Raw genomic sequence first — 57,671 nt, forward strand, 5'->3', positions numbered from 1 at the left:
TGGCTTCTAAAGGCGACCTTGCCTACGAGAAAGAATTATCGGAGATCATCGCCCGCCATCTGGACGTGATCGAGGGAGTGATAGAGGACAAGGAGGTACGCATGGATGTCCAGAAGAAAGTGATGGCTTTACTGGATGAATTGAGCAATATTTTCAAAGGTGTTTATTTGATTAACGATTTATCCGCCAAGACATCCGATACGATCGTAAGCTATGGCGAGCGCCTATCTTCCCTGATCGTCTCGAACGTGATCAAGGACGCTAAGTTGTTCGACTCACGCAAATATATCAAGACAGTCAAGCAATTCAACAAGCATATCGTGGATTTCGACTTGACCAACAAGCTCATAAAAGAGACCTTCTCGCCGCTGCCCAAGGTTTCCTTGGTGCCCGGATTCATCTCTTCCAGCACGGAAACCGGAGAGGTTACGAACCTCGGACGAGGGGGATCGGATTATACCGCCTCCATCTTGGCGACCGCCTTAGACGCTAACACCTTGGAGATATGGACGGACGTGGATGGTTTCATGACCGCTGATCCCCGTGTGATCAGCTCCGCCTACGTAATCGACCGGCTTACTTTCACGGAGGCGATGGAGTTGTGTAACTTCGGGGCGAAAGTAATCTATCCGCCGACGATCTATCCGGTTTATCATAAGAATATCCCGATCCGTATCTTGAATACCTTCAACCCGACCGCTCCCGGAACCTATATCTCGAAAGAGCGGGTGAAAGAGGAAGGCAAGGCCATCATCAAGGGTATCTCCTCCATCAACGATACCTGCTTGATCACGGTACAAGGTTTAGGTATGGTGGGCGTGATCGGCGTGAACTACCGGATCTTTAAGACGCTCGCCAAGAATGGCATCAGCGTATTCATGGTATCGCAGGCCAGCTCCGAGAACAACACGACTTTCGCCGTACGTAACGCCGACGCTGATTTGGCCGTACAAGTATTGAACGACGAGTTCGCCTTGGAACGTGCGCAGGGTGATATGAACGATACCGTAGCGGAGAAGGATCTGGCTACCGTCGCTATCGTAGGCGAGAACATGAAACGTACCCCGGGTATCGCCGGGAAGCTGTTTGGTACGCTGGGACGTGCGGGCATCAGCGTGATCGCTTGCGCCCAAGGCGCTTCCGAGACGAATATCTCTTTTGTTATCAAGCATAAATACCTTCGCAAGGCGTTGAACTCCATTCATGACTCTTTTTTCCTATCCGAATATAAGGTATTGAACCTTTTCATCGCCGGTGTAGGAACCGTAGGCGGCAATTTATTGGAACAGATACGCATCCAGCAACCGAAACTGATGCGGCAAAACGGTTTGAAGCTGAATGTTGTAGGTATCTCAAACTCCAAGAAAGCCCTTTTATGCCGGGAAGGGATCAACCTCGACAATTATCTGGAGGAGCTGAAGGAGAACGGGGAAGAGAGCAACCCGGAGCATCTGTGCGAAGAGATCGTAAAGATGAATATCTTCAACTCCGTATTCGTGGATTGCACGGCAAGCCCGGACGTGGCGGCTCTTTACGAGACGTTGATGAACAATAACGTATCCGTCGTGGCGGCTAATAAAGAAGCGGCCTCCTCCTCCTACGATAATTATACCAAGCTCAAGGAGACCGCCCGCCACCGAGACATCAAGTTCTTGTTCGAGACGAACGTAGGCGCCGGCCTCCCGATCATCAATACGATGAACGATTTGATCAATAGCGGCGACCATATATTGAAACTGGAGGCCGTACTTTCCGGTACGCTGAATTATATCTTTAATACGATCAGCGCCGATATTCCTTTCAGCGAGGCGATCCATATGGCAAAGGAAGCCGGATACGCCGAGCCGGACCCACGTATCGACCTTAGCGGCAAAGACGTAATCCGTAAGCTGGTTATCTTGGCCCGTGAGGCCGGTTATCCGGTGGAGCAAGCCGACGTAAAACGGAACCTGTTCATCCCGGAAAAGTACTTCGAGGGTTCCCTTGAGGACTTCTGGAAGAATATCAAGGATACAGATGCCGGTTTCGAGGAGAAACGCCAGCTACTGGAAGCGGAAGGCAAACGCTTCCGTTTCGTAGCGAAGATGGAGAACGGCGCTTGCGAGGTAGGCCTACAAGCCGTAGACAGCCACCATCCGTTCTATGAACTGGAGGGCAGCAACAATATTATCATGATCTCCACCGAGAGATATCATGAATATCCAATGATCATCAAGGGATATGGTGCCGGAGCCGACGTGACAGCCGCAGGCGTATTCGCCGACATCATATCCATTGCTAATATTCGATAGGTATGAAGCACATTATCATTTTAGGCGATGGAATGGCCGACGAGCCGATAGAGGCTCTGGGAGGCAAGACCCCGATGCAATACGCCAAGACTCCTTATATGGATAAATTGGCGGAACTGGGAGTAACCGGGCAGATGAAAACCGTAGCGGATGGTTTCCATCCCGGTAGCGAGGTCGCGAACATGGCGGTATTAGGCTATGACCTGCCCTCCGTATACGAGGGACGGGGTGTATTGGAAGCCGCCAGTATAGGCGTCGCCCTGCAACCCGGCGAGATGGTGATGCGTTGTAACTTAATCTGCGTAGAAGGCGACATCTTGAAGAATCACTCTTCCGGCCATATCTCCACGGAGGAAGCGGACGAGTTGATCCAATGCCTGAACGAGCGATTAGGCTCCGACCGTGTCAAGTTCTATACGGGTGTCTCCTACCGCCACCTATTGGTAATCAAAGGAGGCGATAAGCGTCTGGATTGCACGCCACCACACGACGTACCCCTCCATCCTTTCCGGCCTTTAATGATAAAACCGGAAGTTCCGGAAGCACGAGAGACCGCCGATTTATTAAACGAATTAATCCTCAAGTCCCAAGAGATCTTAAAGGATCACCCGGTGAACCTCAAACGTATGGCAGCGGGGAAAGATCCGGCGAACAGTATCTGGCCTTGGTCTCCGGGCTACCGTCCGGCCATGCGAACGATGCGGGAGATGTATGGCTTCGGGAAAGGCTCCGTGATCTCCGCCGTCGATCTCATCCGGGGAATCGGCGTTTACGCCGGCCTCGAGGTGCTTCACGTAGAGGGAGCTACCGGATTATACGACACGAACTACGAGGGAAAAGCGCACGCCGCCCTTGAGGCCCTCAAGACAAACGACTTCGTCTACCTGCATATCGAGGCAAGCGACGAGGCCGGGCATGAAGGAGACGTAGACCTAAAGATCAAGACGATAGAGTATCTGGACAACCGTGCCGTACGTATCATCTACGAGGAAACGCAAAAATGGGACGAGCCGGTAGCAATCGCTATCCTTCCGGACCACCCCACTCCTTGCTCCATACGTACGCATACGAATACCCCGGTTCCATTCCTGATTTACAAGCCGGGCGAGCAACCCGACTCCGTTACCACATTTGATGAGTTCTCCGTATCAAACGGCAAATATGGCATACTGGAAAAAGATCAATTTATAAAAGAATTTCTAAACGATTAGAGCATGAAATATTACAGCACAAACAAACAAGCCCCTGTAGCCAGCCTAGAAGAGGCCGTCGTAAAAGGTCTGGCCGGCGATAAGGGATTATATATGCCCGAGTATATCGACTCCTTGGACGAGGAGGTGATAGCCAACATGAAGAACCAGTCCTTCCACGAGATCGCCTGCACAGTAGCTCAGATGTTCTTCGGGGAAGACATCGAGCCGGAGGTATTGGACAGTATCGTAAAAGATACGCTCTCCTTCGAGACCCCGGTGGTACCCGTAAAGGGTAATATCTATAGCTTAGAGTTATTTCACGGGCCTACATTGGCCTTTAAGGATGTAGGAGGGCGCTTCATGGCTCGTCTGCTCGGTTATTTCATAAAGAAAGAGGGATTGAAGCAAGTAAACGTATTGGTAGCTACTTCCGGCGATACGGGAAGCGCCGTCGCCAACGGATTCCTAGGCGTTCCGGGCATTCACGTGTATGTGCTTTATCCCAAGGGAAAGGTCAGCCCGATACAGGAATGCCAGTTCACGACATTAGGACAGAACATCACGGCATTGGAGATAGACGGCACGTTCGACGATTGCCAAGCGCTGGTTAAATCCGCCTTTATGGACGAGGAATTAAACCGTCATATGAAACTGACCTCGGCGAACTCCATCAACGTAGCCCGTTTCTTGCCCCAATCGTTCTACTATTTCAACGCTTACGCTCAGCTGGACAAGCTGGGAAAAGCGGACGAGCTGGTTGTTTGCGTGCCGAGTGGTAATTTCGGAAACATCACCGCCGGATTGTTCGCCTATTGGATGGGGCTCCCTATCAAGCGTTTCGTAGCGGCAAACAACCGTAACGACGTATTCTTGGAATACCTGAATACAGGAACTTATACACCCCGCCCATCAGTCGCCACCCTAGCGAACGCCATGGATGTAGGCGATCCGAGTAATTTCGCCCGTATCATCGACCTATTCGGCGCATTCAATGATCCTCATAAAGAAATATGCGCACTGATCTCCGGACATCGCTATACGGACGAGGAAATCGCCTCTACGATGCGAGCCGTCTATAAAGAGACGGGATATATCCTTGACCCGCACGGAGCCTGTGGCTACCAAGGATTACTAGACAGCGATCTAAGCGAGACCGAGACGGGTCTATTCCTTGAGACCGCCCATCCCGCCAAATTCAAAGGAACGGTCGATAAGATACTGGAGGCAGATATCGAGATCCCGGCGAAACTGAAAGCCTTCATGGAAGGAACCAAGCAAAGCATCGAGCTGGCAAAAGATTTCGAGGGATTCAAATCTTTCTTGATGAGCCGGTAAAAAGAAGAATAGTTTTCGTAATTGATATAAAATGGAAGGTGTAGCAAATTGATATTATCGATATTTGCCACACCTTCCATTTTTATCACCTAGGACATACAAAAACAGGCGAGAATTTCAAAAAGAAATTCCGTAAGCAAGCTTTTCTTCCGAAAAGTCATGTTGTTAAATTCGATTAATTATAAGCCAAATGTATAATTATTGGAGAAATAGAGTTTTTATAGGATCAGTTGATAATTGGTGGGGATAATTATTTTCATCTATTTAAAATCTCTACCTTTGCTCTATGGAAACGAATAAACTTTATACATTAGCTCAGAAAGTACTACCAAGTGCAGTTCTTACGTATTTTAATATCGTCAACATAGAAAGCACATCCACCGAGATTTTCATCCATCTTGATGAAAAGATGAGTGACAGTCTTAATATACATTAACCGTCTCTCCCCCGATGGTTATCGGGAAATGGCAGAGGAACTATAGATACAAGTGGCCCATTTGTCTTTTTGACAACTTGTAATCTGAAGTCCCGGAGAATCGATTATTCCGTACCCAAGTGCGTCTCGCTTCCAAATTCGAGAGAAAAAAACAGCAATTCTCTGTTTGATAGCTGTTTGCTGAAAAACGGCCTTTCGTTCCAGCCGAAATAATTCACCCTAGTTCATGTTTTACGGTCGTTAGGCGGTAATAATGCCCAACGCTACCGCATCTGAGGGCCGATGCCTATATATGTGTAGGCTTACGCCACTATATGTGTAGCTTGACGCGACTATATGTGTGGGTTGACACTGCTATATGTGTGAGTTGATACAGCCATATGTGTAGGTTGATACGTATATATTCGTTAAAAAGCGACGCTTATCATGTTAAAAAGCGGTTGTGGCAGCTTGTTCGCACTCCCCGCTTACGCTCGTTGGCTTTTATAGCCAGAGAGCCGTGTCGTGAAAAAGAAGGTATTTCAATCAAAAAGATACCTTTCACGCCAAACTCGAAGCACAGGATCTCAATCCACCGCCCACTCTTTCATCTCATACATATCCTTATATTCTTCCCAATCCGGATCCATCTCGGTATAAATAGAGATGGGCAGTAACTCGAAAGGAGCCAAGGCCTCATTCAAGCGTTCGCCGAATACACGCACGGTACGTGTGTAAAACACCCAGACCTTCTCTCCTCCTCCGGTATAGGCACCCGTTAGGATAGCCAGCTTGTCTTTCTTTTCCATCGCCTTACGAAGCGCTTCCTCCACGGCCTCCATTTTCTCGCCAAGGTCATCGCTAGGAAGGCCTCTCCCATCTCCCTCGTATTTCCAAGTGATCTCGACACGTTCCTTGAACTTACCGGATTCGGTAAACTCATTCAACTCGTCCCGCCCGTAAACGGTAATCATTTGCCCTGACTCGTTTTCCGAGAGAGCCGTAAACCATACATCGCTTAATCTCATATTTATATTTTCTATTTATCTATAAGTATTCCTTACTGACTTTACCGGGTAAAAATACGACAAAAAAGGCTGCGTCCGGTGAAGATACAGCCTTTTTATATTTCTCGACGGAAATTTATTATCTCTTTCCTAATCTATGATCCATAATGGCGTAATGGCATTCCCCATAATTCTTCAATTGATCCACGATCTCTTTAGCCGTAGATTCTTCCTCTACTTGCTCGCGTACGAACCAGAACAAGAAATCACGGGAAGCATGATCCTTATCAGCCTCGGCGATATCAACCAATTTGTCGATCAACTCTGATACATAGCACTCGTGTTTGTAAACATGCTCGAATACCTCCAACGGATTTCCCCAGCCTGTCGGAACCACGTTGATCTGGCCGATCGTAATATCGCCGCCACGATCCAAGGCGTAATCGATCAACTTATGAGCATGCTCCAATTCCTCAGCCGCTTGTTTCTTCATCCAATGGGCGAAACCGTTCAACCCTGCTTTCTGGAAATACACGGACATTGACAAATACAAATTCGAAGACCACATCTCCGCATTAACTTGGGCATTGAACGCCTCTGATAAATTTCTACTTAAGATCATAATTTTATCATTGTTTAAAAATGTTGAAGTATTATCCGTTCACGAAATTTCACTATGCAAATATAAATAAAAGTAGGATTCCTTATCTCATTTCCGCCCTTAGATATTGGCTACTTTCGAAAATTTTTCTAACTTACGCCCTTATTTGATAAACATCATGCAATACACCGACAAATATCGATCTCCCTTGGGAGAAATAACCCTAGCCAGCGATGGCGACCACCTGACAGGATTATGGTTCGACGGGCAAAAATATTTTGCCGCCACTTTATCGGCGGAACACCAAGAAAGAGAACTGCCGATATTCGAGCAAGCCAAAGAGTGGCTGGATAGCTATTTCATGGGTAAGATTCCCAGCTTCACCCCTCCTATCCATCTGGAGGATACGCCTTTCCGACTTGCGGTATGGGACTTATTGAGCAAAATACCTTATGGCGAAGTCGTAACCTACAAGGAGCTCGCCGGCGAAATCGCCCGGCAAAAAGGTATCCCGAGCATGTCTACGCAAGCGATCGGAGGAGCGGTAGGCCATAACCCGATCAGTATCATCATCCCCTGCCACCGTGTCGTAGGCAGCGATGGCAGCCTAACCGGATACGCCGGAGGTATCGACAAAAAAAGGAGCCTGCTTACAATCGAACGGGTCCCAAAAGTATCGTAAAGAGACTTTACCTTGCAAATCCTTGTGGACAAACATAGAATGTAACTATCCCATTAACGTTATCTCCTTCACCTCATGGTCCTCAATATCAGCATATAGGAAGTGGCCGGCGAAAGTGTCTTCCGTGTCTTGGAAAAAAAGCTCCAGTTCGTAATGGATGGAGCCGTCTTCTTTCTCCTTGGTCTCTATATGAACAGATTGCAATTCTACTTGGAGGGCAAACTCCTCTCTGGACAATGCCGGAAGTTCACAATCTTCCCGCCATGCGTTTGCTGTCGGGAGCAATTCGTCGGCCATGCGCAATTGCCATATCGCTTCCCCTTCCTCTTCCAGCCTATTCATATAGCCACTAATAGCTTTCAGATGTTTCCGGATAAGGGATTCGTGCGGACAACGTGGCTCCAAGTTTTTATCATATTGCTTCCGGATAAGTTTGATAGCCTCATTCAAACATTCAATTTTAGTACCGGTAGAGACCGAGGGCATTTCCCAAAGTCGCTCGTATAACTCCAATCGTTTTTCAAACGAGTGAAGGGCAGACCTTGCTCCAATCTTTATATCAAGATAAGCATCATAGGCTTTAGACTCTTCCTTAGTCATATCTCGCTCAACGCCGTTTAGCTTATTCTGACCCTCATCCATGCGAGTAATGATGTCATTGGTAAATTTCACTAATTGACGTACCTGCTTGGGTGTTTTTATTTTGTTTTTCTTTGCATTTTTCTCTACGCTTTGTGCAAAGAATTGAATGGTGGCCATTGTAATTGAAATATTCGTATCCGCACGCATCAAATCATCCGGCAGTTGGACATTACGCACAAGGTCATATAATTCAATTTTATAAGGAATTAGCTGACTGATTTTTTCTTCAACGGGCAAATCCGGGTTGCTCCATATCTTGGTGCAGTCTTGAATGATTACCTTAATCCTCTCGGCGTTCATGTAATCCAAATAGCGTTGCTCTAACGCCTCGTCCACCTTAGGCGGCAGGAGTTTTTTGAGAGCTTTTATCTTCTTTTTGAGTTCGTCTACGTAGGCTTGCTGTTCCGGGGGAAGCAGCTCATTCTTACCTTTTGCCGATTTCTCTTCAATGATAGGTAATTTCTCGGTCGGTGTCTCCAAGGGAGCGATGGAGATGCATAGGTCTACCTCCCTCCCCCAAATCGTCGCTTTATACTCTTCGGGTGTTTGATAGCCACGAAACCATGTCTGGAGTGTACTAAGCCAAAACTCCGTATGCATTTCCAAGGTCATTTTGGAAAGATGGGCGATCTTATCTGTCAGATGAAATTCCCAACTATTTTCATCCGTTTGTTCCTTTTCCATAAGTATGAATAATTATTATACTGAAATAGACAACTTGATCACCTTTGAGCCAATAAGTTTTCCCCGTAAACGTATATCCTGCAATTAAGATAAATATATGATGGTTATAGCTTCAAAGCGTAACGAACGCTGTTCCATGTAATTCACCACGTTTTACCCAAATCAACAATTCATATCCCATGGGGCGATTGTTGTTATCATATTACAGAGAGTCTTTCATGAAACAACTGCTTGTTTCTCTAGGTGTTTCCGTTTTCTGCTATATAGCTTATTTCATATTTGGGATTTGCTTCAATTTACTGATAAGAGGATAGGAAAGAAAGTTAATGAGGCGGCTCCATCGTTATTTCGGTGTGCCGCCTTTTTCCGGGTCGCATTTATTATTCTAGCTCATTTTTCCTCTTTTTCCACAGCTGATAGCTATTGAAAATATTTTGCCACATATTATACATATAGCATAATATAACTCTGATTATCAAAGCAAAAGCCCACCTATTACTAATAGTGGGTAACAAAATAGTAACAAAAAAACGAAGAAATCGCTTTGCGGTGGGCTTCATGTGCAAAGGTAACAAAAGCTCTCTAACCATAAAAGCAAAACTGGCGAAAAGAAGAATACTGTTTTTCTTTTCGCCAGCATATATAATTTGCTGTCAATAGAAATTAGTTTAGTCCGTTTTGGATATATAGACAAAAACACAAACTAAACTTGTGTTTATAATAACTTTTTCAACTTATCTATGACATATCTTCCAATGCAGAGAACTTTGAATGATTTAGGCAACAGATATTTGGATGTTTTAATTAGAATGTCCCTTTTTTACACCTAATATCTATCTAAGAAATCTTACTTTTGTTTGATAATTAAAACAGAATGGAGAAAATTCAAGTAATACAACCTACCAAATTGCTCGCTCCTTATATAAAGCAATATTGGTTTTTAAGGATAGATGATGTAAAGCAAGGCTTTCAACGTTCTATCCCGGCAGGTTGTGTAGCACTTGTTTTTCATAAAGGGAACAAAATTATTTCTTCTTTTCATAAGGGAACGCAGCCACATTACAAATAGGGTAAATTTCAATAATGGATTGTTTTGATGAAAAAACTCTTCAATATTTAGACTTACTGACATAGGGCTGTCATAGAAGACGCTATCTTTGTATCAAAAAGTATTCAACTTAATATTATAGAATATGAAAAGATTATTTTTATGCTCATCATTTGCTGATGTTGCTAATCTATTTGTCGATTGTGCCAAAGAAGATTTGCAAGGGAAAATTATAGCTTTTATACCAACTGCAAGCCTTACAGAACCAATACGATTCTATGTAAAAAAGGGGAAAAAGGCTTTAGAAGAAGCAGGAATGATTGTTGAAGAAGTCGAGATTACCCAACTGCCCAAAGAGGAAATATCTTCTATATTACATAAATGCGATTATATCTACATAACAGGTGGAAATACATTTTTCCTTTTGCAAGAGTTAAAAAGAAAAGGTGTTGATAAAATTATATCTAAACAAGTGAAATTGGGTAAACTGTATATTGGGGAATCTGCCGGAGCAATAATAGCCTCTCCCGATGCAGAATATATGAGAAGTGTGAATTTTGATCCAATAGAAAAGGCTCCTGAATTGAAAGACTGTACTTCTTTAGATTTGGTCGATTTTTATACGATTCCCCATTATGGAAATTTTCCATTCAAGAAAAAAGGTGAAAAGATAGTTCAACTATATAATGAGAAGTTGCAGCTTATTCCTATAAGTAATAAACAAGCTGTTATTATTGAAGATTCAAATATTCAAATTAAAGATGCAAAATGAATAGAATAGACCGTATTTCTGCTATATTGATTCAGTTACAATCGCACTCGTTAGTGAAAGCACAGCAAATTTCAGAACGTTTTAATATAAGCATTCGCACTGTATATCGAGATATAAGAACATTGGAAGAGGCAGGCATTCCTATCATAGGAAATCCCGGTATTGGTTATTCACTTGCAGAAGGATTCAAATTATCTCCTCTAATGTTTACTCAAAAAGAGGCTTTGTCCTTTTTGATTGCAGAGAAATTAGTACATGAACTAACTGATTCAAATAGCAACGAACATTATAAGTCTGGAATAGAAAAGATTAGGTCTGTCATGCGTTTTGCAGACAAAAATATGTTAGAAACAATGGAAAAGTGCATGTCTGTATTGGATACTTATAAATCATCTACCTATAAACCTGATATTCTTTTACTTATTTTACAAAGTATATACCAAAAAAGAATTATTGAAATATCTTATTTGGGAAGTAATGCGTTAAGTGTTTCAGAACGAAAGATTGAAGCTGTTGGAATTTTCTTTTCGAGAACTAACTGGTATCTAATAGGCTTTTATCTTCCCAAAGAAATCTATCTTACATTTCGGATAGATAGAATTCAAAAAATGCACATTCTTAATGAATTACAATCACGGGAGCATCCTCCTTTGGAAAAATTCATACGCGAGTTTTATGATAAAGAAAAATTACATGAAATCGTTATAAGAATAGAAAAGAATAAAACCTCCATAATGAATGATGATAAATATTATTACGGATTAACATCTGAGAAAGAGATAGGGGATATGTTTGAACTTCATTTTCTAACATTTTCAATCAGTAAGTTTGCACATTGGTATCTGTCTTTTGCAGATAGTGCAACTATAATAAGACCAGATTCTTTAAAATATGAAGTTAAAAATATTATCAATAACATTTCTATTTGATTGCTGTCAAATAGTATTTTTAATCGACTCAATGAAAAAAATATTCGACCAAAGATTTTTCCGCTTATTGTCGGAATGCTCACAACGTAAAGTGTCTGCATCTGAATTTGCAGAAGCTATCGAAGAATTGGCGACCCATGTAGCCAATTTTAGTATCAATGAGCAGGATTACAACGTTTTACTACGTTATTTTTCCTTTGGTTTGCACCGTCTTAAATCGTATCGTGTACGGTTTGAGCAAGAAAAAAATGCCCCATCTGCATCTAATTGATGAAGCGATAGGACTTTTGAACACTGAAATACGCCTTATCGAGTGGCGCATCAAATACCCGGAACAGCTACAGCAACGTATCAACAAACAGCCCCTTTCCCCTCTCTATCTCGCAGACAAGACAACCCTTATCAACATCATGGAAATGGTAAGCGGTCTGTTCCTCTCCAAAAACATCGTGTATCAGAACGGCAAGCCCGCCTACTTGGTGGACTTGGCGAAAGCCTTTGAATGGCTGTTCAACATCAAGATAGGCGACTGTTACCAAAAACATGAGGACGTGATAAAACGAAAGCCGGGCAAACTGACCGGGTTTCTTAATGGATTGGTAGAACTTATCAAAAAGGAACATGACAAGAAAGGATATAGATAATCAGTGACTTATGATTTATTTATAGGGGATTCCATTAGTTCCCCCGTAATTTCTTTGCGCCTATTTTCTGAACTTTGCTTCATCAATTGATTGACAGACAAGAATGTATAATCAGAAAAATGAAGCAATCATGTATATAGACAATGACGATTTCAGCGTATGGATGCAGAAGCTGTACGCCAAGCTGGAAGAACTCTGCAAGGATGTACGGGTACTACGCAATGCGGACAAGGTACTACCCGAAGATGACAACCTATTGGATAATCAAGACTTGTGTTTATTATTCAAAGTAAGTATCAAAACTCTGCAACGCTACCGGGCTATCGGTGCGCTGCCTTACTTCACTATCAGCGGAAAAGTGTATTACAAGGCTTCCGATGTCCGGGAGTTTATTAAAGAACGGTTCAGCGTCACCACGCTACGCCAGTTCGAGAAAGAACACTGTACGAAGAAAAAGAAGTGAATCTGAAAAGCCGGAACGGTGAATGTACTTCATCTGTTCCGACTTTCCCCGTTTATGGCTTACCCAACTTATCGGCTTCTTTCTTTAGCTGTTCGGCTTGCTCATTCAACAGCCTTGCACGTTCCAGTGCTTCCGCCTGCTTTTGGATGCGATATTCAAAATCCATCACTGAATCGGTCAAACTTCGGATAAAACCGTTATCCCGTTGCCACTTGAACTTGTTTTCCAGCATATCAAAAGTTTCCCCGTCTGCCTGTCCTTGCATCAGCAAATAGCGGTATTTCATATCGTTGTCCTGCAACTGCTGCATACGTTCAGCCAAACGGACATTCAAGAATATGGAAACGGAACAGACGACCAGCACTGCCGAAAAAACAAACAATCCCGGACGAATCCAAAAAGCGACCTTGTTGTAAATCCGTTGATAGAACGGTAAGGGCGTAGCTTCCTCTTTATCCGTCTTGCAAGAGCCCAAAGTATCAATCATTACCTTGAAACAACGGTAGGTTTCCAATGTTATTTTCTTGGTGTCCTCTATGTTCTTCTGCTGACCTTGCATCCTGCTCCTTATGTCGTCAAGTTGGCTTTGAATAACCCGCAACTTTTCTTCGGGAACAGCCGAATTACTGTGCAGTTCCGACAACGCTTGTTCGATTGCTCCCAGCCGTTCGAGAGTTTCCTCCCGACTGGCTGGCGTTGCCTGTGCTTCCTGCTTCTCTTTCAGTTCCGTAACCATAGAGAGAAGCCCCTCTAAAATCAAATTATCTTCCATGTCTTTACTGTTTAAGTTGTTTTTTCTTTTTCTTCTTCTTTCTCAAATTAAAATTAGGTTCTTCATCCACTGGGGGAGAAGAAGCAGAAAACAGACCGAGTGAACCTGTTATCAACGGACTGTCAGCCTTGTCCGGTGCAGGTGCTTGTTCCCGAACGGGTGCGAAAGTTGTTTGCCGTTGGCTTTCGGCAACATTCATTCCTGCATCCCCGAAACATTTATCCAGTTTGGAAAAACTGAAACTGCGGTCTATCTCCGACCCCTTGAACGTGTATTCGCCTTTGGAAAAGGATATGCCCTGTATCTCGTCAGTCTGTCCCTTTCGTTTGAACTGGATAGTGATACCCTTTTCCGCTAACCTGTGCTGCAACTGCTGCCAGTTACGGGATTTGCCGATTTCATTTTTCACAGCCGTGTAAATCTCGTATTTTGATTTGTCCGGCTCTTTCAATCGGTGCTGCTTCACCTGCTCTTTTCCCTCGGCGAAATAAAGCCCGTGTTTGGCTTTCAGCTTCTTGCATACCTGTTCGTTACGATACATGTCGTTCCTGTCCGAAATGGTCTTGCCGTTATTGTCTATGCGGTTGAACACGATATGCACATGTGGGTGTTCCCGGTCTTGATGGCGCACGATGATATATTGCGTATCGGTGATTTTCATTTCACGCATATACTCCTGCGCAAGCTGTACCATCTTCCCATCTGTCAATTTGGGCGCATCCACTGCCGAATAACTCAACGCAATATGTCCGACAGGCTTTTTCAAGTCGGGATTCATCCCGGTCTGCATACAGAAGCTGTGGATTATATCTCCCCGGCTTTCAGTCAGAACCCCGTCCGCATGAAGCAAAACCGCCTGCTCCTTGCCAAGCACATAGTTCACACAGCCCTTAAACCCGCTTCCCTTTTTTATTTTTCCAATCATCTGACAAATGGTTTATGATTTCAATAATCCGGTTTTTGAGCTTCACCAGTTCCACCGCCACCAGTGCGAAACCTCCGGCATTCGCCCGGTGCGCCAACTGGTTGATGTTGTTGGCTTCCCCTGCCAGTTTGCGGATGGTGTCCGCATCCTGCCTGTTCAGCCGGGGTATGACCTCTACCGAAACAACCGCCTGCCTTACATACTCACTGACACGTAACCCAGCTTCCCCGGCTCGCTTTCTGATGGCGTAATACTGCAACTCGGTCAGTTTCGTACTGACAACCCGTTGCTGCTTCTCTATCCGTTTCTTTGCCGGACGTCCCCCCGGCTTATCCTTTATATTCGTCATAGGTTTTTACATTTAAATGGTATCTTAAAAATTGCGACCAACGGGAGAAATTTTCTTTGCGGTGAGCAAAGCAAGGTAGTTTCGGTTTACCGAAACATAACCTTGCTCTCCAAATAAACCGCCAGCCGTTGGTAGTCCTGCCGGATTAAATGCCCCTGCCTCTCTTTTGTCTTGGGGCGGCACGTTGTCCGGTTTCCTGCTTCGTTTCCTGCACTTGGCTGGCTGCGTTTTTCTGTTCCTGCTTCCTGCCGCACAGATAATCGTTCAAGTCCGAATATCCCCTATAATTGTGCGAGAAGTCACGCACACGGTAGGGGTATTCCAATTCGATAGCCCGTGTCGCTTCATATCCAGCCTTGTCATTGTCAAGCATACAGTGGATGCGTTCATACGGGTACAGCACGTCAATGGCTTTCGACACATTGGCGGTAGAGTTAAGAATGGCATAATCCTGCCTGTCAAGGTCGGGTATGGTCGGACAGTTCCTCATGCGGAGCGTAAGGAAAGAGAGGTAGTCCATGAAACCCTCGAACACCAAACACTTCTCCCTCGGCTCTCCCTGCTGCCGTATATGGGTGATGTCTTTCGGGGCGATGCAGCCTTTGAAAAAGGAATTGCGAACCTCGTAACCTCCTGCCATGTTCGGGAAACCGATAGCAAAGAACGGTCTGCCATTATTGGTAAAATGGAGTTCCTTACATTCTCTTTTTGCCAGTTCGACATTGATACCCCGTCCCTGCAAGTAACGGAGCAATGCCGGATGGGTAAGGTCACGGACTTCCAAATGCTGGAAGCTCGGTTCTGTCCTACGCTGGGGAAAAGAAAAACTGACCGGACGGACGTGCGGTGTCTGTTCCGCTATCCGGTTTAAAAGGTATGGCAGGCTGTCGGAACAATAGAGTTCCTTTGCCAGTGCGATAATGTTACCGCCCTTGCCTGCGCCAAAGTCATACCAAAGGTTGCGGTCAGTGTTCACCTTGAAAGACGGTTCGTGTTCCTCCCTTAACGGTGATTTGTACCATAAACCGTTACCCTGCTGCTTGACAGGAGAGTAACCTAAACTGTGCAGATAGTCTGCGATGGGTATTTGTTTCACATCTTCGATGTTCATAACATTTTCTTTTTTGGGGATAAAAAAAATAGTTGAAAAGTGCGCCAGTCCTGTTTAGTCCGTTATATATACACCCGTACCATACTAAACCTGCCTGTTCCGATACAGGGAAATAGTAAGTCCGTTCCTCTTGTATATACACCCGGACTAAACCAAACTGACTTTTAATAATGGAAATCGGGATTATAGCGGTAGCCCTTGCCCTCTTTCACAATCATGCGCTTGTTCACAAGAAACTTGTTAAGCGACACAAGAACATTGCGTCCACGCTCGTAACCGATACTCGCATAACCCTGTTTCAATGCCGCTATGACATTGGAATAGCCTTGTACCACCTGCTTGCCGAAACCGTTCTCCAACGCTTCCCGGTGTTGCCGTTCAGTCAGTTCCGCAAGCGAAAAGTTCCTGTCCTGCTTAGGTTGTTGGAATACATAATCATCCACGATTTCGGGTAAAGCGTTGTCATTGATACGGAATGCGAACGGGTCAAATTCCCGGTCACGTATGTGCATCGCCTTTACCTCGCTTATGTTGCCGTCCTGCTGGCTTTTCGTGATTTGCAGGACGGTTTCAGCCTTGTTGTTCAGTTCCGTACCGATATGCCCCCTTGTGTTGTCATCCCCCTTATTCAAATGCAGTACAGTGTGGATATGCAGGTTATATCCGCTTGACCAGCGCATCAAGAGGTTGATTAGGTCGGTTGATTCGCTGGGGCTGTTGATGTCATACATCAAGTCACGGATTCCGTCAATGATGAGCAACCCCACATCGGGCATATTTTCAAGCATATAGCCGATAATCTGTTTCCGCTTGTCGGGGGTCTGCTCCCTTAGCACGATGAAAACAAAATCGTCCCTGTCCTTGTCGGTAGGCAGTCCGGCAAGTCGCAAAATACGCTCCATGACCTTATGGCAATGGTATTTGCTCTGCTCGGTATCTACATAGAGGATTTTCCGCTTGTTCGGTGGCAGATATGCCGAATACTTCAGTACCTCGTCATTCTTCAACGCTGCCGCAACGATGGCGGAAATGTTGAATGTCTTTTTGCTCTTGGCTTTTCCTGTGGATGCGCTGAAATTACCCAGCGTGCCAATGGTAGAGCCGTTCACCCAGAGTATTTCGGGCGGCACTTCGTAAGTGTCCGTCACCTTTAGATGGATGGTTTTCCAAAGGGCTGCAAAATCCTCTTTCTGCATGGTGACATCCTGCCCGGCTTCTGTCGCTTTTCTATTTTCCATAGCCGCTATTTCTTTAAGGGACGGTTAAGGATATATTTCTGCGCTTCCTGCTCTATCTGCGCCTGCGTCTTCACCGGGTTCTGACGCAACCACGCTTCTAATTCCGCTTTCTCAAAATAAAGCATTTTGCCCTGCGGCTTGTAATGGGGTATCAAGTTACCCGAAGTCAGCTTGTACAGGTAACTTTTTGAAAGGTTCAAGAACTTGCTCGCTTCATCAAAACTAAGCACATTCTTTGAAAGGAACACTAAATTTTCGAGTTCTGCAACTCGCTTCTCAATACTTGTTTCCATATAACAAAAGTATTTGCGTTAGACAATATGGAGTGCATGCCCTCCAGTTTCTTGTAATCGATTACGGGGGCAAAAGTATTGAGGAATAGCTTGATAGTGGATTAAGCTATGTTTGAGGTATTAACCTATTCTTAAAGTTTTTTCAGTTGTTTGATATAATTGCTGATGGTTACATAATCTTTTTCATGTTCCACCCCTTTTACATAATTGGCGGCTGTGGCTAAATCACCTTGATTCAGATATTTATCTTTCTTTATATTCTTCGTAACAAACAACTTATTCTTTGCTATAACAGATTGCCAGTTAGGTGTTATCAAACCACGATTGCTTAATTCCGAAAAAAGAAAAGCTACCTGCCTGTTGTTATTAGACCTAAATATAACTTTTGGCTTACAGGAAAGTATTGCTTTCAAATCTTCAAAAGTCATAGGAGCATTGAAAATTTCCACTTCATTGATACAATCCACCAACAATGCTATTTGTCTGTCGTTTAAAATAGACTTAAACGGATTTTCTGTTTCAGCAATATGGGAGATAATTTTAGGCTCTTGGCATTTATCTTGAATTGGTTGCGGCTCTTTCTGTTGTGGCTGCATTTCCGCTTGCACCTTACTTTCTTTCTTTTTTCGCAAGTACGCAGAATATTTTTCCAATACAACAGTTTTAACTATTACAGAAAAATAAGGCAGTTCTTCATCATAAACCGTATTATCTTGCTCATACCGGGAATAATCAAATGAAAGAGGATTAAACGACATGTATTTTCTTTTCTCATCGGATTTCAAGGATTCATAAAAACCGCTTTCCCAAAAGAAATCAGATACAGAATAAAAATATTGAATATCATTCAACACAGAATAACGAATATATAACTGCACCAACTCATCAGTGGTACGAACATATTCTTGCTGTTCCAGTTTATCAGCCTGTTCTGCGTCGAAATATAAGGACTTAGAGGCAATATTATCTATCATAACTTGGCTGGCATGATTGATACAGCGATTGAATATACCTTGTATATGGTCGAATTTTATTTTCAGTTCTTCTTCTGTCATAATAATCTATGTTTCAGTTAGTAGAAACAAAGATATATTTTTCCGGCTAAACAAAGACAAAAAAAGAAAGAAAGTACGGTAACTGTGATATAACCATACTTTCTTTTTAAATCAGTCCGTCAAATTCGGTATCAAACTTATAGCTTCTTCTTTTTTCTTATCGACAATCTTCGCATAAATTTGAGTTGTGGCAATATTTTTATGTCCTAACAATTTGCTAACTGTGTACAAGTCAGCCCCCAATGTAAGCATCATGGTAGCATGGGTATGCCGGGCAACATGAAACGAGATATGCTTAATAATCCCTGCGTCTTTCGCCCATTTTTGAAGTATTTTATTTATAGTTCCCTCATGCGTCAAAGGAAAAATCAAATCATCGCCTTTTGCTTCATTTTGTTGCGGCAACCACTTTAACGCTTCATCGGATATAGGCAGATAAAGCGGTTCTTTTGTTTTCTGCATCTTTATTTCAATTCTTATTCTTTCACCGCTTTTCTGCAAATCGTTCCACTTCAATTTTCTTATATCGCTTACACGCAGCCCACACAAACAACTGAAAAGAAAGGCTTGTTTCATTATCTCATACTTGCACTCTGTCCCGATAAGCCGCTTCAATTCCTCTATTGTCAAATACTCCCTGCGGCTGACTTCCGCTTTTACCTTACTGGCAAAATCAAACTCTTTCGTTGGATTGACCGTAATAATCCCCTCTTTATAGGCTCTATTTATAGCGGTACGCAGCACCCCATAGTAAGCAATAACGGAATTATTACTTAATACACCCCCAGCCTTTAACAAACCAAACTTGCTTGCTTTCTTCGCTTGTTTCAAGAAATCCACAAAGCTATTTAAGAAGTCCTTATCTATATCACGAAAAGCTATGTAATCCCCTCTGAACAACTTTAGTTCACGGATGGTATTACCAACAGTCTTTTCATAGTTCAAGCTGCCACGTTCTTTAGATTGGCTTCTCATGTTCATTAAATAATCAATCACATTCGCTTTTGACTTGTTGGTGTTCTGAAAACCGTGTGCATCATTTTGTAACTCCACTATCCTCTTACTCTGAATCGCTTTTGCAAGAGCCAATGTAGCTTCGTTCTTCGCCTTATCCTCCCTCGTTTTTTCGGGTATAAGGTACAACTTCAAAAATTCATATTGCCGTTTACCGCCAACATAATTTTCTTTTCTAATAACATCACCTGTATAATAGTCCAAATAAATAGACTGGTTGCCATTGGCAAGCTGCTTGAATCTAATCCTTACAGGTTCTTTCAATTTAACTTCTTGTTTTTTCTTCGCCATAATTATGTTCTTATTTTGTTACCGATACAAATATAGCGATTTGTTTTGTTACTCCAATGAATACGGGTAACAAAATAGTAACAAAATAAAGGCATTTATTAGACTAAACAAGAAAACAAGGAAAATAAAGGAAATTACACTCAATAAACATAAAATACTAAATACCAATATCTTATATTTAATATTTTATCTCATTTTTTCTCTTTTTCCACAACTGACAGCTGTTGATGATGTTCTGCCACAGGACATAGCTCCCCGGGCCAACAGAAGACAAGGGGTTCAAATAGGTGTAAGACATCCAGATCGCTAACACGGTATTTTTTTGCCCCAAGGCTTGTCCGGCGCTAATACGGTCATTGTATTTCTTGCCGATGCGCTTTCCCCAATAAAACTGCGCGATACAGGTTATCAAGCCGCCTAAAGCGATCAGGATTTCTACATAAATCTCCGCCTCGCTATTAACCAAGGATTTCAGGGTCTGCCCGGTCACGGTAGCTAGAGCGACGGCCCAGAGATAAAAGGCCATGTCTCGAAGCCCCGCAAGGAAGCGATGGATAGGTGGTATGAATCTACGCAAGAACAAAGCGAGGAAAAACGGGAATAACAGCAATGGGAAGACTTTTCCCAAGATATTCAAGAATGCGGCGAAGAAAGTAATCTCGGCATGCGGTTCCACTAATGGGAAGACCAGCGGCACGACAATCGCTGCCAATAGATTCGATAATAAGGTATAAGTAGTCAGACTAGAGGCGCTTCCCCCTAATTTACCCGTAATCACGGCGGCCGCCGTAGCAGTCGGGCAAATCAGGCAGACCATCGCTCCCTCAAACACGTCCCGGTATTCCTCTCTCATTGGCAACCATAACAATAAGGCTGCAAGCACCAAACTGGAAACCGCTTGGATAAGCAATAGCCAACCATGCCAAGGGCTGGGCATCAATTCCCGGACAGAGATCTTACAGAAGGTTAAGAGCAACTGCGCAAAAATCAAAAAGGGCGTCAGATACGCTATTAAAGTGTACATGAACGGCTTTGTAGGCTCCAGAAAAGTAACATTGGCGAAAACAAAATACCCTATCGCACCCGCTAACATAGAGATAGGGAGTGTCCATGTCTTGAAGAATTTCAACATAACGCCTATTCTTTTAATTCGGGATGCAAAATAACATCTTTCCACCGAAAGAGGCAAACAAAAACCGTTCTATTGTTGGCTCTGTCTCCTAAATTTCGAGGGAGATAAGCCCTCTTTCTTCGTGAAAAAAGTAGAAAACTGAGATACAGTCTCAAAATTAAGCGCATACGCTATCTCTGAAATACTTAATCGAGAAGTACTTAATAGCTCTTTTGCTCGAAGATAACGTAAATGCAATTGATATTGAGCGGGAGATACCCCCGTATAAGATTTAAAGGTACTTCGAAACCAAGAATAACTCACATTCAAACTCTGAGCGATCGATTCCACCGACATAGGATTATCAATATTCCTCTTCATGAAAGCTCGTGCCTCATTGATCTTCTCCACCGCATCTGACTGCCCTAAAAAACGATTCTTCTCTTTATAATATATCTCCCCCATCAGATAAAAGACAATACTAGAAATAAGTTGCTGATAACCGTTTCGCTCCTTTATAGCATGAGAAACTATTTCCTCATACAAACCTATAATTGTAACATTCACCCCTATCTCATAGACAGGATTCTCTTTTGAGAAAAATTTATTAGAAATCCAACCCTCTATTAAATTGCCTCTAAAACCCACCCAATACTCGTACCAACCATTTTCCGCTGGAGAATAGGTATGCCACTCTCCCGGAAACAACAAGATCATCGTCCCTGCTTTAATCTTTTTTCGTTTAAAAGACTGGGATTCAAAGAACCCACAACCTTCAGAAATGTACACCAATTGGTACTCCGTTAATATACGTCCTTTTTCCGGGTTGAAAGAATACGTCAAAGGATGTTGTTGCCTGACAGGGTAAATACTATGCGGAGGTATGGATTGATAACCGACTGTTGTAACCATCATCCCCCATAGCTCATCCATCGGACTAACATTCAGATAACGAATGTTATTATTTTGTGTACTCATAAAAAGATATCCTCCTTATAACATTACTAAATAATTGACCAAAGATAATATATTTCACACACATGACAGAAGATATGAAGTACTACTTACCCGACGCAGTATATATCCTAAGGGACTTGAAGTATATCTTCTACGACAAGGGAAGTTCACTTTCTCTAAACTAAACTATCACTTTTCTAAAATATAAAATCAAATAGATAAAACAAGACCAAAAGCAACCCTATATCTTTGCTGTTGGTCAAAGAAGATAATATGAAACTAAAATTCAATCTATAAAACATGGAAAACAAAAAAATAAATGTAGGATTGGTTGGGATGGGATTAAATACCTATTGGTCCCAATTTGAAGGACTCTATGAAAAACTTTGCAAATATCAGAAAAAGATAGCAGACTCTTTAACACGTCCGGATATAAGTATAATCAACGCTGGGATCTTAGATCGTCCGGAGGAAGCCAAAAACATCGCAGATGTCTTATCGCATGAAAATATAGAAGTACTTTTTGTTTATATCTCGACATATGCGCTATCATCTACGATATTACCGTTGGCACAACGCCTAAAAGTTCCCATAATACTATTAAACATACAGCCCTCTTCTCACATAGACTATACATATATTAATAGTCTAGGAGACCGAGGTCTCATGACAGGCGAATGGTTAGCGAATTGCCAAGCATGCTCCGTCCCTGAATTCGCGAATATACTTATCCGTTCTGGGCTACCTTTTAAGATCGTGACGGGGCATTTGGAAGACAACGCAACTTGGGCCGAGTTAAACGACTGGCTCGACGCAACCGTGGTTATGGCAGGTATGAGAGAGCATCGTATGGGTATATTAGGCCATTATTATTGTGGGATGTTGGATGTTTACTCAGATATATCCCAGCAATCCTCTTCTTTCGGCACACATATCGAACTACTGGAAATGTGCGAGCTAAAAGCTTACAGAGATGCGGTATCAGACCAGGAGATCAAAGAAAAAATAATGGAATTCCAACGTAAGTTCGAGGTAGTCGCTGAATGTGAAGAAACGGAGCTAATACGTGCTGCTCGCACATCCGTCGCATTAGACAAATTAATCAAAAGCCATCAGCTAGGCTCAATGGCTTACTATTACGAAGGTTATCCCGGCAATGATTATGAGGATATTGTAACCTCTGTTATAGCAGGTAACACCTTATTGACCGGCAAGAACATACCTATAGCTGGCGAATGCGAGGTTAAAAATGTTCAAGCCATGAAAATACTCTCCCTGCTAAAAGCCGGCGGATCTTTTTCCGAGTTTTATGCCATGGACTTTAAAGACGATGTCATATTACTTGGTCATGATGGTCCTGCCCACTTCGCCATGTCCGATGGTAAAGTAAAACTCGTACCTCTTCCTGTTTATCATGGTAAACCGGGCAAAGGATTATCCATTCAAATGACCGTCAAGAATGGGCCAGTCACCCTATTGTCTGTTTGTGAAGGAAAGGAGGGAATATTTTTATTGGTAGCCGAAGGAGAGTCCGTTCCGGGCCCTGTTCTGGAGATAGGTAATACAAATAGCCGGTATCGTTTTTCTTGTGGGGTAAAAAGCTTTATGGAAAACTGGAGCAAAGCTGGTCCGTCACATCATTGCGCTATCGGAATAGGTCATCTTGCTAGCAAACTGGAAAAAACGGGATTTTTATTAAATATTCCTGTCATAAAGATCGCTTAAGGGATCATCTTAACATCTCTAATAAAAAAGACTTCTTAGGACTGCCATATATGACTTTCCCATAGTCCTCTCTGCAAATATCATAGTTCTATCGGAACTATGTCTCTTTTATATTTCCACTTTGCAAAAATCTAAAAATATTAGTAACCACATATTAAAAAAATGATATTTAATGTTTGATAAATGATATTGTTCTTCCAATAAATATCTTTTTCATATAGCTATAATCTCATAAATACATCTGCTAGTTTCATAGTTCCGATAGTACTAATATCAAATTAGATGTTGCCTATGAAATAAAAAGTATTAGACCTTTAAATCACCTATTTTATTGGTAATCATTTTACCACCAACAATTTAATATCAATCTAATAATTTAATTATTTAAATTATGAAAAACATTCTTTTCACAACGAGGAAGAACAATGGTGTTCCAATGTTAAAAAGCACCCTTCCTATTATTCTATTTAGCATGTTCCCAGGAATTGCCGGTATTGCGGCAACGGAATCTGCGACACTAGACAATCCTTTGGTTTCAACGGTGACTCAACAAAACAAAAAAGTCAGCGGTGTTGTTTATGACACAAATGGAGATCCTGCCATCGGAGCAAATGTCATCGTAAAAGGGACAACCAATGGAACCATTACAGACATGGATGGTAAATATACGTTGGAAGTACCGGCAAATGCCATTTTGCAAATTTCCTACATCGGATACAATACCCAAGAAATACCAATAGGTAATAAAACAACAATCAACATAAATCTTAAAGAAGATACACAAGCCCTAGACGAAGTAGTCGTCGTAGCCTACGGTACTCAAAAAGCACGTTCAGTAACAGGGTCTATGAGTAAGCTTGATGCTAGTGAACTATCTGATATGCCGGTTTCCCAGATTGGGGAAAAATTACAAGGAAAATTCTCTGGAGTACAAATCAACCAAGCCAATGGAGAACCAAACGGCGGTTTAGTGATCCGTGTGCGTGGTGCGGCTTCTATCAATGGAGGAAACGAACCATTAGTGGTTATCGATGGTTTCCCCACTACTTCCGGTTTGGCATCCATCAGCCCGGATGAGATCGAGAATATCACTGTATTGAAAGATGCGGCTTCTGCCTCTTTGTATGGATCCCGCGCAGCCAATGGTGTTATCTTGGTAACTACAAAAAGCGCTAAAGGAGTAAGCGCAGGTAAACCGCATATCGATTTCAGCGCATACTTCGGAATTGACAAGGTCTCCAATCAAGGAAGGCCTGATTTGATGAATGCACAAGAATTTGCCCAGTTCAAGAAAGAATATTATGAAGATCAAGCACTTTACGAAGGTTATACAGGAGGAGTTCCCGAATGTTATCAAAACCCACAAGCAATAGGTAAGGGCACGGATTGGTTTGATATTCTTTTGCAAGACGCAATCACACAAAACTACAACTTAGGCCTAAGCGCAGCAGGAGAGAAATTCAAATCAGCTGTCAATATCAATTACAACGCAAAAGAAGGTGTTATTTTGAACACTTACTCCAATCGTTTCGCCGCACGTGCCAATAACGTATATGAAGCATCTGACCGTGTTTCATTCGGATTAAATGTCTCCGGATCTTACACAATCGGTCAATTAACAGACGGATTAGGTGGTGGACGTTACATCATAGGTTCTGCCATGTTGATGGACCCGCAGTTGAAATACAAGAATGATGACGGAACTTATCCTATCGCCTATACGCAACCGGGTATGTTTGCCAACCCTAACTATTATCTTGTACTTACTCAGCGTCAGAATCCTTCTAAAACCTTCAGAGGCACGGTCAATGCCTATACAGACATCAAGATCATTGATGGCTTGAAGTATCGTTTAAGTGCTAATGCGGATTTGGCGAACAACTCTCGTTCAAACTGGATTCCATCTACCGCAAACGGAGCTATGTTCTCCGCTCCTCCTCAACCAGCCACAGGTTCCTATCATACTTCTAATTACGTAAACTGGCTATTGGAAAACACGTTAACTTACAACAAGACAATCGCAAATGATCATAACCTTGATATTTTAGTAGGTTATACGACTCAGAAAAACACACAGGAAAACGCTCGAATCGACGCTTCCGACTATCCGGATGATGAGCTACCTTGGTTTGGAGCCGCAATCACAAGAACAGGAAACTCTGATGCTGATAAATGGGGTAGCTGGGCTATGATCTCTTATTTGGGACGTTTGAATTACGACTATAAAGAAAAATATATCTTATCTGTAGCATTCCGCCGGGATGGTTGTTCCCGATTTGGTTCGAATGCGAAATTCGCCAACTTCCCGTCCGTTTCAGTGGGCTGGATCGCTTCAGATGAGCCTTTCATGGAGAAATACGATAAAGTTAGCCATTTGAAACTTCGCGGTAGTTATGGACTGGTAGGAAACTACAACATCGGAAATTATACCTATTTGGCTTCCGTAGGCTCCTACAACTATGTGACAGATGGATCTATCACCGCTGGACGTGCTCTTTCCCGTATCGGAAACAACGAGCTGACCTGGGAGACAACCAAACAAATGGACTTCGGTGTGGATTTAGGGTTATTCAACGATCGTGTATTCTTAGTCTATGATTACTACAGAAAATGGACGGATGGTCTCTTGTATCAGATTGATATCCCCTACTCTTCCGGATTCAGCAATATTCAATCTAACATCGGTGAGTTCCATTTCTGGGGTCATGAGATCAGTTTGGAAACAAAGAATATGGTAGGAGCCTTTAAATGGAATACGCAGATTAATGTATCCATCGACCGAAACAAAGCCGCCAAATTGGGGACAAACGATACTCCCATTGGAGGCTTCAACAACCAAGAAGATTACAACCATACCGCTGTAGGGAAACCATTAGGTATGTTCTACGGATACGTATACGACGGAGTATTCATGACTGAGGCTGAATATGAGGCAGGTCCTAAGCATGCGTCATCCATGGTTGGTACTGTACGAATGAAAGACCTGAATGGAGACAACAAGATTGACATGGACGATAGAACTTATATTGGAAATCCGAATCCCGACTTCACATTCGGCATAACGAATGAATTCTCATGGAGAAACTTTGATGCCAGCCTGTTATTGACCGGATCCGTTGGAAACGACATCATTGACGGCACATTGGAGTGGACAGAGAATATTGATGGCGTATTCAACGTACATAAAGGTGTAGCCAACCGATGGCGTTCCGTAGACAATCCCGGTGACGGACAAGTTCCACGTACTCGTACAGGTACAACAGAGCTATTCCGTTATACAAACTCTCGCTGGGTATCAAACGGTTCTTATTTAAGGGTTAAGAATTTGACCGTAGGCTATACTATTCCCATCAAGAAGAATCCATACGTGAAAGGACTACGCATTTATGCAAGTGGACAGAACTTATTGACTTGGACAGGGTATAAAGGTATGAACCCGGAAGTCAGTGGCAAAGGTGCCAGTGGCTTATATCAAGGGGTAGACAATACCGCTTATCCGGTAGCTCGTACATTCTCCTTAGGCGTTAATGTTAAATTTTAAAAGTTAAATCAGTATGAAAAAAAGATATTTATATGTTGCAGCTTTGGCTGCATTGTTGAATTTTTCGTCTTGCAGTAATTCTTTTTTGGACTTAAATCCGGATACAGCCATTACAGCAAATACATTCTACAAAACAGCAGAGCACTTCGACCAAGCACTAGTCGCTTCTTACACAGCTTTCAGAAGCATTGCTCAAACCGGAATAATGATGGATGAAATGCGCTCGGATAATTCCTTCTATACCTTCTACTCAGGAGATAGAGGCCCATACGCTTCAACGGAGGTACTAGCCTTGTTCTTGGATAGCGGAGATCCTATTAGCTGGATAGAGACCCGATACAAAGACAATTATACTTGTATAGGTCGTGTCAATACAATCTTGAATCGTTTGGAATCCTCTGAAATGACAGATTCAGAAAAAAACGCAGTAAAAGCCGAGGCTCTATTTTTAAGAGCATACTATTATTACGACTTGGTTCAGCACTGGGGGGGAGTCCCTTTGATATTGGAGGAGGTACAGAACGAAGCTGATGCGTTTAAAGCAAAATCTTCAGCTGAAGAGGTTTATAACCAAATTATCACAGACCTTACGGAAGCGATTACGTTAGGTTTACCTGTGCCTTCTAAATTCCCGCAAAGCGGACGAGCAACGATGGGAGCCGCAAAAATGTTGAGAGCATACGCTTACATGTCTCAACCCGATCGGAATTATCCGGCCGCAGAGCAAGACTTGAAAGATATCACAAAGATGAATTATACATTGTTGAGTGATTACAATGCTGTATTTGACAAAGCGAATAAAAACAACCAAGAATCCATATTGGAAGTACAATACGCCAATGACGGTAGTACAGATGAGTGGAATCGTATTCCTTGGAATATAATCCCTAAATGTAGTAACAATGAAGTCCTTATGGGTATCGCTGGTTCCAATTATGTAGGTGCATGGCCTGGTGGTACCGCCGGAGGTTGGAATGTTCCCACGGATGAAATGATCCAATCTTATGAAAAGGGAGACAAACGTTTAGAGGCATCTATCGCAGTGGCAGAAGGAACGTTGGATGGTGATAACTTCACATTCGAAGAAGTTAAAAGCCCGATCGGTTACACGCCAGCTGCAGGAAAAGACTTCCGTTACTTTGTAAAGAAGTATTATCATCCACCTTACACCTATTCACTGAGGGCAGACGATAATTTCCCGGTTTACCGTTACTCAGGCGCCTTATTGCTATTATCAGAGGCATTGGTGAAACAAGGTAAGAACGCAGAAGCTTTGCCTTATATTAACCAAGTAAGAGAAAGAGCGGGACTTAAACCTTTAGCGTCTGTAACATTAAACGATGTTATGGATGAAATGCGCCATGAGTTGGCCTTCGAGAACAAACGTTGGACGGATTTAATCCGCAATGATCAAGCCATTGAAAAAATGACAGCATTCGGCAAGACCATGAAAGCTCTCTATCCGTGGATTTTACCTTCCGCATTCAACGTCACGAAAGAGCGTTTCGTATACGCCTTCCCGAGACGTGAAATGGACATCAATTATCTATTGGAACAGAATCCCGGATATTAATATAATTATTCCTTTTGAAGAGGGCCGGCAATAGCCAGCCCTCTCGGAGATTACACTAATTTTATAGCGGATTTATATAAACAATTTAATAGCATGAAAACACAGGAATTAGTCAAGTATCTATCTTTCGCTATTACATGCGGATATTTATCTTGGGGCTTAACGAGTTGTGATGGGCAAGAAGCCATGAGTTCCGATAATTGGGCTACATTGGAAACCGGATTTAAAGATCCGAAAGCAGAATATCGAACAGCACCTTTCGCCGTATGGAATGGTAAGGTGACAAAAGAAGAGGTAGAACGGACAATCCAAGAGTTGAAAGACGCCGGATCTGGAGGAGCATTTATACATCCACGTCCAGGTCTCATTACCGAATATATGTCAGACGAATGGTACTCTTTGTACAGGCATGCTGTCGACTATGGAAAAAAAAATGATATGAACATCTGGATCTATGACGAGAACTCATATCCCAGTGGTTTCGCAGGTGGACATGTTCCCGAACTGATGCCGGAGTCTTATAATCAAGGACAAGGTTTGGCTTTGAAAAAAGCTGAGCTATTACCCGAGAAGTTAGACAACTGTTTTATCTGCCTAAAAAAAGAGGGTGACAAATGGAAAGACATCACAAACGAAGTTGACTCCTACAAACAAAAGAAAGGAGAATATTACCTGTATGAGAAAACATTCTATGGACGCTCGGATTGGTATGGTGGATATTCTTACGTAGATGTCATGGTAAAAGGCGTAACCGAGAAGTTCATCGACGTAACGATGCAAGGTTATGAGAAGGTTGCTAAAAATGAGTTTGGCAAGACCATACCGGGTATTTTTACTGACGAACCCAATATCCAGAGCTCCGGAGGTCTGCGCTGGACACCGGATTTGTTCGACGTATTCCAGCAAAAGTGGAATTACGATTTAAGACCTTTATTGCCATTGTTAGAAGAAGAAGTCGGCAACTGGAAAGAGGTACGTCATAACTACATGGAAACCTTATTGCAATTATTTATCGATCGATGGTCAAAACCATTTCATTCCTATTGCGAGCAAAACAATTTACAATGGACAGGCCATTACTGGGAACATGGTTGGCCTTATATGAATGACGGACCGGATAACATGGCCATGTATGCTTGGCATCAAGTCCCGGCCATCGATATGTTGTTCAACCAATTTGATGATAAAAGCCCCGTCGCGCAATTCGGTAACGTACGTGCGGTAAAAGAGCTGAGGAGCGTGGCCAATCAAATGGGATATATCCGGACTTTGAGTGAGACATACGGTGGAGGAGGCTGGGATGAGACCTTCAAAGACTTCAAGAGTTTAGGTGATTGGGAATACGTATTAGGTGTCAATTTTATGAACCAACATCTTTCGCACATGACATTGACCGGCGCTCGTAAATACGATTACCCTCCAGTATTTACATACCATTCTCCTTGGTGGTCTAACTACAAGAGCTTGAATGATTACTACGCACGCTTATCTTGGGTCATGAGTAAAGGTGTACAAGACAATGACATATTGGTTATCGAACCGAACTCTACCCTATGGAGCTATTATTCTCACACAAAAAGTAGCAAGCAATTGATGGAAGTCGGGCAAGCCTTCCAAACCTTTGTGACAACTTTGGAAAAGAGTCAAGTAGAATACGATCTGGGCTCTGAGAATATCATCAAGGATCAAGGAGCCGTAAAAAACGGTCAATTCGTCATCGGAAAAGCAGCTTACTCAACAGTAGTTCTTCCTCCTTTGATGGAGACTTTAAATAAGCCCACATTCGATTTACTACAAAAATTCGTTCTGCAAGGAGGAAAAGTGGTACGTTTCTCCTCTCCCAATCGGATTGATGGCGCAGAAAACGGCGAATTAGCCAAAGTATTAAGCGCACAATCGGTCATATCCTACGATCAATTGAATGAAAAAGTCATTCAAGATGCTTTTCCTCCAAAAGATTGTAAATTTTCTTTTAAGGGAGGCGACTTATTCCATCAACGTCGTAAGTTTGCAGATGGGGAATTGCTATTCTTAGTCAACTCATCCATGACCGAGTCCGTAGAGGGAACCATAGCCACAGTCGGCAAATCTGCAATCCGCCTAGATGCCATGGAAGGTAAGATTTATTCCTATCCTTCCGTTGTAGACAATGGGTTATTACATACAGATTTCCATTTGGAACCTGCAGGAAGTTTATTACTTTATTATTCCAACCATATATTGAAAGGATATCCGGAAGCACCCGCTATCGCCGGAAATACGAAATTGGCAGCTAGCAAAAGTGTTGAAGTAAAACGTTTGAAAGAAAATGCATTGAATATTGATTTCTGTGATGTATCCGTAAAGGGAAAAACTCAGAAAAACATTTATTTTGCACAAGCTGCCGATATGGTATTCAAGGAATATGGTTTTACAAATGGCAATCCATGGAACACTTCTGTACAATACAAAAGAAATATCTTGGATAGGGACACCTTCAAGACCGGAGGATTCGTCGCAACCTACCATTTCAACGTGAATGATAAGTTTGATTATTCTACGATGAAACTGGTAGCTGAACGTCCTGAGTTTTTCTCCGTGAAAGTAAACGGACAGCAAGTACAGGCCATTCCTGGTGAATGGTGGCTAGACCGCTCTTTCGGAGTATACGCGATCGGAAACATGGTGAAACAAGGAACCAACACGGTCGAGATGAGTGTGACACCAATGAGTATATTCGCAGAGATCGAACCGATCTATGTGATCGGTGATTTTGCGGTTGTTCCTGAAAGCAAAGGATGGAGCATCAGCGCTCCAGTAGAGAAACTGACTTTGGGCAGCTGGAAAGAACAAAAACAACCGTTCTATTCTTGGGATGTTTCCTATACAAAGGAATACGACGTGAAAGATACCTCTAAACCCTACACCATCCAGTTGAACGCTTGGAACGGTACGGTCACCGAAGTCTACGTGAACGGCGAGAAAGCCGGAATCATCGGGTTTGATCCATATCGCTTGAATGTAGCCTCCTATTTGAAACCTGGAAAAAATCAAATAGAAGTCCGCGTAATAGGAAGCCACAAGAACCTGTTAGGCCCGCATTATAACAACCCGAATCCGGGTCTGGCCAGTCCATGGCATTGGAAGAATATTCGCAAGCAAATACCCGGCTCCGACTATCAGATGCTGGATTATGGCTTAATGGAAGATTTTGACCTTGTTTATTAATAGAGATAATAATGGCATCAAAGCATGATTATACGCATAACATGCTTTGATGCCATTTATTTAATCACAATAGATTTTTAGCGATGTTTAAATATTCATATAAATATGCACTGATGGTATACTTGCTGTTATTGAGCGCATCACCCATATTCAGTCAAAAAAGCGATGAATTGAGACATTCATTCAACGCTCCTCCCAATCAAGCGAAACCCCGTGTGTATTGGTGGTGGCTCTATAACCGAATAAACAAAGAAGGTATTACCCGAGATTTGCAGGAATTCAAGGAGAAAGGGATCAGTGGTGTGAATCTGATCTGCACCGGAGGATATGCAGGTGACAAAGCTTTAGAAGGAATCAAGTGGCTCAGCCCGGAATGGCGTGAACTTTTCCGGCACGCCGTCAGTGAAGCTAAACGACTGGATATCGAATTGGGATTCAACCTGTCCGGAGGATGGACGATGCTGGGTCCTTGGGTTACGTATGACAACGCAATGAAAAAAGTAGTCCAATCGGATACGATTATCGCAGGAGGTAAGAAAGTCTCCATGAAACTGGCTCAGCCGGAAACCGTAGAAGGCTATTATAAAGATGTCTGGGTACAGGCTTTCCGTATTGACACCACAAAGAAGTTGGTAGACGCAGAATCCGCAAAAGACCTAACCCTATACATGAAACCAGACGGAAACTTTGAATGGAAAGCCCCGAAAGGAAATTGGTTGATCCTCCGCACAGGATATACCTTGACCGGACATACTTGGAGCCGTTGGTTCGCCTATCCCCAAGGGGACACTTTCGCAGAAGGAGCCGGATATGAGATCGACTATTTAAGCAAAGCGGCCCTCGACAACCATTTCAACCACTTGGGAACAATTATTCTTGACGAGGTCAAAAAGGCAGGAGGCGATTTGGCCTATTTCTGGTCGGATAGCTGGGAATGCGGGAAATTAACTTGGACACAAGATTTCCCTGAACAATTCATGCACTACCGGAAATACGATTTGAAACCTTATATGGCCATATTGTCCGGATATATAGTTAAGGACTCTCTTTTTTGCGAACGTTTCCAAGAAGACTTCGATCGCACGATTCAAGATTGTATCGCCGATAATTACTACGGTCATTTTTACGATCTCTGCCATAAGAACGGACTGAATGTCGGCAATGAAGCCGGAGGACCTAATGACATTCCACCCCAGGATGTCTTAAAGAATCTAGGACGATGCGATATTCCTGCCGGCGAGTTTTGGGTTCATTACAAATTGCCGGAAGACGGAATGAACTCCCGGAAAAGCGCCCGGTTGAATTTGAAACAAACCGCCTCTGCCGCTCATATCTATGGTCTACGTGAGGCGCAAGCGGAAGCTTTCACCCAAATGGAACAAGATCGTACTCATTGGTCGTTAGGCCCGTATGATTTGAAACCGTATGCGAATGACGCATTCTGCGAAGGAATAAACCGCTTTATGTTGCACCAGTCAACCTGCCAGCCACCCGAGGATGGAAAACCAGGTTATGAGTTTTGCGCTGGACAGCATTTTACCCCCAACCTTACTTGGTGGGAACAATCATCCGCATTCTTCTCTTATTTATCACGATGCCAATATCTGTTGCAAGAAGGTAAATTCGTAGGCGACGTATGCTATTACATTGGCGAACAGACTCCATCACTGGTTCCTCCTCAGTACATCATTCCGTCGTTAGGTCTAGGATACGACTGTGATTATACGAATGTGGAGGTCTTGTTAACGAGAATGTCCGTAAAAGATGGTAGGATTGTCTTGCCGGACGGCATGAGTTATCGCTTACTCTATCTCCTAAATTGCGTCTCACCAGATAAGGAGATATGCGAGGCCGTTTCTCGCTACCAACAATTAGAAGTTCCTACCGAAGCATCGGAAATGATGTCCCTGGATGTGCTTAAGAAACTGCGTGAACTGATTATGGACGGAGCAACCGTCATAGGCGCACCACCAACAATGTCCGCAGGACTAGACAACTATCCTTATGCGGACAATGAGGTACGTAAACTGGCCTCAGAGATTTGGGGAGACTTGGATGGGAAAAACATCACAGAACGTAAATTAGGTAAAGGAAGGATCATCTGGGGCAAAACCGCACGCGAGGTTTTGCAAGCGGATAGAATCGGACAAGACTTCGCCTATCTGAACCAGACTGCAGAACCGGAAAAATTCAATTACATCCACCGTTCATTGGACGATTGCGATATATACTTTGTCATCAACCGGACAGGCAAACAAACTTCTAGCCAATTTACGTTCAGAGTTCAAGGTAAACAACCCGAGATTTGGGACCCTGTAACAGGCGAGATGAGAATAGCCTCCTCTTTCACCCAGCATGATGGATATACGACCGTCCCTTTAGAGTTCGTTCCGTACGGTTCTTACTTTGTCGTATTTGACAAGACAATCTCAACGGATAAGCAAGGAGAAGGCGATCGTAATTTCAGCAAGCTGGAAATAGCGCAAGATTTAAGCCACTCTTGGGAAGTGATGTTTGACACAACTATGGGAGGCCCACAAAAGGTCTTTTTCGAGGATTTATCCAATTGGATAGATCGGCCAGAGGAGGGTATCAAGTATTATTCGGGGACAGCCACTTACCGGAAATCATTCGACCTTTCTTTCAAGAAAGGAAACGGCGAACGTATCTACCTAGACCTTGGAGATGTCAAGCATGTCTCATCAGTTCGGTTCAACAACAAAGACTTAGGTGTCTTATGGTGCACCCCGTGGCGAATAGATATCACGGACTATGTAAAAGAGACCGGCAACTTCGTAGAAATCGATGTGATTAACTTATGGGCTAATCGGGTGATCGGTGATTGGAAATTACCCAAGGAACAACGGTTTACCCGTACTCATGATGTTTTCCGTTTTGACATGTTAAGAGCTAGTACCCCGCTTACGGACGCAGGTTTGTTAGGGCCGGTTAGCATTCTAAAAGAGAAAGTATGGGATGTGGATACACGAAGTATCGCCTTGGACTTATCCCCCGCAAAGTGGATATGGTATCCCGCAGGTAGAACCTTGCAAAATACATTTGTATTATTTCGGAAAGATATCGTATTGGACAAGAAACCTCATAAGGCTATCGGCTGGATATTGGCAGACAGCCGATATCGCTTGTTTGTCAACGGAAAGCGAATCCAATGGGGGCCAGCCCCTTCCGATCCTCGCTGGCAAGAGGCTGATCCAATAGACTTAACCGCATTTCTCACTGAAGGGAAAAATGTAATCGCTGTAGAAGTTTGCTTTTTCGGTTCTGGAGATGGTACACATCCAATGGGAAAGCCCGGATTTATACTAAACCTAGACATGGATCAAGAAAAGTTGGTGACCGATGCCTCATGGGATTGTTTTCTTGCTAAAAGTTGGCGACCGGGACAATATAAACGTTGGTTCCTACGCTCCTTACAGGAAGAATTCGATGCTCGGCTATATCCATACGGATGGGATACCTCCGATTTCAAACCAGACGAAAATTGGACAAAGGCTATCCTTGTAAGCCAAGATGGCAAGGAACCTTCCGTGTGCAACAGCTCCTCCGAGTATGTCTGGGAAATATTCGGTGACAAGCAATTGTCCGAGATACGGAAAAGAAGCATTCCCACTATGCGAGAATTTGATTTCCATGCCACTACGCTAGAAGAATCTATGTGGATCCATTGGAAAAGACCGGCGGAAGATTATTTTGATTTGTTGGTATCAGACGCTTTCGAGACAATCGATAAACCAATCACAAGATCTCTCGGGGATGGAGAGTGGGAAATATCACCGCAGGGAAACTACGCAGCTGCCCTGACATTCTCTTTTCCGGAACAAGGTGTCGGATGGCCTCATTTCACGATCGATGCACCCGAAGGGACCATAGTGGAGCTACTGGTTCATGAGGCTCATCAGAAAGGAGGCCCAGCACTTATCAACTCGCATTTCAATTCATGGTCGCGCTTCATCTGTAAAGAAGGAATCAACCATTTTGAGACTTTCGATTTTGAGAGTTTCAGATGGTTACAACTGCATATCCGCAACTTCAACCGTCCCATAAAAATAGCTTCAGTAGGTATGCGTCGTCGTATCTATCCTTGGAAGTCGGAACCTACTATCGTTATATCGGATGATACCATCCAACACGTAGTCAATGCCGCCGTGAATACATTATTTAATTGCGCTCAAGAAACTCTAGTAGATGGAATGGCTCGCGAAAGACAACAATACAGTGGAGACGGAAGTCATCAACTACACGCCGTAATCCAAACACTAGGTGATATAACGTTACCGTATCGATTCGTGAACACTTTCAGCCAAGGGCTTTCCATTGACGGATATTTCATGGATAGTTGGCCCGCATGGGATCGCTTAGCTCGTACGGTTGAACGACAAATGCATTTAACAGGTTGGGGCCCAATATTGGATCATAGTATTGGTTTTTGCTTTGATGCTTTTCATTACTATATGTACACAGGCGATCTACAAGGATTAAAGGAGGTCTATCCCAGACTACTCTCCTTCTTCAGCTATCTCTATAAATTGACTGACAAATCAGAACATCTGGTTCCGGTGGAGAACTTAGGAATGTGCTCTGTCTATATCGACCATGAGGCTTATAAGCAAACGAAGCATAAGCAACTCGCACTCAATCTATACATCGTTGCCATGTGCCGAAATGCCTTATCTACATTATGCCAAGCGTTTGGCGATACTCAAAAAGCAGATGAGATCAATCAGTATGCGGCGGACATTCTACAAGGATGTATCCAAAAATTTTGGGATAAGGAACAACAAGTCTATGTAAACAATCTACCATGGAAAGACGAGGAAGGAGAAATTCGTTACTGCGATCGTTCCTTAGCGACCGCCTTGATCTTTGATCTATGTCCAAACGGAGAGACCGCAAAAGCATTGAATCTATTAGAACAAAGTCCAGCAGAAATGGGAGTGTCGTATCCCTGTAACGCCGTATGGCCTCTATGGGCTTTGGTTAAATACAGGAAGATCAACACAGTCTTATCCGACCTAAGGGAAAAATGGGGCAACATGAGTTCCGTATGGGCCAATAATACGTTGCAAGAGTTTTGGCAGGCTTATCCCGACGAAGGTTCTCAATGGAGCCATTGTGCCATGTATCCCCTAATTACCCTCAACCAAGGTATCGCAGGAGTACATCCACTCAAACCCGGTTGCGAGAGGATTAAGATGGAACCTCAGTTAGGAGATCTTGAGCATATCCGTTTTGATGTGCAAACCCCCAAAGGAGCCATTCAATTCTCGGCACAAGGCATAAAAGGTAAACGTGAACTACGATTGCAAATACCGGAATCTCTCTCTATCGAGTTAAGACTGGATAAACGAGAAAAGGTGGATTTGCCACTTTTACGCACGGAAAAAGACGGAATCAACGTATATAAGATCACACATCCCGGTTCTTATGTATTAAAACTAAAATATACTTAATTGTTGGCCCATAACATTCTAAATTCGTTACTATATGAAAGAAAATAGAGTAATTTTAAACACAGCCATTCTCTTGATAAGTTCAATGAGTTTATTAAAGCTGTCCGCTCAGAATGAAAATTCATGTGTACCTACGAATCTTCGTTGTGAGCATTTGGCACGTCCTTTAGGAATCGACCGTCAGTCTCCCCGATTTAGCTGGTATTTGTCTGATACCCGAAATGGAGCTAAGCAAACGGCTTATCAGATCGCAGTAGGAAAAGACTCTTTGGCGCTATCTAAGGGAAAAGGTGCTATTTGGAAAAAGCAGATATCCGGAGACCAAATGCTGACCACTTATACGGGAAAGGCCTTAGAACCTTGTACACGTTATTATTGGAGTATCAGCGTTTGGGACAAGGACAAGAAGAAATCCCAGCCGGTTGTCTCCTCCTTCGAGACCGGCTTATTGACCCAAAGAAATTGGCAAGGCAAATTTATCTCAGACGGAAAGGATATGGAGTCTCGTGACACTCCTTATTTCAGGAAACAAATCTCATTAAACAAAGAGGTTGAATCCGCTCGTGCCTATATTGTCGCAGCCGGTCTCTACGAGTTATCTATCAATGGTGAGAAAGTCGGAGATCACTACCTAGATCCCGCCTTTACGGATTATGGAAAACGTTTGCTGTACGTGACACATGACGTGACAAGCCTTTTGCAACAAGGGAAGAACGCAATCGGTGTAATCTTAGGAAACGGATGGTATAATCATCAGCCAGTCGCAGAATGGAATTTCCACAACGCTCCATGGCGTGACAGACCATCATTTTGTATGGATATTCGCATCCGTTATACCGATGGAACAGAAGAGATCATTGCCTCGGACAATAGCTTTAAGACAAACTCCGGGCCTATCACGTTCAACGCTATTTATCTAGCGGAAAACCATGACTTCCGTAAGGACATGCCCAATTGGAATAAGCCTTCTTTTGATGACTCCTCTTGGCAAACAGCGACAGAAGTAGAAAAGCCGGATGTTATCATATCCTCCCAAACAATGTATCCTATTCGTATCACAGACTTTCGCAAGCCGATTGAGGTGAAAAAACTAAGTGATACGCTTTATCTGTATAACTTTGGGCAGAACTGGTCGGGTATCACCACTTTTACCGCACAAGGCGAAGCTGGTACGAAAGTAAAATTACGTCATGGAGAACAATTGGATTCCCGGGGTAAACGTTTGTTTGATGATAACAATACCCAATTCTATCAAAACGTAAACGAACCACTCAAGTATGGAAAACATCCGGAAGACGAATTGTTCCAAACGGATGTGCTTATCCTAGACGGGAAAAAGAACACGTTCACTCCACATTTCAACTATAAAGGATTCCAATATGTGGAAGTATCTTCCAATAAGCCCTTGGAACAGGACAAACAAGATATGACCTCCCATTTTATCCATACCGACTTACCACAGATCGGCACATTCGAATGCTCCGACTCTTTGATAAATCGTTTATGGCGTGCTACCAATTATTCATATCTGTCGAACTTAGCTGGGTATCCTACCGATTGTCCGCATCGTGAGAAAAACGGGTGGACTGGTGATGCGCATTTAGCCATCGAGACCGCTTTATTTAATTACGATGGTATCACCTTGTATGAAAAATGGTTAGCGGATCATCGGGATAATATGTATGAAAACGGACGGTTACACTGTATCATTCCCTCCGGAGGCTGGGGCAGCGACATCGTAGACTGGACTTGTTCCGTAACGCTTATCCCTTGGGCGATCTATGAATTTTATGGAGATCAGACCTGTTTACGTGATAATTACACCGAGATGAAGAGACATACCGATTACTGGTTGAGTAAGTTCCCCGATGGTTTAGTAGGAGATGCCGGATTGGGAGACTGGGTACCTCACAAAGCTGTAGCCAACCGAGAATTATCGGCCTCTATCTACCACTACAAAAACGCAGATATCATGTCACGCACAGCGAAGCTATTCGGTTATGAGGAAGAGTATAAATATTATAAGACCGAAGCGGAGAAAATAAAAGCAGCGATCAATAATAAATATCTCAACAAAGAGACCGGAATCTACGCTAGCGGTTATCAAACAGAACAGAGCATGCCACTCTATTGGGGTATCGTGCCAGAAGAACTGAAAGCGAAAGTCGAGGAACGTTTATCCGAACGTGTACACATGGATAAGGATCATCTGGATTTTGGCATCATGGGTTGCAAGACCGTACTGAACGCATTGACCGAAAGTGGGCACGTAGAACAGGCTTTCCGTATAGTCACACAACAGGACTATCCCTCATGGGGTAACTGGGTGAGACAAGGGGCAACTACCTTGTTTGAGAATTGGGATTATAATGGATTGGCGTGGGGATACTCACAAAACCATATCATGTATGGAGAAATTGGAGCCTGGTTCTATAAAGCTCTTGCCGGAATCAACTTTGATCCACAGCAACCCGGTTTTAAAAACATCCTGTTAAAACCGCACTTCGTGAAAGAGCTTACGTATGTAAAAGCTTCTTATCATTCACCGTATGGAGAAATTATCTCCGCATGGAAAAGAGTGGGCGACAAAGTGATTTATCAAGTGACTATTCCCGCTAATACAACAGCGACTTTATATTTGAAGCATAAAGACGTACCGAAAACTTTATCATCAGGATCTTATGAATTTGAAATTAAATAGAGTAGATATGAGAATTTTGAATAAGACAATTTTATCGGGAATGCTGCTTCTACAAATGTTCGCAATTTGCACACAGGCCTCTTCCTTGAAAGTGAACCACCTCAAATGCGAAGAATTGGTAAATCCGTTAGCAATAGATAATACGACACCTCATTTTAGTTGGCAATTGAATAGCGGCAGGCAAGGAGAGCAACAGACTGCTTATCAAGTATTAGTAGCTTCTGACAGGGAACGACTGAATGAAAACAAGGCCGATTTATGGAATTCTGGTAAGGTGACCTCCTCCGCATCTACTTGGATTCCCTATCAGGGAAAGCTTTTGGCCGCTAAAAGTTTTGCTTATTGGAAAGTACGTATTTGGAATAAGGATGGAGAAGTATCCGAATGGAGTACTCCTGCTTTTTTCGGTATTGGCTTATTGTCCCCACAGGATTGGAAGGCGCAATATATCGGTATAAACAACGAGGATCCTCAATCTCCCTTATTGAGAAAAACGTTTGAATGGAATAAGAAGGGAGATAAGATGCTGCTGCATGTCAACTCTTTAGGTTACCATGAGGTGTACTTAAACGGTTCGCCGGTAAGTGATATCGTATTGACCCCAGCGGTCTCACAATTCAATAGACGGTCACTTTCGGTCACCTACGACATCACTAACTCGTTGCGAATCGGTAAGAACGAATTGGTTATCTGGCTGGGAAAAGGTTGGTATCAAGACCAACTTCCTGGTGTCGTAAAAGGCGGTCCCTTTGTCCGTGCCCAATTAGAAGCGCGAAATAACAACGCATGGGAAACCTTTCAAGCCACAGACGCTTCTTGGCTGGCACGAGAAAGTGGTTACACCTCATTCGGGACTTGGCAGCCTCATCAATTCGGAGGTGAGGAGATCCATGCGGAAAAGCTGATCGCCTTGGATGCCGTTTCCCTAAACAAGGTAAGCTGGGCACCAGTCAAAGTTGCCGATATTCCAGAACACACCACCTCCCCACAAATGGTAGAACCCAATCGAATCCAACTAGAATTTCACCCGTTGTCCATAGAAGCATCCGGAGACACTGCCTGGATTTTCGATATGGGAACCAATCTGACCGGATGGACAAAGATCAAGTTTCCTCCTTTAGAGAAGGGAGAACGAGTTCGCATCAGTTATTGCGACTTTTTGGATAAACAACAGTTCCGGGATAACTTATATGAGGATTATTACATCGCAGCAGGCAAAGAGCAAGAGGTTTTTATCAACAAGTTCAATTATAAGGCATATCGTTACCTGAAGGTGTCCAACCTAAAGCAGGCACCGGCATTAAACGATGTTACGGCCTATCTGATCCATACGGATTATTCAAGTTCCTCTTCTTTTGCTTGCTCTGATGAAGATTTGAATGCAATTCATGATATGATACAATACACCCTACGCTGCTTAACCTTGGGAGGATATATGGTAGACTGTCCTCAAATTGAGCGTTTGGGATATGGTGGCGATGGGAATGCGTCAACACCCACGGTTCAGACAATGTTCAACCTTGCTCCGCTTTATACGAATTGGATGCAAGCTTGGGGGGACTGTATGCGCACTAACGGAAGTATGCCTCATACGGCTCCAAATCCGTATGCAGCTGGTGGTGGACCATTTTGGTGCGGTTTCATGATCGCAGGTTCTTGGCAAACGTATGTGAACTATGGCGATGCTCGTTTGTTGGAACGCTATTATCCATTCATGCAGCAATGGCTGGAATATGTAAAAGAATACACGGTCGATGGCTTATTGAAAACATGGCCGAATACAGATTATCGGAACTGGTATCTGGGAGACTGGGCAACACCGAAAGGGATTGACCAAACAGATCCCCGATCAGTAGACCTGGTAAACAATTGTTTCGTAGCAGTTTGTTATCAGACAATGGCTAAGATCGCTCAAACATTAGGCAAGCCTAACGACCAGAAACTGTATGAAAGCAAAAACGAGCAGTTGAGAACATTGATTCATAAAACATTTTACGACTCAAAAGAGGCTAGTTATGGTACCGGTACACAGATCGACTTGGTTTATCCGATGCTTGCCGGAGTTACTCCCGAATCACAACTATCTAACTTGTTAAACACATTGTATAAAAACACCGCTGAACGTTTCCGCAGCCACCTAGCAACCGGCCTAGTGGGGATTCCCATAATTACGGAATGGTGCATCAAGAACCAACAAGTCAACTTCATGCTCCAAATGTTGAAAAAGCGTGATTATCCGAGCTATTTGTATATGATTGATAACGGTGCGACCACGACCTGGGAACACTGGAACGGAGAACGCAGCCATATACATAACTGCTACAACGGGATCGGCACTTGGTTCTATCAAGCCCTGGCAGGGATCATGCCGGACGAGGCGCATCCAGGCTATAAGCATGTACGAATCTCTCCGCAATTGGCAAAAGGGATCTCTTGGGTTAAGGCCTCGAAAGAAACACCTTATGGCAAGATACTTGTCCATTGGGAGAAAAAAGAGGGTAGTTTGTTGTTAAATGTAACGATCCCCGCCAATAGCGAGGCGACAATCACTTTGCCAAGCCATACAGGGCAAGTCCGTTTAAATGGCAAGACGCTAACAAACGCTACCTCGATACATATCCCTTCTGGCAATCACCAAATCGTTTCCTCTTTATCTACGAATCCCGAAGTTGAATAATCATAAGTTTCGAGCCTATCGATTTGTCATTCCCTGGTCGTAGAGACACAGCACACGATGCCTCTACAACCGGGGAAGAATATAGTTCCATTATTTCTTACAGCTTAATCTTAATGTCCTTATCCCGTAACGAGGGATAGAAAGACGCATTGAACTGGCGCCTTTCTTCTCGGTGACAGTTAAGTCCTCAACCAGACGGTTATCCAATTCCACCAAGCTCGCTTTCACGTCTTGTCCTTGGAAGGTTATCGTTTTAGGGGAGGCATCGCTTTGGGCATTGAATAGGCGGATGTAAAGGTCATTACCTTTATAGACCATGGAGACCAACTCGTAGGCATTATTCTCTATCCGGAAAAGGGAACCGGATGTCAAGGTAGCATCGCCGCCCAAGGTCGCGACCAAAGGCTCATTGCGTCGTTCGCTTTGTGTCCAAATACGGCTTTTCTCCCAAGTTCCGGCATGAGGGATCAAGGCATACGAGATCTCGGTCGGACGGTCTATGATATAATCCCGGCCCCACAAGCCTTTACCGGCGTATTGTACGTTCAAGGCCAATGGGAAATCCTTACCATGCGCATAGCTGGTCGTATGATCCGTGAATAATGACAGACCGCAAGAGTTATCTTTGCTCGCTACATCCACCCAATTCAAAATGATATTATGCTTGATGCTATCCCAACGATTGAAAAAGGTATTCTCCAACCGGCTCTCGCAAACATCGAACGGAGCGTCCTTATAAATCTGTTGGTTGGCGATCTGGGTAGGTAGATACACCAGAAGTTTGTAACGGTCGTCATAAAATGCCTTACGGGGATTATCCGCACGGAATTCGATACCCGGCTCACCAATGCGAGGGTTTCCTGTCCAATCCAGTTTAACATTCATATCGATGCGAGGCTCTCCCTGCGTTAACCGGATCGTTTGGGTAAATGAATACTTTCCGATCTTGCCTTTCACAGCTACCTTCACGAATAAGGGCCCTTGCTCCAACACGCTCACCTCAGCCGGTTGATCCATACTGGAAAGGAAACCACCCTCATCGATAAAATATCCCCGAAGCTCATTGAACCCACGTTCATTCCGGTTATCCACGAATTCCTTGCCTCGTACGGCTTTCGCTTTCAAGCTTTCTATTACACCTCCTTTAGAGGGGTTTAGCACCAAGGTGTATAAATCACTTTCCATGCGAAACGTACCGTCTTTCTGTCTCTCAGCCTTCAAGGTTCCAGACTGTTTATCCTCTGCCTTCCGGATCGCATAAGAGGCATAACCGGCCGAGGGGACTTGCGCACGAAACAAGAGTTTTGAAATGCCGTCTTCCATCAACCATTGAGCCGGTTGTTTCTTTCCTTGCTTATCAAGAACCACCCAATCCGAGTTTCTCCATGAGACGGGAACTTCCACCGCCACCAATTCATTCCGGTCGGTAGCCAAGGTATTATATACGTACACCGTGGATTCACCTTCCTTTTCTTTCAATAAGGACAAGGCGTTATCAATTATCTGACGGCTGTTTTGATTGGTCACCCCAGTCCAATCCGTAACCGTCTCCGCCCATGTCTTTTTCCCTTGTAGTTGATTGTAAGGAACGATCCAGCAATCATGATGCTGGGACAATAGAAGCGTGCGCCATCCCTCATCGATACGTTCAGTCGGCCATTCCATGCCTTTGTATAAGCGAGCGTAAGCCGCCATTTTCTCCGCACGCACGATAGCGTTCTCGGCTACCCGTACCTCTCCGGCCAAACGCTGCATGACCTGCGTTCCCCACATCAAGCCACCTAGGACATCCTCTTGCGAGAAATACCAATCATCCTGAGTAGTCCCGACGGAGCAGTCTTGGATGTAATTCCGCCAAGTCTTATAGGCGGTCGGCGTATAATAGGCCGCCGTATCCTGTCCCAGCCAAGGGCCTTTATCCCAGCCATGGCTCCATGCAGCGTCTTGTATACACATTCCGACCGGGTGCTGAATACCGGTATCCAAGCATTTATGGATGTAGTCCTTCGTATTGAACCACGAGATGGATTGCCAGCAAGAGCCGGGTTGTAAATCCTCGCAGGCGTAACGGGGGACGGTGGTAAGTCTCGTACCATCCGGCCCTACCCAATTCACCAACTCACCTCCGTAGGCGCTTACGTAGCCACCCCACATCGTATTCGGGTTCTTAGTAGAGGCATACGAGAAGCCGAATGACTTCAATATATAGGGCAGGCAACTGGTAAAGCAAGGCTCCTCCGCCGAATAGGTGGTGAATACCGCCTCGGGGAAATGTTTCCGGATCAGCCGTATTCCATATTCGAATTGGCGGATAGCGCTCTCGCCGGATGTCCCGAAGAAATAACTTTGGGCATAGGTCGGGTTTACGTACTCGATCCGCCCGCTCTCCACGGATTGATCCTTAAATAAGCGCTTGAAAGCCTCGTAACCTTCGGGGTCTCGTTGCCGTACGACTTCCCATGATTCAGGCTCGATCTCGATATTGATATTCCAGTTGGGATTCTGCCTTAATTTCTGGGCGATAAAGGCGGTCTGCCCCACCGGGTAATGCCCGTAGATACCGCCATGATAGCCATCGATGAAATAGGCTTGTTGGGCATCTGCCCAACCGGCCAACAAGAATTGGCTTAATACGAATATCGCTAGTTTCTTTTTCATATAATATGTACTATTAATTCACATTTAGAATACTTCCAGTCGGTGGGAGACGGGGCACGCCCCGTCTCTACAAGTCTGTAAATTTCTTGATCTCTATTCGCAAGGGGATTGGTTTATTTTGCTCATAGATCCGGTTAACCAGATCCTGTTGCTCATTCACGCAATCCTCACGAATCCCCTTGTGCATGTATTGTAGCCAAAGGTCGCCGTTCCATTGCAAGAAGATGTCGTGGGGACGGTATTTGCGCAAGGTGTCCACGGCAGCCTCGTTGCAGGCCCAAAGCATGCCCGTCTTCCGCATCAAGTTATATTCCACCCAATAAAATTCACGCATCTTACGCTCTTTCAACCAGCGTTCCTCGTTCATCTGGCGGATCTTCATCGCTTGTTTATACTGCGGGGTATTCTGAAGAAGAGCCATATTGATGCCTCGCTCCAACTCCCTCGCCGTAAAACGACCGATAAACTCCCCACCGATCGTCAACCCGTAATATCCATCCGACAAACCGCTCACGGACAATCCCTCATAATTCATCTCATCCATAAAAGGGATAACACTCAAGGCATCTGCCTGCGTATGTTTCTCATTATCATAATAAGAGGTATCGATAGGATACGGAAGCGATTTCGCCTCGTACGTAAAAGTAAGGTTATCCGAGGATACAGACAAATCCGAGACACGGCAATTATCCGAGCGAGTCACCTTTTTCCCCGCTCCGTCTATCCGGATATCGGCTACCGGCTTACCGGCCAGACCTTGCGCCTTCAAGAAGAGATAAGCCATGACCAGATGCCCGTCCGTAGAGGGATGTATACGATCCTTCCCGCATAAGGTATACATGGAATCCTCCGCTTGCTCCCATTGGTTGATCGCTACCATCGGGCGGTTAAAATCCACGAATCCCCATTGATTCTCCCGGGCCCGGGCATTCAGGAAATCCACGATCTCCAAGATCGGCGTATTCTTCCCCGGGAAAGCGACCTTATTGAAACGAGAAGTCTCGTCATAAGGAGAGCTTCCGATCAAGATTTTCCTCACCTCCGGATACTTCTTATAGACCTCCTCGATAAAGGCATAATCCCGGCAAGCTTTCTCTACCCGGTTCCGGGCGATCGTATCCGCCCCCGGCTTCCGAAAATCCATATAGCCGACATCGTTCATGCCAAAAGATAGCGTCACCACCGTAGGCTCATGTTCGAAAACCTTATCCAACCGCTGGTAAATCATCTCGGCTACATCCCCACCTACTCCCTCGTTAAAGATATCGATGCGTTGATCCGGGAAACGGGTCATATAGTATAGCCAGATATATGAATGATAATGACCACCGCAAGTAATGCTGTTTCCCACGAAAGCGATCCGATCTCCTTTCTGAAACGGAGCTATCGACTGAGCATATACTCCAGCAAGGCTTGATAAAAACAAACAGACAAACAAAACATATCTTTTCATCTCTATTTCTCTCTTCTCTAATTTTTTGTGATGAATAATATATACCGTGTTAAAAAATATTACTATCAATAGTAATCGTATTTATCATGGATAATAATCCGGATTACTACAGATAGTAATATCCTCCCACACACCTCTAGCCTAGAGAATCGCCCGCTTACTTTTAGCGAACGACATCCTCACCGAGCAGAGGGTTCAGTTCTTTCTCACGCAAAGGTACCGGGAAAACCAAATCCGATTCTTTAAACGGATACGTATGATTAACCGCCCGATAGCCGAATAAATCAACCATTTGCTTCGATACCGGATCAAACGCACGGTGAGTACGCAACATATCATACCATCCTGTAAACTCATAACAAAGTTCCCACGCACGCTCTTTCAATACTTGATCAACCGTGATCGAAGTCGGTCTCGCCTCATTGGGCAACGCACGGTGACGAACTTGGAAATAAGCATCCACAGCTATAGCGTCGGAAGTAGATCCACCATCCAAGGTAGCTTTTGCCTCCGCACACATTAATAGAACGTCCGCATAGCGGTAAACCGGAATATTCGCCCCGCTCTTTCCTGTAGATTCGGCATTCTCATCCCAATATTTGCATAAATAAGGAACATCCAAAGTAATCGTTGTCTCCGGATCACCATATTTGGGTTTAGAAGTATAGAAAAACTCCTCATTCCGTTTACGAATATCTTGGTCATCATAACTTTCATAAAACTCTTTACGAGGAGCCAAACCACCCCCATAAGCCGGAGTAATGGAAATCGGTTGTTCCGGATAAGGCAAAAGGCCAAAATGGAAAGGAGCCCCGGCATCTTGCGCCTCACGCTGGATCATAAAAATATGCTCACCACTATTTTCGTTTTCTGACGCACGCAAATCCTTATAATCAGCGAACAAGCTAAAGGCTCCACTATCAATAACCTCCTTGGCTTTCTCGTAAGCCAATTGATAATACTCATTTCCTTTTTGAAGCGGATAACCTGCCATTGTCAAATAAACCTTGGCTAAAAGGGTCTTGATCGCTCCCATAGAGACATGGCCTGTTTTATCACTCCAATCCAAACCGGACTGCTCCGCCTTTTTCAAGTCTTCCACGATCTGGTTATAAATATCTTCCTTAGGAGACCTTGGGATCTTCACCGTATTCAAGTCTACCGTAGGTTCCGTCTTCAACGGGATATCCCCGAATAATTGTACCCCTTGGAAATAGTAATATGCCCGCAAGAAATAAGCCTCTCCCAGATACTTCGCTTTCTGGCTCTCGCTAATAATATCCGTAGCGGAAACATTCTGAATCACACTATTACAGTTTTCCAAAGGAAAGAAAGTAGCCTTCCAGAAGTTACGAATAATGCCGTTACTCTCTTCCAAACCGGAAAGCAATAAGAACTGGTTCTGCTCATTACCGGCCGCACGAGGACGATAACTAGTACCTACAAGATATTCCAAGTTAAAAAGGTGAACTGTAGCAATCTCGAGGTCGGAACTCAACAGATCATCAAGCCCGTCATAAGTGCCATCCACAGCCGCCTTTATCTGGTTCTCTGTCGTATAATATTCAGAAGGACTCAAGAAGGTTTTCGGGTCTTCCTCTAAAAAATTCGTACAGGATGTAAAAGCCATTGTCGCGGAAAGCAAGCCACACATCCATACATGCGCTTTATTTTTCATATCTTAGTTTTTTACGAAGTAAAGATTAAATAATTAGAAATTAACACCTAAAGTAAATGAGTACGTACGAGGTTTGGGATAGGTATAAAAATCCACTCCCTGCTCAAATACGGCATCATAACTCGTTACCTCCGGATCACTACCAGAATAGTTCGTAATCAAGAACGCATTCTCCACATTGAATCCCAAGGATAAACTCTTGATGTGAGCGGCAGAAAGCATACGGGAACTAAAGTCATATTTCAAGCCGATATTACGTAAACGCAAGAACGAACCCGGCTCACAACTCCAAGAATCTACGTCATTCTCATATCCATCTCCCGGAAGGCGCAAGCTAGGCACCATCGTGTTTTGGTTTTCCGGCGTCCAAGCGTTCACCGGAATGTCCGCATAAGCATTGGAGAATGTCACACGGTTACCCATCAACTGGCGAGTGAAGTTAATCAACTTATTACCATATACCCATTGCAAATCAAACATAAACGTGAAGCCTTTCCACGAGAATGTATTTGTCATATTCATCTCGAATTTAGGAGCGCCATTTCCGATATAGTCTTGGTCTTCGCCATCCTTCATTCCATTACCATTCTTGTCCCAATACTTGATATCGCCGGGTTTCTTATTATACTTAGCGGCTTCTTCCGCCTCATCAGTACCCCATGTACCTAGGCGAACATAGCCGTAAAGAGCATTTAAAGGATGTCCCTCTTCAATGCGTCCTCCCCACTTACCGATAATATTATCATTTATATCCAGTACCATCGAGCGGTTCATCGTATAATTCCAAGAGGTAGTCCATAAGAAATCACGGCTTTGGATATTGCGTGTATTCAAGCTCATCTCAAGACCTTGATTACGGATCTTACCCAAATTTGTCATAGTCTTCTCATATCCTGAGTTAGAAGGCAATTGTAGCTCATACAATAAATCAGTCGTAATCTTATGATAATAATCCGCCATAAACTCGATACGCCCATTAAAGAAACTCAAATCGATACCCGCGTCAAGTTGTCTGGATTTCTCCCAGCGTAAATCCGGATTTGCCATACTTTTCAACGTAACGATCGTCGTCATATCCTTGCCAAAAGGAAGGCGTTTATTCTCATAACGTGCCATAGACGCATAATCACCGATTTCTGCGTTACCCACCGTACCGTAGCTCAAACGGACTTTCATATCATCAATCACCTTTTTCGCGTTCTCGAAGAAATTCTCATTGGATACACGCCAAGCGGCCGAGAATGAAGGAAAGAAACCATATTGGTTATTCAAGCCAAAACGAGAAGAACCATCCTCACGGAAAGAAGCGCCCAATAAGTAACGATTGTCAAAATTATAGTTGATACGGGCATAGTAAGAATTCATCTTATTATCCGTATAGTCTGAGCCAACCTTAGAACGTACGGTACCGACTCCCATATTATTGTACTCAAAATAATCATCGAAGAAATTCTCGGCCCCTAGCTCGCTTTTCTCTGTTTTTGAGTAATACCAACTGGCTCCCGCTACGACATTCAAGTTATGCTTATTCCAGCTTTTATCAAAAGTCAAGTAGTCCTCATTCGTCCACGACATCGTATTCTTATGCGTTTTCTCCGCCTTACCTTTTTGAGTATCTCCATAGCCGAATAAGGTACTCGGGTTATAAGATGAATTGATATAAGAACCATCTTGACGGCTGAAGCTAGTCGTTAACTTTAGCCAAGAGGTAATTTTAAACGTACCGATCACATTAGCCAACGTGTACTGATTCTTATCGATATTCTTACGCTCCTTTAAAATCCTCACGGGGTTCTCCGTATCTTCCGCACCGGGATAATCCCCCTTACGGGAATAGGTACCATCCTCATATTGGATAGGAAGGAACGGCAATGCTTCCAATGTATACCGAGAGATCGCATTCTCCGAGTTTCGGGCATTACTAGATCCTACATTCAACATGGCCTGTAAATGGAACCATTCTTTCAAATCCCATCCTACATTGATAAACGCATTCAACTGACGTTTATAAGTCTCCAACATTATACCTTGATTATCTTTGTAACTTACATTCGCCACAGCGGTCAGCTTATCGCTTCCTCCGGAGAAACTAAGTGAATGCTGATGAGAAAAAGCCGTACGGGTTACGGCATCCTGCCAGTCCGTATCATATTTCGGAGTCCCGTCCGGATTGAACAGGTCATTCTTATGCGTAAACATATTGCTCGGATCCAGATGGGGAGCGATACGTCCCGGTTGAGCCTCATAAGCACGCTTGAATACATCCAAAGCCTCTTCCGCATTTAAGACATCGACTTTACGAGCTAACGTTCCGGCAGACAAAACGGTATTATACGAGATATTCGTTGTATTTTTCTTACCTTCCTTCGTTGTTATCACCACAACACCATTCGCACCTCTCGCACCATAAATAGAAGAGGAAGTAGCGTCTTTCAAGATATCGATAGACTGAACTATATTCGGATCAATCTGGTCCGGATCCACGCCAACCACACCATCGACCACATATAGCGGTGTATTGGAAGAATTCAAAGAACCGATACCACGGATTTTTATCGCAGGGCTACCACCCGGCGCACCAGAATTTAAGGCGATATTAACACCCGCTACCTTTCCGGCCAATCCTTGGAATACGTTCGTGGCATTCGGGCGCTCCAATAACTTCTCCGAGTCTACGGAACCCACTGAAGTTGATAAGTTTCGTTTCAACATCGTACCATATCCAACGACGACGACCTCTTCAAGCGCTTTATAATCCTCGGCCAACTTCACGTTAAACAGTGTACGATTCCCTACCTCGATCTCTTGCTCCGCATAGCCGATATAGGAAAATGACAGGATATCGTTATTAGCCGCATCCAAGCTAAACTTTCCATCCAGATCCGTAACGGTACCGACCGTCGTACCCTTAATCACAACATTGGCCCCAATAACCGGTATGCCATCCGGATCCGTAACGGTACCGGAGATCTTTTTCTTTTGTTGCTGTACGGCGTCTTTCTTCAAGATCGTGATGTGCTTACCTGATATGCGGTAGGTCAAGTTCGTGTTTTTCAACAACTCATTCAACACGTCGGTGACTTGGCGATTCTTCACCTGTATATCCACCTGCTTACTATTATCGATATCCTCGCTCTTATAGAAAAACATGAACTCGGTCTGTTTCTCAATCTCCGAGACGACATCATAGAACGTCCCGTTCTTTACTTCTACCGTAACTTGAGCTTTTTGCGCATAGGTATCCGCCGAGACATGCAATATACCCAGTATTAAAAAAAGCAATGTGATCTTCATGATTGATTTAAATTTTTTAGGTAATAGATCATCACTATTCCAAACTTTTTCCATAAATTTGTAAATGTTTTTTTATTAAGGACTTACCTCGATCGCACGGTTTCAGCGGACTGGCGAGAAAGGTGATTCATAAATTAAGAACGAATAAGGATCGGGGGTGAGTGGTGTCAGTCCCGATTCTTTTTTTGTGATCAAGTATTTGTCATAGGCAATTCCAATGTTTAAGGTTATACATCTATTATTTTGTTATTTGCTTCTCGCCGATATCAGAATATCTTTTCCGTCTTTCATGAAAGTGAATTGTTTCTCCGAGTTAATAATATCCAACACCTCTTGTATACCTTGATCCAAAGAGAAGGTTCCCGTGTAGCGGATGTTCCGCAGACTGTCATGCGCCAAGCGGATATTTACCCCATAGTAATTCTCCAGACGTTTTACGATAGAGACTAAGGTCTCATCCTTGAAACGATATTTCCCTCCTACCCAAGCGTTCGAGATCGAGGCATCTGTCTCTGACAAGAAAATAGAGCCGGTCCGGTTATCCGACCGGGCTTGTTGATTCGGCTTTAGCTTCATGCTACTCATTTTCCGTCCTTGAGCGTCAAAAGATTCCAACAGGATACTACCACTTAATAAGGTGGTGACGCTAAAGCGATCATCGTTGAAAGCCTGTATATTGAATGAGGTTCCGAGTACCGTGATTTGTTGGTTCTTTAGTTTTACGATGAAAGGTTTCGAATGATTCTTCGCAACCTCGAAATAGGCCTCACCCTCCAGATGAACCACACGCTCATCTCCATTAAAAGAGGTGGGGTATTTAAAACGGGTGGAGGCATTGAGTATGATCTTACTGCCGTCGGATAGCAATAGCGTGTTCGCACGTCCGCCTTTTTCCACTACGATCTCGTTATATTCCATATCGCCGGCATATAAACGATTGCTTATCCATTGATTCATACCCACACCTACTCCCATAGCGATTACGATAATCGCCGCATATCTCAAGAATGAAAGCCAGAACTGTTTGCCAAGGACCTTGGATTTCACAGATACGCCAGAGATCGCATCCAGCTTTCCAGCCATTCGCTCCCAACTACGCTCCACGGAATAATGGTTCAAGAACGCCACTTCTTTCCGAGTGTCAAAAAGCCCCTTAAGCTCAAAGAAGTGGGCTTTATTAGCGTCACTCTCATGAATCCAAGCATCCAACACTCGAAGTTCATCCTCTTGAATCTCGTTCTGCAAATAGCGTATGATCAGTTCTTCTATCGAATTATTAGATTCCATTTTCTGTTTCATTTATAATATATACGACCGGTTTCCTCTTTTTACTTACGTATTCTACCGTATTTTCATCTAAAAAATAAAACCAGTGCCAGAAGCGCCAACACATTCCGTATGATCTTCAATCCTTTATAGAGTTGCGCCTCTACCGTACGTTGAGAGATATTTAGCATTCCTGCGATCTCCACTGATTTCTTCCCGTCCACATAAGCCAACGTAAAAACCTCTCGGCATCTGTCCGGTAACTTGGCTATTTCCCGGTAAACGGAGTCCAGACGCTCTTTCTCCAGCTCCGCCGCATCCGACTGATTATAATAATCTATCTCCTCTATCTTTAGTCTACGAGCAACCTCATCCGCATAAGTCATTTCTATTGATTTATGCTTTAGGTAATCGAGGCAAGCATTTTGAACGGAACGGAATAGGTATGTCTTCAAGCCTTCTTCCACGGAATAAATCTCTTTCTTTTGCCAGATCTTGATGAATATATCATGCACTAAATCTTCCGCCGTATCGCTATCCACATATTTCGAGGCATAAAAGATCAGTCTGGGGGCATTCTCCAGATATAATAATTTAAATTTATCCAACTCATGGTTCTTAATAATATAGTCTTTCATGCTCAATGTGGACATTTCTTGTATTATATTAGACAGTTCAAGGCTTCTCCTTTATCTATATACGATCATAGAAACAGATCTACTTACGCCCACACGAAAAAAATAACACAAAAACAAAAAGCCCTATCCGAACTTAATCAGATAGGGCTTTCAGATTATTCTATCGCTAGATATTATCTCAACGGGATATATTGTACAAACGCCTCGATCGCCTCATAAGAAGCCAAACCTAATTGGCGATACAACTCTGCGGTAGCACGGTTGCGATCTTCGGCACGCTGCCAGAACAAACGCTCGTCGTCACCCAGATACGGAGCGCTCTCGGCCTGCGATTGATGCTTCAAAATAGCGTTACGTTTGAAGCGCAACTCCTCCGGACTGATAGGTACGGCCATCTCAATATGGTCCATTTCCCATTCTGCCCATGCGCCGCGATACATCCATACACGGCAGTTCTTCATCCATTCCTCGTCTTTCACCTCGTCGATAGCGGCCAGTACGGCATCCAGACAAACCTTGTGGGTTCCGTGCGGGTCAGCCAAGTCACCGGCGACAAACATTTGATCCGGCTTGATCTCGAGCAACAGGGCCTTTACGATATCCTTGTCGACCTCACTCAAATCATTCTTTTTCACTAATCCGGTCTCGTAGAACGGAAGATCCAAGAAATGAACATGATCGTCCTTCACGCCCGAGTAGCGGCAACCGTGACGGGCCTCCTCCCGACGGATCGTTCCTTTCATAAAGAGGACATCCTTCCGCTCCGGCTCGCCGTTCTCCACCTTCTCGTAACGCAGGTAGTTGATGATCTCGTTCGCCTTATCCTTCACGGCCGAGTCGGGAGAGTATTTCTCACATACATCACGCAAATACTCGCAATAACGGATTACCTCCTCGTCGCCTACGGCAATATTACCGGAAGTCTCGTAAGCCACATGCACATCATGATGCTGGTCGCACAAACGACGCAAGGTTCCGCCCATGGAGATCACGTCATCATCCGGGTGCGGACTGAATACGATCACTTTCTTCGGATACGGGTTAGCACGCTCCGGACGATTGGAATCGTCGGCGTTCGGCTTGCCACCCGGCCATCCGGTAATCGTATGCTGGATATCGTTGAATATCTTGATATTTACGTTGTAAGCGGAACCATATAACGCCAATAGCTCACCCAATCCGTGCTCGCTATAATCCTTGTTTGTCAATTTCAAGATCGGTTTGTCCGTCAACTGACACAACCAAACGATCGCACGGCGGATCAACTTATTATCCCACTCGCAGCTAGTCACCAACCAAGGATGACTGATACGAGTCAAGTCATAAGCGGCGGAAAGATCGATCACGACCTTGGCGTTCGGATGATTCTGCAAATAGCTGGAAGGAACGGCATCGCTAACCTTGCCCTCAACGGTCTTAGCGACAATGCTAGCCTTATCCTCGCCCCAAGCCATCAAGATCACGCTGCGGGCGTTCATCATCGTAGAGATACCCATCGTGATGATACCTGCCGGGACATTCTCCTGCGAAGGGAACGTACGGGCAGCCTCTTTGCGGGAAGCGCCTTCCAACAAGACCATACGGGTACGCGAGCTGATCGTCGTTCCACCCACGTTGAACATGATATTGCTGGAGTTACCGATACCTAGCAACATGCAATCGATACCTCCCACGGATTGGATCGTCTCCTCATACTGGCGACAGAAATCTAGGATAGCGTCTTTCGGCATGCTTCCGTCCGGGCAATAGATATTCGCAGGATCGATATCGACCTGATCGAATAACTCCTCTTTTAGGCGAGCCAGATTTCCGGCGCTGGGATTAGCCAATGGATAGAACTCATATTCCACGAAAGCAATCACGTTGCGGAAACTTAAATTCTCCTCTTTATGCATACGGATCAACTCCTTGTAAACGCTTAGCGGAGAACGTCCGCCGGGTAAAGCGATCACGAAGGGCTTACCAATATCTTGTTTTTTACGGATTTGTGTTGCTATCTCTTTAGCGATAGCGAAAGAACCTTCCTCGGCCGATTCGTAAATGTTTGTCGGAATCTTTTCCAAACGAGTTAAAACTGAATGCTCGAAAGCATTTTCCGGGCGATAATACCGCAACGGTATACGCGTCAGAGTAATTTGAGAACTAAGGTTCGTTTTCATGTTTAATTATTGATTTAGTATTACAATCTTACTTGAATCACAAATATATGAAATAAGTACTGATTTCGCCATACGTTGATAGAACAAATTTATTAGCCGAAAGGTTTGATCTATATCGCCTAAAAATAAAAAAGAACCGTCCCGGCCAGCCAAGACAGTCCCTTCCTTATATTATTAACGAGCTTAGACCAATGTATTTGTCTCCGGAACTAAGTTTCCCATGCTCCATACCGCACGCACATTCAACTTACGATCCAAGATCACGATATCCGCGTCCTTCCCTCTTTGCAAGGTTCCGGTGCGATCGCTTACCCCCATCAGGCGGGCCGGAGTCTCGGAAGCCATACGGACAGCGTCGGCCAAAGGAATATCGGCCTTCTGCACCATCGTACGTACCAGTACGTCCATCGTGGCGATACTTCCCACCAATGAGGAATGATCCGCCAACTTGCATACGCCATCCTCAATGATAATGCGGGGATCGGATAACGGCTTACCCTCGTTGGCTGCGCAAGAAAGAGCATCCGTAACCAAGCAAGTACGTTCCACTCCTTTCAGCTTATAGACCAATCGGAGAATCGTAGAGGGTAAATGACGCCCGTCAGCGATCACCTCTACCGTCATATCGTCCATCAAGAAAACACTTTCCACCGTTCCCTCGTACTTATATTCACGACGCTTATGGAAACCGGGCATAGCGTTATAGAAATGAGCCGCATGCGTGAAACCGGCATTGTAAGCGGTCTTAATATCATCAAACTCCGCTTCCGTATGCGAGATAGCGGATAGGATTCCCCTCGACTTCAAGTATTGGGCGAACTCAAGCGCACCCGGTATCTCCGGGCTGGAATCCCAACGCTTGATGCAATCCGTGCGTTCCAATATCTCTTTATACTCTTTCGGGTCGGCGGAATTCTCCTTATCGATAAACAGGCTCGCCGCCATCTTCGGATTCAGATACGGTCCCTCGATATGCAATCCCAAGATAGGGCCGTCTTTTTTCCTCATCATCTCCTCGCATACGGCCACCGCCTTATCGATCACCCCGATTTCCGGAGCCAGCACGGTAGGGAATATCGTCGTGGCCCCATGCTTCTGATGGGCAGCTACCGCACCGTGGAAAGCCTCTTCCGTACATTCGGAGAAGTCGAAGCCCCCACCGCCATGGATATTCATCGCCACGAAACCGGGGACGATAGACATTCCTTTCGCGTCCACCACCTTGGCGCCAATCACCGCTAAATCGCTATTTGTAACCTCTAAGATCTTCCCGTCGCTAATCAATACGGAACCATCCTTCATCCATCCTTGCGGCGTAAGGATATGGCCATTTATAATCTGTGTCAACATAATCGTTCTTGTTTAGAATAGTTTATTCGTACCTTCAACCAACTTACCCATCGCCCAAACCGCACGGACATTCAAGTCACGGTCCAACAAGACGATATCGGCGTCTTTGCCCCGCTGCAAGGTTCCCTTGCGATCGGATACGCCCATGATACGGGCGGGAGTCTCCGAGGCCATACGCACGGCATCCTCCAAGGGAATCTCGGCCTTTTGCACCATCGTACGGATCAAGCGGTCCATCGTGGCGACACTACCCGCCAAGGCCGAGCGGTCGGCCAACTTACACACGCCATCCTCGATGATGACACGGGGATCGAAAGCGACTTGGCTATCACTGGCGGCGCAAGCCAAGGCATCCGTGATCAGACAAGTGCGTTCCACACCTTTTATCTTATAGACCAGACGAAGGATCGTAGGCGGCACATGGATACCATCCGCAACGACCTCGACGGTCATATCAT

General features: G+C 44.0%; 39 protein-coding genes (2 of these 39 cut by a window edge). 17 read left to right on the forward strand and 22 right to left on the reverse strand.

The genetic code is table 11. The features are described 5' to 3' along the window. The 3 genes in view from thrA to thrC are tightly spaced (at most 3 nt apart) and all read left to right on the forward strand, a layout consistent with a single transcriptional unit that may run on beyond the window. Positions 1–2,291, forward strand: partial view of a bifunctional aspartate kinase/homoserine dehydrogenase I gene (thrA, locus tag ACESPU_RS13905; protein WP_005861780.1) — the 3' portion only. The gene continues 151 nt to the left of window position 1, outside the view; only the last 2,291 of its 2,442 coding nucleotides appear in the window; the start codon falls outside the window, past its left edge; the stop codon is at positions 2,289–2,291. 2 nt (positions 2,292–2,293) lie between these two features. Next, the gene (locus tag ACESPU_RS13910) at positions 2,294–3,502 is read left to right on the forward strand and encodes a cofactor-independent phosphoglycerate mutase (protein ID WP_121961641.1); all 1,209 of its coding nucleotides are present in this window, start codon (positions 2,294–2,296) and stop codon (positions 3,500–3,502) included. A gap of 3 nt (positions 3,503–3,505) precedes the next feature. Next, a complete protein-coding gene (thrC, locus tag ACESPU_RS13915) occupies positions 3,506–4,819 on the forward strand; it encodes a threonine synthase (protein WP_195284043.1) in 1,314 nt (437 codons plus the stop codon). Between the two features lie 1,002 nt (positions 4,820–5,821). Here the strand turns inward: thrC and ACESPU_RS13920 are convergent. After that, complete coding sequence (locus ACESPU_RS13920; protein ID WP_373133451.1) at positions 5,822–6,262, reverse strand: DUF695 domain-containing protein; 441 nt, start codon at positions 6,260–6,262, stop codon at positions 5,822–5,824. A 118-nt stretch (positions 6,263–6,380) separates the two neighbouring features. Beyond that, on the reverse strand, positions 6,381–6,863 hold the full coding sequence (locus tag ACESPU_RS13925) for a ferritin (RefSeq protein WP_005861772.1): 483 nt from the start codon (positions 6,861–6,863) through the stop codon (positions 6,381–6,383). 157 nt (positions 6,864–7,020) lie between these two features. On the opposite strand from ACESPU_RS13925, the gene ACESPU_RS13930 reads away from it, so the two are divergent. Further along, the gene (locus ACESPU_RS13930; RefSeq protein WP_373133453.1) at positions 7,021–7,524 is read left to right on the forward strand and encodes a methylated-DNA--[protein]-cysteine S-methyltransferase; all 504 of its coding nucleotides are present in this window, start codon (positions 7,021–7,023) and stop codon (positions 7,522–7,524) included. 45 nt (positions 7,525–7,569) lie between these two features. Here the strand turns inward: ACESPU_RS13930 and ACESPU_RS13935 are convergent, their stop codons facing one another. Next, on the reverse strand, positions 7,570–8,850 hold the full coding sequence (locus tag ACESPU_RS13935; RefSeq protein ID WP_373133455.1) for a DUF2262 domain-containing protein: 1,281 nt from the start codon (positions 8,848–8,850) through the stop codon (positions 7,570–7,572). 874 nt (positions 8,851–9,724) lie between these two features. On the opposite strand from ACESPU_RS13935, the gene ACESPU_RS13940 reads away from it, so the two are divergent. The 6 genes from ACESPU_RS13940 to ACESPU_RS13965 all read left to right on the forward strand — a co-directional run bounded on the left by ACESPU_RS13940 (position 9,725) and on the right by ACESPU_RS13965 (position 12,706). Next, a complete protein-coding gene (locus tag ACESPU_RS13940) occupies positions 9,725–9,919 on the forward strand; it encodes a DUF6597 domain-containing transcriptional factor (protein WP_049702064.1) in 195 nt (64 codons plus the stop codon). A 124-nt stretch (positions 9,920–10,043) separates the two neighbouring features. Next, positions 10,044–10,670 carry a Type 1 glutamine amidotransferase-like domain-containing protein gene (locus ACESPU_RS13945; RefSeq protein WP_004315354.1) on the forward strand — a complete coding sequence of 209 codons (627 nt, stop codon included), beginning with the start codon at positions 10,044–10,046 and terminating at the stop codon, positions 10,668–10,670. Further along, positions 10,667–11,599, forward strand: a complete 933-nt coding sequence (locus tag ACESPU_RS13950; protein WP_004315355.1) for a YafY family protein — start codon at positions 10,667–10,669, stop codon at positions 11,597–11,599. Before ACESPU_RS13945 ends, ACESPU_RS13950 begins: the two co-directional genes overlap by 4 nt. A gap of 31 nt (positions 11,600–11,630) precedes the next feature. Then, positions 11,631–11,870, forward strand: coding sequence for a hypothetical protein (locus tag ACESPU_RS13955; protein WP_004315356.1), 240 nt, complete (start codon positions 11,631–11,633; stop codon positions 11,868–11,870). Beyond that, positions 11,824–12,243 (forward strand): RteC domain-containing protein, encoded by a 420-nt coding sequence (locus tag ACESPU_RS13960; RefSeq protein WP_008770715.1) that lies wholly within the window; start codon positions 11,824–11,826, stop codon positions 12,241–12,243. The genes ACESPU_RS13955 and ACESPU_RS13960 overlap by 47 nt, the downstream gene beginning before the upstream one ends. Before the next feature lie 130 nt (positions 12,244–12,373). After that, positions 12,374–12,706, forward strand: a complete 333-nt coding sequence (locus ACESPU_RS13965; protein WP_008997282.1) for a helix-turn-helix domain-containing protein — start codon at positions 12,374–12,376, stop codon at positions 12,704–12,706. A 52-nt stretch (positions 12,707–12,758) separates the two neighbouring features. On the opposite strand, the gene ACESPU_RS13970 is transcribed toward ACESPU_RS13965, so the two are convergent. The 10 genes from ACESPU_RS13970 to ACESPU_RS14015 form a co-directional block, all read right to left on the reverse strand. Then, entirely contained in the window at positions 12,759–13,478 is a 720-nt protein-coding gene (locus ACESPU_RS13970) for a hypothetical protein (RefSeq protein WP_118413702.1), read from the reverse strand. A gap of 4 nt (positions 13,479–13,482) precedes the next feature. Continuing rightward, complete coding sequence (locus ACESPU_RS13975) at positions 13,483–14,403, reverse strand: relaxase/mobilization nuclease domain-containing protein (RefSeq protein WP_049702061.1); 921 nt, start codon at positions 14,401–14,403, stop codon at positions 13,483–13,485. Continuing rightward, positions 14,369–14,752 (reverse strand): MobC family plasmid mobilization relaxosome protein, encoded by a 384-nt coding sequence (locus ACESPU_RS13980; protein WP_049702060.1) that lies wholly within the window; start codon positions 14,750–14,752, stop codon positions 14,369–14,371. Before ACESPU_RS13980 ends, ACESPU_RS13975 begins: the two co-directional genes overlap by 35 nt. 145 nt (positions 14,753–14,897) lie before the next feature. Beyond that, on the reverse strand, positions 14,898–15,863 hold the full coding sequence (locus ACESPU_RS13985) for a toprim domain-containing protein (protein WP_049702059.1): 966 nt from the start codon (positions 15,861–15,863) through the stop codon (positions 14,898–14,900). 164 nt (positions 15,864–16,027) lie between these two features. Then, positions 16,028–17,101: an AAA family ATPase gene (locus tag ACESPU_RS13990; RefSeq protein WP_049702058.1), complete on the reverse strand. Its 1,074-nt coding sequence runs from the start codon at positions 17,099–17,101 to the stop codon at positions 16,028–16,030. Positions 17,102–17,106: 5 nt separating this feature from the next. Then, positions 17,107–17,394, reverse strand: a complete 288-nt coding sequence (locus ACESPU_RS13995; RefSeq protein ID WP_005802192.1) for a helix-turn-helix domain-containing protein — start codon at positions 17,392–17,394, stop codon at positions 17,107–17,109. Positions 17,395–17,525: 131 nt separating this feature from the next. Continuing rightward, the gene (locus ACESPU_RS14000; protein WP_049702057.1) at positions 17,526–18,449 is read right to left on the reverse strand and encodes a hypothetical protein; all 924 of its coding nucleotides are present in this window, start codon (positions 18,447–18,449) and stop codon (positions 17,526–17,528) included. A gap of 111 nt (positions 18,450–18,560) precedes the next feature. Further along, on the reverse strand, positions 18,561–19,754 hold the full coding sequence (locus tag ACESPU_RS14005) for a site-specific integrase (RefSeq protein ID WP_004315367.1): 1,194 nt from the start codon (positions 19,752–19,754) through the stop codon (positions 18,561–18,563). Positions 19,755–19,932: 178 nt separating this feature from the next. Further along, positions 19,933–20,886, reverse strand: a complete 954-nt coding sequence (locus tag ACESPU_RS14010) for a transporter (RefSeq protein ID WP_373133456.1) — start codon at positions 20,884–20,886, stop codon at positions 19,933–19,935. Between the two features lie 69 nt (positions 20,887–20,955). Then, entirely contained in the window at positions 20,956–21,843 is an 888-nt protein-coding gene (locus tag ACESPU_RS14015; RefSeq protein WP_008780808.1) for an AraC family transcriptional regulator, read from the reverse strand. Between the two features lie 279 nt (positions 21,844–22,122). Here ACESPU_RS14015 and ACESPU_RS14020 point away from each other — a divergent pair, with 279 nt between their 5' ends. The 7 genes from ACESPU_RS14020 to ACESPU_RS14050 all read left to right on the forward strand — a co-directional run bounded on the left by ACESPU_RS14020 (position 22,123) and on the right by ACESPU_RS14050 (position 42,717). Next, positions 22,123–23,547 (forward strand): L-fucose/L-arabinose isomerase family protein, encoded by a 1,425-nt coding sequence (locus ACESPU_RS14020; protein ID WP_122368697.1) that lies wholly within the window; start codon positions 22,123–22,125, stop codon positions 23,545–23,547. Between the two features lie 472 nt (positions 23,548–24,019). After that, positions 24,020–27,088: a SusC/RagA family TonB-linked outer membrane protein gene (locus ACESPU_RS14025; RefSeq protein WP_373133457.1), complete on the forward strand. Its 3,069-nt coding sequence runs from the start codon at positions 24,020–24,022 to the stop codon at positions 27,086–27,088. Positions 27,089–27,101: 13 nt separating this feature from the next. After that, the gene (locus ACESPU_RS14030; protein ID WP_008780805.1) at positions 27,102–28,661 is read left to right on the forward strand and encodes a RagB/SusD family nutrient uptake outer membrane protein; all 1,560 of its coding nucleotides are present in this window, start codon (positions 27,102–27,104) and stop codon (positions 28,659–28,661) included. Positions 28,662–28,754: 93 nt separating this feature from the next. After that, entirely contained in the window at positions 28,755–31,868 is a 3,114-nt protein-coding gene (locus ACESPU_RS14035; protein WP_373133458.1) for a glycosyl hydrolase, read from the forward strand. A 113-nt stretch (positions 31,869–31,981) separates the two neighbouring features. Beyond that, positions 31,982–37,339 (forward strand): glycosyl hydrolase, encoded by a 5,358-nt coding sequence (locus tag ACESPU_RS14040; RefSeq protein ID WP_373133459.1) that lies wholly within the window; start codon positions 31,982–31,984, stop codon positions 37,337–37,339. Positions 37,340–37,424: 85 nt separating this feature from the next. After that, the gene (locus ACESPU_RS14045; protein ID WP_233563923.1) at positions 37,425–40,040 is read left to right on the forward strand and encodes a glycoside hydrolase family 78 protein; all 2,616 of its coding nucleotides are present in this window, start codon (positions 37,425–37,427) and stop codon (positions 40,038–40,040) included. A gap of 7 nt (positions 40,041–40,047) precedes the next feature. Beyond that, positions 40,048–42,717: a family 78 glycoside hydrolase catalytic domain gene (locus tag ACESPU_RS14050; RefSeq protein WP_122378887.1), complete on the forward strand. Its 2,670-nt coding sequence runs from the start codon at positions 40,048–40,050 to the stop codon at positions 42,715–42,717. Between the two features lie 90 nt (positions 42,718–42,807). Here the strand turns inward: ACESPU_RS14050 and ACESPU_RS14055 are convergent, their stop codons facing one another. From ACESPU_RS14055 to nagA (ACESPU_RS14095), 9 genes are all read right to left on the reverse strand, one after another. Beyond that, positions 42,808–45,375 (reverse strand): glycoside hydrolase family 38 C-terminal domain-containing protein, encoded by a 2,568-nt coding sequence (locus ACESPU_RS14055; RefSeq protein ID WP_373133460.1) that lies wholly within the window; start codon positions 45,373–45,375, stop codon positions 42,808–42,810. 67 nt (positions 45,376–45,442) lie between these two features. Beyond that, positions 45,443–46,828, reverse strand: coding sequence for an SGNH/GDSL hydrolase family protein (locus ACESPU_RS14060; protein WP_005865905.1), 1,386 nt, complete (start codon positions 46,826–46,828; stop codon positions 45,443–45,445). Positions 46,829–46,991: 163 nt separating this feature from the next. After that, positions 46,992–48,506, reverse strand: coding sequence for a RagB/SusD family nutrient uptake outer membrane protein (locus tag ACESPU_RS14065; RefSeq protein WP_158532825.1), 1,515 nt, complete (start codon positions 48,504–48,506; stop codon positions 46,992–46,994). Between the two features lie 33 nt (positions 48,507–48,539). Beyond that, a complete protein-coding gene (locus ACESPU_RS14070; protein ID WP_195284197.1) occupies positions 48,540–51,800 on the reverse strand; it encodes a TonB-dependent receptor in 3,261 nt (1,086 codons plus the stop codon). Positions 51,801–52,046: 246 nt separating this feature from the next. Next, positions 52,047–53,087 carry a FecR family protein gene (locus ACESPU_RS14075; RefSeq protein WP_005865901.1) on the reverse strand — a complete coding sequence of 347 codons (1,041 nt, stop codon included), beginning with the start codon at positions 53,085–53,087 and terminating at the stop codon, positions 52,047–52,049. A 65-nt stretch (positions 53,088–53,152) separates the two neighbouring features. Beyond that, the gene (locus ACESPU_RS14080; protein WP_005861746.1) at positions 53,153–53,719 is read right to left on the reverse strand and encodes an RNA polymerase sigma-70 factor; all 567 of its coding nucleotides are present in this window, start codon (positions 53,717–53,719) and stop codon (positions 53,153–53,155) included. Between the two features lie 158 nt (positions 53,720–53,877). Next, on the reverse strand, positions 53,878–55,863 hold the full coding sequence (locus ACESPU_RS14085; protein ID WP_057329085.1) for a glucosamine-6-phosphate deaminase: 1,986 nt from the start codon (positions 55,861–55,863) through the stop codon (positions 53,878–53,880). 183 nt (positions 55,864–56,046) lie between these two features. Further along, on the reverse strand, positions 56,047–57,213 hold the full coding sequence (nagA, locus tag ACESPU_RS14090) for an N-acetylglucosamine-6-phosphate deacetylase (RefSeq protein ID WP_057319954.1): 1,167 nt from the start codon (positions 57,211–57,213) through the stop codon (positions 56,047–56,049). A gap of 12 nt (positions 57,214–57,225) precedes the next feature. Then, on the reverse strand, positions 57,226–57,671 hold the 3' portion of the coding sequence (gene nagA / locus ACESPU_RS14095) for an N-acetylglucosamine-6-phosphate deacetylase (protein ID WP_008778038.1). Its footprint extends 721 nt past the window's final position; 446 of the gene's 1,167 nt are visible here — the last part of the coding sequence; its start codon lies beyond the right edge, outside the window; its stop codon occupies positions 57,226–57,228.

This window comes from Parabacteroides sp. 20_3 (assembly GCF_964238835.1).
Taxonomy (GTDB): domain Bacteria; phylum Bacteroidota; class Bacteroidia; order Bacteroidales; family Tannerellaceae; genus Parabacteroides; species Parabacteroides distasonis.

Excerpts from the sequence above, each read along its gene's own strand:
- ACESPU_RS13910 (WP_121961641.1), top strand. The coding sequence starts at position 2,294 with ATGAAGCACATTATCATTTTAGGCGATGGAATGGCCGACGAGCCGATA.
- thrC (WP_195284043.1), top strand. The coding sequence starts at position 3,506 with ATGAAATATTACAGCACAAACAAACAAGCCCCTGTAGCCAGCCTAGAA.
- ACESPU_RS13920 (WP_373133451.1), bottom strand. The coding sequence starts at position 6,262 with ATGAGATTAAGCGATGTATGGTTTACGGCTCTCTCGGAAAACGAGTCA.
- ACESPU_RS13925 (WP_005861772.1), bottom strand. The coding sequence starts at position 6,863 with ATGATCTTAAGTAGAAATTTATCAGAGGCGTTCAATGCCCAAGTTAAT.
- ACESPU_RS13930 (WP_373133453.1), top strand. The coding sequence starts at position 7,021 with ATGCAATACACCGACAAATATCGATCTCCCTTGGGAGAAATAACCCTA.
- ACESPU_RS13935 (WP_373133455.1), bottom strand. The coding sequence starts at position 8,850 with ATGGAAAAGGAACAAACGGATGAAAATAGTTGGGAATTTCATCTGACA.
- ACESPU_RS13940 (WP_049702064.1), top strand. The coding sequence starts at position 9,725 with ATGGAGAAAATTCAAGTAATACAACCTACCAAATTGCTCGCTCCTTAT.
- ACESPU_RS13945 (WP_004315354.1), top strand. The coding sequence starts at position 10,044 with ATGAAAAGATTATTTTTATGCTCATCATTTGCTGATGTTGCTAATCTA.
- ACESPU_RS13950 (WP_004315355.1), top strand. The coding sequence starts at position 10,667 with ATGAATAGAATAGACCGTATTTCTGCTATATTGATTCAGTTACAATCG.
- ACESPU_RS13955 (WP_004315356.1), top strand. The coding sequence starts at position 11,631 with ATGAAAAAAATATTCGACCAAAGATTTTTCCGCTTATTGTCGGAATGC.
- ACESPU_RS13965 (WP_008997282.1), top strand. The coding sequence starts at position 12,374 with ATGTATATAGACAATGACGATTTCAGCGTATGGATGCAGAAGCTGTAC.
- ACESPU_RS13970 (WP_118413702.1), bottom strand. The coding sequence starts at position 13,478 with ATGGAAGATAATTTGATTTTAGAGGGGCTTCTCTCTATGGTTACGGAA.
- ACESPU_RS13975 (WP_049702061.1), bottom strand. The coding sequence starts at position 14,403 with ATGATTGGAAAAATAAAAAAGGGAAGCGGGTTTAAGGGCTGTGTGAAC.
- ACESPU_RS13980 (WP_049702060.1), bottom strand. The coding sequence starts at position 14,752 with ATGACGAATATAAAGGATAAGCCGGGGGGACGTCCGGCAAAGAAACGG.
- ACESPU_RS13985 (WP_049702059.1), bottom strand. The coding sequence starts at position 15,863 with ATGAACATCGAAGATGTGAAACAAATACCCATCGCAGACTATCTGCAC.
- ACESPU_RS13990 (WP_049702058.1), bottom strand. The coding sequence starts at position 17,101 with ATGGAAAATAGAAAAGCGACAGAAGCCGGGCAGGATGTCACCATGCAG.
- ACESPU_RS13995 (WP_005802192.1), bottom strand. The coding sequence starts at position 17,394 with ATGGAAACAAGTATTGAGAAGCGAGTTGCAGAACTCGAAAATTTAGTG.
- ACESPU_RS14000 (WP_049702057.1), bottom strand. The coding sequence starts at position 18,449 with ATGACAGAAGAAGAACTGAAAATAAAATTCGACCATATACAAGGTATA.
- ACESPU_RS14005 (WP_004315367.1), bottom strand. The coding sequence starts at position 19,754 with ATGGCGAAGAAAAAACAAGAAGTTAAATTGAAAGAACCTGTAAGGATT.
- ACESPU_RS14010 (WP_373133456.1), bottom strand. The coding sequence starts at position 20,886 with ATGTTGAAATTCTTCAAGACATGGACACTCCCTATCTCTATGTTAGCG.
- ACESPU_RS14015 (WP_008780808.1), bottom strand. The coding sequence starts at position 21,843 with ATGAGTACACAAAATAATAACATTCGTTATCTGAATGTTAGTCCGATG.
- ACESPU_RS14020 (WP_122368697.1), top strand. The coding sequence starts at position 22,123 with ATGGAAAACAAAAAAATAAATGTAGGATTGGTTGGGATGGGATTAAAT.
- ACESPU_RS14025 (WP_373133457.1), top strand. The coding sequence starts at position 24,020 with ATGTTCCCAGGAATTGCCGGTATTGCGGCAACGGAATCTGCGACACTA.
- ACESPU_RS14030 (WP_008780805.1), top strand. The coding sequence starts at position 27,102 with ATGAAAAAAAGATATTTATATGTTGCAGCTTTGGCTGCATTGTTGAAT.
- ACESPU_RS14035 (WP_373133458.1), top strand. The coding sequence starts at position 28,755 with ATGAAAACACAGGAATTAGTCAAGTATCTATCTTTCGCTATTACATGC.
- ACESPU_RS14040 (WP_373133459.1), top strand. The coding sequence starts at position 31,982 with ATGGTATACTTGCTGTTATTGAGCGCATCACCCATATTCAGTCAAAAA.
- ACESPU_RS14045 (WP_233563923.1), top strand. The coding sequence starts at position 37,425 with ATGAGTTTATTAAAGCTGTCCGCTCAGAATGAAAATTCATGTGTACCT.
- ACESPU_RS14050 (WP_122378887.1), top strand. The coding sequence starts at position 40,048 with ATGAGAATTTTGAATAAGACAATTTTATCGGGAATGCTGCTTCTACAA.
- ACESPU_RS14055 (WP_373133460.1), bottom strand. The coding sequence starts at position 45,375 with ATGAAAAAGAAACTAGCGATATTCGTATTAAGCCAATTCTTGTTGGCC.
- ACESPU_RS14060 (WP_005865905.1), bottom strand. The coding sequence starts at position 46,828 with ATGAAAAGATATGTTTTGTTTGTCTGTTTGTTTTTATCAAGCCTTGCT.
- ACESPU_RS14065 (WP_158532825.1), bottom strand. The coding sequence starts at position 48,506 with ATGAAAAATAAAGCGCATGTATGGATGTGTGGCTTGCTTTCCGCGACA.
- ACESPU_RS14070 (WP_195284197.1), bottom strand. The coding sequence starts at position 51,800 with ATGAAGATCACATTGCTTTTTTTAATACTGGGTATATTGCATGTCTCG.
- ACESPU_RS14075 (WP_005865901.1), bottom strand. The coding sequence starts at position 53,087 with ATGGAATCTAATAATTCGATAGAAGAACTGATCATACGCTATTTGCAG.
- ACESPU_RS14080 (WP_005861746.1), bottom strand. The coding sequence starts at position 53,719 with ATGTCCACATTGAGCATGAAAGACTATATTATTAAGAACCATGAGTTG.
- ACESPU_RS14085 (WP_057329085.1), bottom strand. The coding sequence starts at position 55,863 with ATGAAAACGAACCTTAGTTCTCAAATTACTCTGACGCGTATACCGTTG.
- nagA (WP_057319954.1), bottom strand. The coding sequence starts at position 57,213 with ATGTTGACACAGATTATAAATGGCCATATCCTTACGCCGCAAGGATGG.